Consider the following 57,671-nt stretch of genomic DNA (forward strand, 5'->3'; position numbering starts at 1 on the left):
ATTTGTTTTTTTAATTGCGCTACATATTTAGGATCTCCATCACCAAAAATATTTAAAGTCCATTCTGGGCAATCTTTTACAACTATTTCCCAAGCAAATATTAAATATTCAAAGCCTTTAACAGGCGCTATCCTCCCTGCACTAATTACTTTTTTATTTGTTAATTTGGCCGTTTTTAGTGTGGTTTCTTGAATCGCATTGGGTATAATTACTGTATTATTTGATTTGTAATATTTTTGCTCATCAGAAGTTAAAAGTACTAAATAATCATATTTAGTTTCAAAATAATCCGAAATTTTATAGATGTATTTTTTTACAACATTTTTATTTTCTAAGCGGGCTTTATAATTAAAATGGCCCGAGGAATGATATTCTTTAATATTGATGGATTTTTTAGCTATTAATGGTATAAAATAAAATCCAAACTCATAATTGCAAACAACAATAACATCGGGTTTAATTTCATTAATTTTTGCTTTGAGCCTCGAATAATGCTTAGGAGCAAGTTTTATATTTGATGGGTGTAAAAAACTAATATCTCTGTTGTAATGGATACCTAAATCATGAAATGTAACCTTATCATTTATTTTATAACAGGGTGCTTTATTAAGTTGTTGGAATGTTATAACGTGAAGTTTAAAATTTGTGTTTTTGGAAAAATAATTGAGTTTATTAGCCAATACACGCTCTAAACCTCCATGTAAATAAACTTGATCTGTATAATAAATGATGTTCATTGTCTTAAGGTTTTTTTTTAAACATACGTTTTAATTTTCTTAATCCAAAAAAATGAATAAAACCGTTTATTAAATTAACACCAAATATGGACATTAATTTTCGTTTAATATTAGGGAGCATAGTTCTTTCTTTTGCAATCCAAGACATAGCAAAATGATGGATAGAGTAGGTGTTATTAGTTTTCTCTATAACTCCAGTACCGTGATTTTTAGCACAGAAAAAATCTTTAGGAAACATGTATAATGTATCTTGATTTGCAATTTGTGACTCTACTTTTATATTATTTGGATGTATCTCTTTGAATGTTCTGCTTTTTGATATTTGAGCCATCATAATTCTTGGCAAAGTCAACATATTATATGTACCATCTTGATTAATAAAAGATTTTCCACTATAATAATCTATACATTGTTTAACCCATGGGTTATTTTTTTCGGCTCCAAATACACCAGCTTCTATAATGCCGAGACCTTCAGCTCCTGCAATATAAGGACGGTCAAGCAAATCGTTAAAACTTTTTACAACTTCTACATCAGTATCTAAATAAATACCTCCATGATTATAAACGGCATAAAGCCTTATATAATCTGCAGCAAAGGCATATTTTTTAGTTTCAAAAGCTTGTTTTACCCATATATTACTTTCTAATTTAAATTTATTTGTATCCCATAAAACAAACTCATAATCTGGAAGCTTTTCTTTCCATGTATCTATACATTTTTGTATTAGAGGCGGGAACTCATCGCCACTTAACCAACAATAATGAATAACTTTAGGTATCATAATATTTTTTTTATTTTTTAATAGTTGACGACATTAAATGCCATACGCAATACAAGGCATATGAAGCTAAAATCATATTGTTTTTTAAAAAAAAGTAAATTAGTTTTAGGTGTATTTTTTTATTTAAAATGGCTTTAAAAGCAGATTTTAACCTTTCGTTTTTAAGTATTGGCCTTATAAATTTATAGCCATTTATATATCCTTTTTTACTTATGGCATTTAAAATAAACTGGTTGCTATTATCGTAAAATGGTTTGTAAAATTTATTATAATCTATTTTAAATTGGAAATTTTCGTTAGCATCTAATAGTCTTTTTTGAGACTCTACAAAGCCAATAAATTGATTCTCTCTAAACGAATTAATAATACTCCCTGTAACACTATTGTTGTAACAATAATTAGCGTTTTTAATAACTAAAACACTAGTTGCATGTTGAAACAGTTTAAAATTAAACCAATAATCGCTTGCTCTAACTGCCTTTTGGTTTTGAAATAAAAGTTTTTGTCTCTTTAAAAATTTACTGTTGTAAATTTTATTCCATAAGGCCGGAACCACGGGGTCTCCTCCTGTGTAATAGGTATTTAATATGTGCTCTTTAATTTCTTTTTTATCTAAGTCGATGTTTGTAGGAACCCTAGTTTTTGGAATATGAAACGTATTTTCTTCACATATTTTATAATGAGATATAACAACATCAAATTCTTTTTCATTTGTAGGTTTAATTAAATTTAAAAACATATCGTTTTCAACCTCATCATCTGCATCAACAAAACCAATATATTTACCTTTGGCTTGTTTTAAACCAACATTTCTAGCCATAGCAACACCTTGGTTTTTTTGATCTATGTATACTATGCGATTATCTTTATTCGCGTAGGTTTCGCAAATAATGTTACTAGAGTCTTTAGAGCCATCGTTAATTAATATAAGTTCAAAATCGAAAAATAATTGAGATAAAATGCTCTTTAAGCATCTTTCCAAGTATTTTTCAGCATTATAAACTGGTAATATTATGGATAACATCATAGATATAAAGTGTTCTTTTATTAGGTTTTAAATTTAGTTTAATTTTTTAATGCCATAATTAAATAGTCCTTAGATTTTTTTATTAAAGTAGTTAACCTTTTGTCGAAAGCATTATAATCTATTATGTAACTATAGTTTTCAATATCACTTTTACTGGTAATTAAGACCTGTTCTATTTCTAAAAGGCTTACAAAATCTCGCATTCTAGTATTAATCTTCTCAGACCTATTAAATACAGTAAATTGTTTTTTAAATATACAGGAGAAGGCTACAGCATGAAAGGAATTGGAAACTACAAATTTAGCATTACTTAGTAATGTTAAAAACGTACTAGGACCATCCAAATAGAAGTTGTAATCCGCATATTTAACATTTGAATTTACAGAAACTACTTTATAATTATGCTTTTCTTTCTGTTTTATTACAAAACTTTTTATTATTGGGTTACTATCAAAATCGTAGACAAATATATAATCTTCTTTTATTATTGGGGCTAGACATAATGTGCTCCATTTACTTTCTTCTAGTAAAAATACAGGGTCTAAAACATGAGTAACGTCGCTTATATCTAAATCGCTTAAAATGGTTTTGCCAGATGATTCTCTAACAGAAACATAGTTAAGACGCGATACTTTTTCTTTTACAAAATTTTTTATATCGTCTTCTAATTTATCAATAGCGAAACTAGCAGCATACGATATTTTTAGTTTATTATCAGGAACAAAATCTAAATAGAAAGATGGGTCTTTACCGTTTGGAAAAAAAGAATTCCATATTTGATCACTTCCACATATATAAGCATCAGCTTCAGGTAAATCTAATTTTAAATCATCATTGGATTTGTAAAGTTTCTCGGTAGATCTAATGTATTTAGCAGAAAAAGCATCGAAACTTCTTTTTCTTTTTAGCATTTTGTATCTAAAAGGAAACTTTAAAATTAAATATATTGATTTAAGTATTATATTTTTTTTATATCTCGGGTTCGAAATTCTCCAAAAGTTAAAATGTTCGCTTAAGTAATCTGGTTTATAATGTATCGTTTCAGTTTCATGTCCTTGATTTTCTAAAAACGTTAATAACGCATACTCTTGTAAACTAGCCCCATGATTATATACTTCGTGACAAGTTATCGTTTTAATTTTCATCTAATTAATCTTAATTATTTCATTTAAATCTTTCTTTTTGGATATCGCAACTTTGTAGTTATCTTTTATATTACCAATACCTATCATCATTATTAATCGTTCGTTAGCATCTATATTTCCAACAGATTTCACATTTTTTTCTGAAGTGAAAGGAAAACATGTATTAAGACAGCAAGCTCCAATGCCTTGGCTATGAAGGGCTAACACTAAATTCATAGAAAATAAGCCTCCATCAATAAATATTTGATTATTTTCTAAAGTTGTAAAGGCTTTTATATTAGTTGTTACAATAATTAGTTTATTAATACTTTTAGTGAAACCATTGTTTCCTCCTTGAATTTTTAATAAAGATAAAATCTGTTCTTCTTTAGTATACACATGCGCTTTCCATGATTGCCTATTGCAAACGGAAGGTGCATGTTTAGCTATATTTACTGCTCTTTTTATAGTTTCTACATCAACATCTTCACTTGAAAAATCTCTGATAGAGAATCTGCTCTTTACGAAACTCTCGAACGGCAAAGACATATTTTTTTTTAGTTCATTTTTATTTATCGATAGAGTTCCTCCTAGTTCTTGTTGTTTACTTAAACCTATAAAACTTAAAATAGAATCGAAATAAGAACCTTCAATTTTTATATTATTTTTTTTATTAAATTCAATATACTCTGAAAGACAATTTTTTATAGAGATGATTAATTTATCTTCACCGTATTTTTCTTCGTATTTTTTACTTTTATCCAATAATAAGATTATTTTTTGTTTTCCAAAACCTAACCTAGGGTTTGGAAGCGCTAAACCTTTTTCTACAATATGGTATTGCTTAGTTAAAAACGCAATTTCACTTTCTTTACTTTTAAAACTGTTATTTTTAAACGAATATTTATAAAATAATTTTAAGCCATAAATATTGTTGGCAATGTCCCCTAATGAAGTCTGCCAGAATATTAAAGCATGAATTTTTAATTTTAATTTTGTTATAATTTCACTCACTTTTTAATAAATTTTATTTCTTTAATATAATAACTCTTAAGGTTTATTTTGTTTACAGTTGAAAATTCTATAGTTAATTACTTTAATTTTATAAAATCTCTATAAGACTCTATAATTAATTTAACATGTTTTTCCCAAGAGACATGTTCTTGCCATTTGGAATTATCAATTGATTTGATTGATTCAATATTTTTAGTTAGCTTATTTAAGGCTCTTGTTGCAGATTCGGTATCTCCAGGTTTATAGCAAGAGGAGATGCTATACATTGCTTGTTCTTTAAAATTACCTAAGTCAGGATAAATTATAGGAATATTAAAGGTTAAAGCCATAGGTATTATACCCGAATTTAGTCCCTTTGTATGTGTAATGATAACGTAATCAACAGCGTTAAAATAATAAGCAATTTTATCATTACGTATTAGTTTAATATCATAACCAAATTTCTTAGTTCTTTTTCTGATTTTACCGTACCATAAGCGAAAAATTAACGGTTGTATTTTTTTGTCAGATATTATTTGACCTGCTGTAAATAAATATTTGTTTTTTGCTTTCCAACCCTTAAAAATTTTTGGTAATTGATTATAACCTTTATATCCCCTTAAATACCCAAAATGCATTAGAATTTTTTTGTCCAATGGTAAGCCTAGTTCATTTCTAGCTTTTTCCTTAGATATGCTTTTATATTGAATAGAATAGTCGCCATGCGGACAAACTATGTGTTTTTTGTCTTTTAATCCTTTCCAATTGTTGTTCATTAGTTCAATAGAAGTATTACCATGATGTACAATTAAATCAGAAAACTCTATAAATAGGTTGTAAATCGCTGCATCTTTTAAGTTGTCTTTAGAGTCATGAGGTTGAATATTATGAATAGTCCATATAATGTAAACTCCATTTTTCTTAAAAAATGTTAAACGATCCTGAATACTTTTTTGTGCATCTCCAAATAAACTGAAATCACCAAATTTGTATAAACTTTCAGGCCATTGAAGATGCAGTATGTCTGGTATTATATTTGTTTGAAAAAAATTAGTAACACCACTAAAAACTTTGTTGTCAGTTTCAGTATAGGCCTTAAATAGCGAAGGAATATAACTGTTATTTATTATGTTAGATGCTATTAAAATTTTTAAAGGTTTGTTCATGTTAATTGAATTTTTTGGGAATACAGCATTAATCATTACTCTGTTATTTATGCATGGTTAATTTCTATGATTTTATAATATTTTTAAAAATGTTTATTATACGCAAAGCTAAAGTTCTAAAACCAGGATTAAACAGATACATTATAGCAGAATAGACTATTAAAAGGATGGCGCCTACTTGAATTAAAGAAATTAATAATATTATCCACGAGTCTTCACTTATTAATATAAAATTACTAATTAAATAATTAGCTAGAATAGCTGCTAAAGTAAACGATAATAGCAATTTAAAAAAGCCAATCCAGTAGGATAGTAATGGTTTTTTAAATCCATTTTTATATAGAAAGTAAGGTTTCCAGATTAATACAATTAAACTAACACTTACGAAAGTTCCTAGTAAAACACCTGAAATACCAAAATGGGATGCAAGTATTATAGAGATAACCAAATTTAAAACCCCTTCAGTAATTGGCGCCCAAATATCTTGAAACATACCATAAGCATGAATATATTGTTCTACAGAAACTCTCATTTTACTAATCATAACGTTTGCTAGCAAAAGTAAAACAATAGTATCTTCCATTATATATTGTTCCCCAAGCCAAAGCGATATAACGGGGTTTACTCCATAATATAAACTCATTACTAAAATACCCCCAACGAAATGATTTAGACTTGTTAGCTCCCAAAACGTATTATTAATTTTTTTACTATTGTTTTCAGAAATAACACTTCCTACTGCAGCTTTGGTTCCTGTGAAAAAATTGGTTAATAATGATGTGCTACTACCAATAATAAGATAGTAGTTATTTACATAAGTTACACTTTGCAAGCTAACAAAAGAAAAAATAACAATGTTATCGGTACTTTTCAAAATAAAGCCACTTATTCTATGAACAAAAACTTGCTTTATTTTTGTTATAAGTTCTTTGTTTTTAGTAATTAAGGTTTTATCACCTTTTGAAGAGAAATTAAGCCAAGGGTATTCTTTTTTAATCCTTCTATGCAATAATATATTGAGAACAATGGTACTTAAGAGCTCTATGCTTATAAAAATAGAAAAGCTGCTTGTTAAATGTAAAACACCAATTTGTAAAAGTATTTTTATTATGTGTAACGATTGTTGATAGGATGTTGGTATATAGCCTTTTTGGTCGGCCTGCATTACCATTAAGTGGTAATTAAAAAAATAGTAAATTAAACTACTAAATAAATAAATATAAAACACATAATATATAACCAATATATTAATAGGGGTCTTTGAAAAAATAAGAGGAAAAAATAGAGATAATACAAAACCTGCAATAAAAACGATTTTTCCTATCTTATTATATAAATACCCTATGAGGGTAAATAATTCATTTAAACGTTCATGATTTTTATCAAATAATGATTTATACATGGCAAAGCCCATGGCTGAACCTACACCTAATTCTACAAGGTTTAGAAAACTTAAAAAACTTTGAAGTGTGGACAATAAACCTATGAATTCATCTCCAAGTCGTTCTAAAAAAATTTTTCTAGAGTAAAACCCAATAACGCTAACTAGGATGAAAAAAAAAGTGCCTACTTTTGCGTTTTTAATAATTTTATTTGTTCTAGACATTAATATTTTGTTTTAACGATAAATATATTTACAATCGTCCACTTACTTTTTCTTTTAAAACACCTTTCACATCATACAGAACTCCATTTGGTTTTAATAAGCTATTCCAGTTAACATCCATAAATTCTTTATGGGCTACGGTAAGAACAATAACATCAAATTTACCTTCGGGTATTTTTTTTACAGTAACTAAGTCGTATTCGTGTTGTACTTCTATGGGATTTGCCCAAGGATCGTGTACTATTAAATTAGTTTGGTAACTTTTTAATTGATTTATCACATCTACTGCCTTAGTGTTTCTAACATCAGGGCAGTTTTCTTTAAAAGTTATACCTAGGTTTAATATTCTGGCATCTTTTATACGAATATCGCTTTTCACCATTAGTTTTACGATTTCTGAAGCTACATATTGTCCCATGCTATCATTAACACGACGGCCTGCCAAAATAATTTCTGGATGATACCCAACTTCTTGTGCTTTTTGTGCTAAATAATAAGGATCAACACCAATACAATGCCCACCAACAAGACCTGGTTTAAACGGAAGGAAATTCCATTTTGTACCGGCAGCTTCTAAAACAGCGTGTGTATCAATATCCATTAAATTAAATATTTTTGCCAACTCGTTTACAAATGCAATATTAATATCGCGTTGTGAGTTTTCTATAACCTTGGCAGCTTCGGCTACTTTAATGGTAGGAGCAAGGTGGGTTCCTGCAGTAATGATGCTTGAATAAAGCGCGTCTACTTTTTTACCAATTTCTGGAGTTGAACCCGCAGTAACTTTTAAAATTTTATCTACGGTATGCAGTTTATCGCCTGGGTTAATACGTTCTGGTGAATAACCAGCAAAGAAATCAACATTAAATTGCAACCCACTAGTTTTTTCCAGAACAGGAATACATTCATCCTCTGTAGCACCAGGGTACACGGTAGATTCATAAATTACAATATCTCCCTTTTTTAATACTTTACCAACCGTCTCGCTAGACCTGTATAGAGGCGTTAAATCTGGTCTGTTATTTTTATCGATAGGCGTAGGTACAGTAACCACATAGTAATTACAATCTTCAATATCTTTCATGTCATGAGAACAATAAAGTCCTACATTATCATTTGAAGTTTCCTTTAAAACAGCTTTTAAAATATCATCTTCAACCTCTAAAGTAACATCTTTACCTTGAGTAAGTTCTGAAACTCGTCTTTGGTTTATATCGAATCCAACTACGGCGTATTTGGTTGCAAATAATCTAGCTAGCGGTAAGCCAACATAGCCAAGTCCTATAATCGCGATTTTTTCTTTATTCATAATTTATTATTGTCCAATTGAAGAATATTCGAAACCTATTGATGTCATTTCAGTTTTGTCTAGAAGGTTTCTTCCATCAAAAATAAAAGCAGGTTTTTTCATGTTTACATATATTTTGTTCCAATCATACGTTTTAAATTCGTCCCATTCTGTTAAAATGGCAACCGCATGTGTGTCTTTTAATGCTTCGTATGGATTGCTAAACGCAGTAACTTGTTGCTCATTTTCACTTACAGACCTGGTGTTTAAATAATTTAAATCTGATTGCATTTTTTTTGCAGGTACTTTTGGATCGTAAACTGAGATGCTTGCTTGTTCGTTTAGTAAATAATCTGCCACATAAATAGCAGCAGATTCCCTAGTGTCATTGGTGTCTTTTTTAAATGCCCATCCCAGAAATCCTATTTTTTTTCCAGAAACGGTATTATAAAGTGTATTTACAATATGGTCTGCAAATCGCCTTTTTTGATGGTCATTGAATAGGATTACTTGTTCCCAATAATCCGCTACTTCATGCAAATTATAGCTACGTGCTATATACACTAAATTTAAAATATCTTTTTGAAAGCAAGAACCGCCAAATCCTACTGAAGCCTGTAAAAATTTAGGGCCAATTCTAGAATCCATTCCTATAGCTTTTGCTACTTCGTTTACATTAGCTTCTGTTTTTTCGCAAAGTTCTGAAATCGCATTAATAGACGATATACGTTGTGCTAAAAATGCATTAGCTGTTAATTTTGAAAGCTCTGAAGACCATACATTGGTTCTTAAGATTTTTTCTTGAGGCACCCAACTTGCATAAATATTTGCTAGGCTTTCAATGGCTTCTTCAGATTCACCGCCAATTAATACACGATCTGGATTTAATAAGTCTTGAATGGCAGTACCTTCAGCAAGAAATTCAGGATTTGAAAGAATACTAAATTTCACATCGCCTCCAATATTATCTAAAATACTTTTGATAGCCTGAGCAGTACGAACTGGAAGTGTCGATTTTTCAACAACAATTTTGTTTGTAGTGGCTACTTTGGCAATACTTCTAGCGCATAACTCAACATATTTTAAATCGGCTGCCATACCTTTTCCTTTTCCATAAGTTTTGGTAGGTGTATTTACAGATATAAAAATCATTTCTGATTCATCAATGGTTTTATCAATTTCAGTAGAAAAAAACAAATTTTCATCTCTGGTTTCTTTAACAATTTCTGCTAGACCAGGTTCATAAATAGGTAGTTTTGTTACATCCGGATTATTCCAAGCATCTATTCTCTCTTGATTTACATCAACTACAGTAATTTTTATATTAGGGTTTTTTTTAGCTATAACGGACATAGTTGGCCCACCAACATATCCAGCGCCAATGCAACAGATTTTTGTGATTTTCATTGTTTTGTAATTATAAATTTTTCCAATACCATTTAACAGCTTCTTTAATGCCGTTATTAATATCAAATTTTGGATTATAGTTTAATAATTTTTTTGCTTTTTCTATTGATGCTAAAGAATGAGGGATATCTCCAACACGATTGTCACGATGTTTAATATCAATGTCCTGAATAGAAGCATCGAACTCAGAAAGATTGTTTTTTAATATGGTAGCCAACTGCAAAAGTGTAGTTCTGTCTCCGTAGGCTACATTATAAACAGTGTTTAAAGCCTCTTGATTGGTTGTGGTTAAGGCAAGTATATTCATTTGAACCACATTATCAATGTATGTGAAATCTCTTGAATAGCTTCCGTCACCATTAATAATAGGGGATTCTTTATTTATAAATTGTTTTACAAATAAAGGGATTACAGCGGCATAAGCGCCATCTGGATCTTGACGTTTCCCAAATACATTAAAGTAACGTAAACCAATAGTATCTAAACCATAAGACTTTTGAAAAATATCTCCATATAATTCATTAACATATTTAGTAATAGCATAAGGAGATAATGGTTTACCTATTACATCTTCTACTTTAGGTAATGCTTCATGATCACCATAAGTTGAGGAGCTTGCAGCATAAACAAAACGCTTTACTTTAGCATCTTTTGCAGCAACTAGCATGTTTAAAAAACCAGACACGTTAACATCATTAGTAGTAATAGGATCATTTATAGATCTTGGAACAGAACCTAAAGCTGCTTCATGTAAAATATAATCAACGTTATTACAAGCTGTTTTACAATCTGCAAGGTTTCTAATGTCTCCTTCAATTAATTTAAAATCAGGATTGCTCAAAAAAGGTTCTATGTTTTTTCTTTTCCCGGTCGAAAAATTATCTAAGCAAACAGTTTTAATATTATTGTCTAATAGTATTTCACATAAATTAGAACCAATAAAACCTGCGCCTCCAGTAACTAAAACTGTTTTATTTTGTAAATTTTGAAACATTAAATTTGGGTTTATTTTTTTGTATAGGACAAATATGTGAAAAAATAAATTAACAAGCGCTTTTATTATATTAAGTAGAGGTTTTTTACGACAAAAACCCTAAAGTTATTTAGTGGTACGAATTTGTCGATAAAAAAGCACTTTATAACTGTGAATAGAAATCATTTAATTATTAAAATTCAAGGCAAAAAAACAGGTTGTTAAAGATTTTAAATTTGTAATAACTGTAGTCTTTTAAGGCTATTTTTGTGGGGTTTAACTATAATTTTATAATAGTTAATGTTTAGTGTTGTTGGGTGATAATGATGTATTTTATCCTTTAACAAGACCATAACTATTTGTAATTTATGGTTTTAAAATAGTTAATACTTATTAACGTTTTATGTGCTTTATGGTAAAAATTATTATAATCTATTATTCGTTTTATTTTAAAATATCAGTATAACTACTTACAAAATTCAAAAAGTAATTATCGATAATGTACCAACTTTTACTTTGAAAAAAAAACAAAGCGTATTTAACCGATTTTAAGTACTGTTTTGGCGAAATAACTAAATTGATGTCTATTAGATTTAAAACAATTATTAAATTTGTTTCAGCAAAATGAAATTAGATTGATTAATAGCGAATTAATTTAATTGTATTAAAAGTATTTAATAAGTACTCAAAAACACTCAAATATTTTAAACTCTCAATATAAATATGTCACAAGCATATGAATTAGAAATATTTAGTGGTTGTTTAATACTATGTTTAACTATTTTATCAAATTAATTTTGTTATATGTGTAGTAGAGGGTTTTTTATTCACAATTATTTAGTAATTAATTTTATGACTTGTAATATTACGAGTTCAAACTTTTCATGCAATAGAGTTAAATAAATTATGCTTACCAAAACAAAAATTTACTTATCATCGCCTCATATGGGTACATCAGAGCGCAAGTTTGTTGCAGATGCTTTTGATACAAATTGGATTGCTCCTTTAGGTCCACATGTTGATGGTTTTGAAAATGACATAAAAAAATATCTTGGTAATAGTAAAGAAGTTGCGGTACTAAGTTCTGGAACCGCTTCGATTCATATGGCATTACAACTTCTTGGAGTAACTGTTGGAGATGAAGTTTTATGTCAAAGTTTTACATTTTCGGCGTCTGCGAACCCAATTTTATATCAAGGAGCAACTCCAGTATTTATTGATAGCGAAAGCGATACATGGAATATGTGTCCGGAATTGTTAGAAATAGCTATAAGGGATAGAATTAAAAAACATAAAAAACCTAAGGCTATAATTGCGGTTCATTTATATGGAATGCCTTATAAAGCGAATGAAATTAACGCAATAGCCAAAAAATATGATATTCCCGTAATAGAAGATAGTGCAGAAGCTCTAGGGAGTTCTTATTTTGATAAAAAATGTGGCATACTTTCTGATATAGGTATTATATCATTTAACGGGAATAAAATCATTACAACTTCTGGAGGAGGCGCATTGGTAGTCAATACTGAAGAATTAAAACAAAAGGCTGTATTTTATTCAACTCAATCAAGAGACAATGCACCGCATTATGAACATTCGTCTATTGGATTTAACTATAGAATGAGTAATGTTTTAGCAGGTATTGGAAGAGGGCAGATGGAGGTCATTGATGATAGAGTGCATGCCAGAAAGCAAAACTTTGAGTTTTATAAAAAGCATTTATCTCAATTTGAAGAGATAACGTTTTTGGAAGAACCAGATAATTTCTTTTCAAATAGATGGATTACTTGTATTGAAACGCCATCATACGAATTAAGAGAAAAAATAAGATTAGAATTTTTAAAAGACGATATAGAATCTAGACCATTATGGAAACCTATGCATGTGCAACCTTTATTTAAAGATAGTTTGCATTTTACTAACGGAACATCGGAAGATCTTTTTCAAAGAGGACTTTGTTTGCCAAGTGGTTCTAATTTATCGCAGGATGATTTGTTAAGAATCCTAACTAATATTACTAAAACCCTCAAATTATGATAAATAATTACTTTATTAATTTTTCTCAAAAATATGCATCCAAGTGGTTGGTATTTACTATTGATTTAGTATTAATACTAGTTGCATTTTTCGCTGCATATGTAATAAGGTTTAATTTTACATTAAATTTTGATGTGAATCAATTTTTAGTAGAAATACCATTTTTAATGGTTGTTTCTGCACTAAGTATTTTTATTGTAGGATCTTTTAAAAGCGTTATTAGACATACTGGATTTACAGATGTCGTTAACGTATTTAAATCGGTAGCCCTGATGTCCTTATTATGTATAGCCTTTGTACTTACAAATAGAATTACAGATATCATTCCTGGATTTACAATTCCGCTTTCAATTATAGTGATACATGCTTTATTAAGTTTTGTAATACTTAGTGCTAGTAGGTTAGCTTTTAAAATGGGGTACAAATATTTAAAGTGTAAATTTCTATCTACAAGGCGAGTTTTAATTTATGGAACTGGAGATTCTGCAATGGCAACATATAATGCATTATTAAGTAATGCGGCAGTAAGTTTTACAGTTGTAGCTTTTATTAATAATCAACCAAAAAAGAACTCTAAAATTATAAATGGAGTTCCTATTTTAACGTATAAAGCCTTAAACGAAGATTACGTTTTAGATAATGATATTGATGAAATTATTATAACACCTCAAAACACGGAAACTAACAAACTTATGCAGCTAATGGATAGTTTAGCTGATTCTGGAGTTAAAGTAACTAAAGTACCACCAATTGAACAATGGATTAATGGTGAGTTAAGTGCTAAACAAATTAAGCAAGTACAAATTGACGATTTATTAGGAAGGCCACCAATCGAGATTGATAACCCTAACTTACTAAGTGAATTTAATGGAGAAACAGTTCTTGTTACTGGTGCTGCTGGTTCTATTGGTAGTGAATTAGTAAAACAACTTTCTAATTTTAACGTTAAACATTTAATTTTAGTAGATCAAGCTGAATCTGCACTTTATGATGTACAACAAGATTTAAAACGAGAAGGTAAACATAGTTATACGGCTATTGTTGCAGATATTAGAGATGGTTTAAGAATTGATTCAATATTTCAAAAACATAAACCAACAATGGTTTTTCATGCGGCAGCTTATAAACATGTTCCTTTAATGGAGAATTCGCCTTATGAGGCTATTAAAATTAATGTAAACGGAACGAAGTTATTGGCAGACACAGCTTCTCGATATAATGTTAAGAAATTTGTTTTTGTTTCTACAGATAAGGCAGTTAACCCAACAAGTGTAATGGGAGCTACTAAAAGAATGGCAGAAATGTATATTAGCTGTCTTCAAAAAGAAAGTAAAACAAAATTTATAACAACGCGTTTTGGTAATGTATTAGGTTCTAACGGTTCAGTTATTCCATTATTCAAAAAACAAATAGAAGCTGGTAGTTCGTTAACATTGACACATAAAGATATAACTCGTTATTTCATGACAATACCTGAAGCAGCTCAGTTAGTGCTTGAAGCTGGAACTATGGGTAAAGGTGGAGAAATATTTATTTTTGACATGGGCGAATCAGTTAAGATTTATGACCTAGCAAAAAATATGATTAAACTTTCGGGTTTAAGATACCCAGAAGATATTGATATTAAAATCACTGGACTAAGACCAGGCGAAAAATTATATGAAGAACTTTTAGCTAATGGAGAGAATACTTTGTCTACATACCATAAAAAAATATTGATAAGTAAAACGAGAGAGTTAGATTATATTAAGGTAAAATCTGAAATCGAAGAGCTTTGTATTACTAATCGTTTTCAAAACAATAATATTGTAATGAAAATGAAGAGTTTAATACCAGAGTATAAATCTAATAACTCTGAGTATGAGCGATTTGATACTCGTGTTAAAACATATAAAAAAGCTAAAGGATTATCAGATAATTCAAATTCATCAAAAAAACATTCTATATAAATAAATAACTCGTATATTTATTTCGGTTAAAGCCCTAAATGATTAAAATAAGTATGAACAAATCGTTATTACCTTTAAAAAGAACACAGCTATTTTTTTTAATCCTCATTTTTTTAATTACCTCTTGTGGTTCAAAAAAAGATATCGTTTATTTTCAAAATGCTAAAGATTTTGAAACTAAAGTAGACACAGATACCTTTACACCAAAATTTAAAGTCAACGATATTGTTAGCGTTTTTGTTTCTACATTTGACTTAGAAGCTGTTAAGCCTTTTAATATGTACAAGAGTACGGGCGGTGATCAATCGGAAATTGTTGACTATGTAATTGATATTAATGGTAACATTGACTATCCCGTTTTAGGTAAAATCAAATTAATAGGTTTAACCGTTGAAGAGGCTAAAGAATTGTTTAAAGAAAAACTTTCTGATTACCTTAAAGATCCTATTGTAAATATTAGAATAATGAATTTCAGGATTTCGGTTCTTGGTCAAGTTAATTCCCCTGGAAGGTATGATGTTTCTGGTGAGCGCATTACGCTTCTTGAAGCTATTGCTATGGCGGGAGACCTAACAATTAAGGGAGAAAGAAAGAACATATTAGTTATTAGAGATTTTAATGGTACTAAAACATATTCAAGATTTGATTTAACAAGTAAAGAATTATTTAATTCTCCCGTATATTATTTAACTCAAAATGATGTAATTTATGTACAACCAAACAAATCTGCAATAAGTAGTTCTGTAAGTGATTCTAGAATTGGTACAATCATTTCTGTAACATCATTCCTTATTACTACCTCTTTATTATTGATTACAAGAAATTAGATTTTACACATGGCATTAATAGGAAACGAAAATTTATCTAATAGCAATTCTGAAGATTTCAATTTAAAGAAAATGCTTTTTACATATTTAAAACAATGGAAATGGTTTGTTTTTAGTTGTATTGTTTTTTTATCGTTAACATTTTTCAATTTGCGATATACAACTCCGCAATATTCAGCAATTGCTAAAATTATGCTTATTGATGATAATGACAAATCATCTGGTGCATTAAAGGATTTAGCACTTTTTTCAGAGAGTGAAGACGCAAAGGTTGATGATGAAATTCAGGTTATAAAATCTAGAAGTTTTTTAAGAAACATAATAAAAAAATTACATTTAAATGTTACTTATTATGCTAAGGGTAGAATTCAAGAGTTAGAATTATATAACAAATCACCAATAACTCTAAATTTTATTGAATCTGATTCTATTATAAATGACGTAAGTTTTATTTTTTTTACAGAAATAGTTTCAAATACCGAGTTATTTTATAAGATAAGTGAAGACGGGGAGTCTAAAAAATATACTTTTGGAGAAACAATCCCAACGAATTTTGGTGGTATGATTATTACACCAAGAGATGGTAATTTAAAGAACTATTTGGGAAGCACTATTAAGGTTAAAATATCAAAATTAGAAAGCCTTTCTGAGTCCTTAAAAAATAGAGTAAATATTTCACCTTCAGGACAATCTTCCAAGGTAATTAATATTAGTTTGACGGATCCAGTTCTTCAAAAAGCTAAGGACATCATTAATACATTAATCATTGAGTACAATAGATCTACTATTGACAAAAAAAATGAAATATCTAATAAAACCGCAGATTTTATTAATGAACGTGTAGAATTAATCGCTGAAGATTTAATAAGTGTAGATAATAGTATTGTTAGGTTTAAAACAGGAAATAAATTAACTGATGTTAACTCTGAAGCTGCACAATTTATGAGTTCTAGTGCGGCCAACCAGCGGGCAATGGATGAATCTAAAATGGAATTAAGTCTTTTAAACTCTATGAAAGGAGTATTAGGTGATGCGTCTGAAAAATATGACCCTATACCATCAAATTTAGGGTTAGGAGATGCTTCTATAGGAGGCCTTTCTAATAAATATAATGAGTTACTACAAAGAAGGAAAACATTGTTAAAAAGTGCTGGTAAACAAAACCCCATTGTTGTAGAATTAGATCAAACTTTATCTGGAATTCGTCAAAATTTAAATCAAAGTATTAATAATTCTACAAATTCTTTGAAAATTAGAATTAATAATTTAGAAAATCAATCATCAAGAATTAGTTCCAAAATATTATCAGTACCTGGTCAAGAAAGTAAATTACGTTCTATAGAAAGAAAACAAGGTATTAAAGAACAATTGTATTTGTATTTATTACAAAAAAGGGAAGAAGCTGCTATATCATTAACAGCAACATCACCTAGTGCAAAAATTATTGATGAGGCATACAATAGTAATGGTGGGCCAGTTTCGCCTAATAAGAAAATAGCATATATTGCAGCCATGTTTTTTGGTTTAGTTATTCCTTTTGGAATTATTTACTTAAAAAGTTTAATGGATACTAAAATTCATAATAAAGAAGATTTAGAGAAGGAAATTAAAAATATTGCAGTTTTAGGAGAAATTCCTAAAGTGAGTGGTAGTGATAAATTTATAGTTGAGAAAAACGATAGATCTATTCTATCTGAATCTTTCAGAATTATTAGAACTAATTTAGATTTTGTAAGACGCAGTAAAGAGGTTAAAGAGTTTAATAATGTCATTTTTGTTACTTCAACAATTAATAATGAAGGAAAATCATTTTTTAGTTTAAACTTAGCTCTTACTATGGCTAATACGAATCAAAAAGTTTTATTAATTGGTGCGGATATTAGAAATCCTCAAATATTTTCATCTATTAAGAAGAATGCGAAAGATTTAAAAGATAGAGGGTTAACTGAGTATTTAGGAGATAGTAGCATAACTATCGAGGAAAGTATAAATCATTTGAATATTAATAACATTAATCTTGATGTTTTATTGTCTGGTGTAGTACCGCCAAATCCTGCGGAATTATTGATGAGTGATAGGTTTAAACAATTATTTGAAGAGGTTTCTGTAAACTACGATTATGTTATTGTAGATACTGCCCCAGCAATGTTAGTTACGGATACATTACTAATTAGTAAATATGCTGGACATACTGCTTATGTTACTAGAGCAGATTACACAGAAAAGAAAATACTAAACTTCGCAAAAGAATTACATGCCGAAAATAAATTAAACAATATGATGCTTGTGGTTAATGATGTGAAACAGTCTAATTTTGGATATGGCGCAAAGTATGGTTATTATGGAGCCCCTAAGAAAAAAGGATTCTTTGGAAGATTAAAAAAATCTTAAGACAGAAGTAAAAGTAATAAAAAAAAGCATCTATTAAAATAGATGTTTTTTTTATTGGTTAAAATACTATTTCATTTAACTAGCGTAAAATTGAAAGGCGTCTAAAATTACATTATTGTCTACCAAACAATCTATCTTACAGGTACCAATCGATTCCAAAAGAACAAAATTAATATTACCATGATTGTTTTTCTTATCGTATTTAAGTAATTCTATAATAGCATCATAATCATTATCTTCAAAGGTTACCTTATCATAATAACTAAGAAATAAGTCTTTTATGTTTTGGGTAGTTTGCTTTTGGAAACCTAACAATTCGGTTGAAATATAACTCGCCAAAATCATACCCACAATTATTGCTTCACCATGTAATAAGGTAGTTTTATTCTCATTACTTAAAAAATAAGATTCTATGGCGTGGCCTAAGGTATGTCCGAAATTTAACGTTTTACGTAAGCCATTTTCAAAAGGATCTTCTTCAACAACATTTCGTTTAATTATAACGGATTCGTGTATTAGTTCATCTAAATTATCTAAATTTAATTTTGATAAATCTTGAAATTTATTCCAATAATTTTCTCCTGTTATTAAGCCATGTTTAAGCATTTCAGCCAATCCAGAACGCATTTGTTCCTTAGGTAAAGTGTCTAAAAATGAAGTGTCAATCAGTACTAAATCAGGATTACTAATAACTCCAATTTGGTTTTTTAAGTGCCCTAAATCAACTCCTGTTTTGCCTCCAACAGAGGCATCTACCATTGATAATAAAGTGGTAGGTACGTTTACATAAGAAATACCACGTTTAAAAGTACAAGCTACAAAACCTCCTAAATCTGTAATAACACCACCACCAATATTTATCATTAAACTTTTACGGTCTGCATCAAGTTCAGAAAGTGTATTCCAAACACCAACACAAGTGTCAATGTTTTTGTTTATTTCGCCAGATTCAATTTCAATTATTTCAATTATTTTATCAGTTTCAAGTCGGTTTAAAAACTTAGGCAAACAATGCTCATGTGTGTTTTCATCAACCAAAATAAAAATTTTCGAGAAATTATTGCTCTTAATATGCTCATTTATATTATTGTAGCACGTTTCATTAAAATGTACAATACTATCATTAGCCTTTATAGAATCCATAAAATAAATGTTGTTTTTTAAGGCTGTGAAATTAAGGAGTTTTTACATAAAATGGTAACTTAGATATAATTATATTTATGTAAATTTTTTAAAATGAATACCGATTTAATTTTTGATAATACCGAAGTTGCTTTTTCTTTAAAATCAGATTCGGAATTAGAGCGTGCTTATTTTTTATTTAAAATGATATCAATAGAGCCCTTAGTGCGTATAGGCACTGCTGCAACAAATTTCGCTATTAAGGCGCATTTGCCTATTGAAGGTTTAATTCGCTCGACTGTTTTCGATCATTTTTGTGGAGGTGTTAATGAAAATGATTGTTTAACGGTTATCGATAATATGTTTGCCAAAGGAGTTAGTTCTGTTTTAGATTATTCAGTGGAAGGTAAAGAAAGTGAAAAGGAATTTGATTCGGCACAACACAAAATTTTAAAAATAATTGATTTTGCCAAAGAAATTGATGCTATTCCTATTGCTGTATTTAAACCATCAGCTTTTGGACGTATTTATTTATATGAAAAAATATCAACAGGTGAAGACTTAAAAGCATTGGAAATAGAAGAATGGCAGCGTGTTGTTAATCGTTTTGAAGTAGTGTGTAAAAAGGCTAAAGAAAATGATGTTGCTGTGCTTATTGATGCAGAGGAAAGTTGGATGCAAAAAGCTGCAGATAATTTGGTTACCATTATGATGCAAAAATATAATACCGAAAAACCAATAGTGTATAATACCTTGCAAATGTATAGACATGATAGGTTGTCTTTTCTGGAAAAGGAGCATAAAAACGCCAAAGAAGGGAAATATTTTCTTGGATATAAATTGGTTAGAGGTGCTTACATGGAAAAAGAAAAGGATAGGTCAGAGGAGTTGGGCTACCAATCGCCAATTTGTGGAAGTAAAGCATTAACCGATGAAAATTTTAATAATGCCTTAAGGTATATAATTGAAAATCTAGATTGCATGTCTATTTTTGCTGGCACGCATAATGAAGATAGCTCGTATTTGTTAATGGATTTAATGAATAATAAAGGCCTATTAAATAATGATCCTCGTGTATGGTTTGGTCAGTTATATGGAATGAGCGACCATATTAGTTTTAATTTAGCTAATAAAGGTTATAATGTTGCTAAATATGTTCCTTTTGGACCGGTAAAAGATGTAATGCCATATTTGATACGAAGAGCGGAAGAGAATACCTCGGTTGCAGGACAAACAGGAAGAGAGTTAGCGTTATTAACTAAAGAGAAAAAGAGAAGAAAATTTATATAAGAGACTTTAAGATGGCTTTTATCTCTTGATTAGTACTTCGTGGAGTAATTTTTAATAAAGACTGGAAATTAATAGCTTTAATTTCTTTTTCTATTTTTTGTTTTACAATAATTAAATCGATATCATCTGTTGGAATTAGAATTTCATCACTAGAAATTATTTCTTCATTAAATTTTTCACCAGGACGTAATCCTGTTGTTTTTAGTTCAATTGAAGCAGGTTTTTTTTGACATTTAATAATTAATCTATTTACAATATCTATAATTTTAATTGGGTCTCCCATATTAAAGGTGTAAGTGGTTTCTTTATAATTATTGTTGTTAGCAAGTTTTAAAATAAGTTTACAAGCCTTGTGCTTACTTATAAAGTATCTAGAAATATTTTTATCTGTTATAGTTACTGGATGACCAAAGTCAATTTGTTTTTTTAGTAAAGGAACCAAAGATCCGTTAGACCCTAATATATTACCAAACCTAGTATTGATAAATAAAGTATCACTTTTAGAGTTTAATAATTTAGTGTAGTTTTCTCCTATTTTTTTTGTCAAACCCATAACATTAATAGGATTAACTGCTTTATCTGTAGAAATAAAAATAAACTTTTTAACATTAAATTCATGCGCTAAATCGGCGAGTTGTGTTGTTCCTATCACATTAATATTTATTGCTCTAAAGGCATTACTTTCCAGTAAAGGTACATGTTTGTAAGCTGCTGTATGAAAAATAATTGAAGGTTTGTATTGCTCAAAAATATTCTTAATAGCTTCTTTGTCTGTAATGTCAATTAATTTGAAATCCACATTACTAATGGCTTCAAACTCTAGCTCTTTTATTAATTGATAAAGTGGTGATTCTGCATTATCAATTAAAATGAGTTTTTTGTAATTAGAATGTGTTAATTGATGTACAAGTCCGCTACCTATAGACCCTGCAGCACCTGTAATTAAAATAACATCGTTAGAAAAATCAAATTGAATTTCTTTCCTTATTGAAGTACTTAAGGAAAACAATCCTGAGTCATTAAGTAATTCGTCAATATAATTTTTAATTTCTATATTCATTATAAAGGATTATAATACCACATTAATTAGCTTATTTTTTATTATTAGTTATTTAAATAATTATGTTACTAGCAACTAACTTTTCAGCTTTATTTAGTAATTACTTTAATAACAGTTAGTGCAATAAGTTTTAAATCGAATATGAAATTTTTTCGTTTTATATATTCTTTATTATACCTTAATTTATCAGGAATTATTGTTTTAATAAAATATTCCTCGGGGTCTTTAGCAGCCTTAAGTAATTCGACTTCGTTTCTATACTTTAATGATGCTAAGCCTGTTATTCCTGGTCTAACTTTAAATATCTTAAGGTCATCTTCGTTATAAAAGTTAACATAATATCGCAGCTCTGGTCTAGGTCCTACAAAACTCATGTCTCCTTTTATAATATTTATAAGTTGCGGAAATTCATCTATTTTAAAACGTCTTAAAAAATAACCTATTTTCGTTATTCTAGAATCATTATTACCAAGTGTGAGTAATCCCTTTTTGTTAGACTCCATTTTCATGGTTCTGAATTTATAGATATTGAAATCTATATTATTTTTACCTACTCGTCCTTGAACAAAAAGCACAGGACCTTTAGAGTCTATTTTTATTAGAATGGCAATAACTAATAGAATAGGAGCTAATACTAATAATCCTATTATGGAAAAAACAACGTCAAAAAGTCGTTTAGTCATATTATTTTTTGATAATTAAATTTTGAAGCGTTGCGGTGCTATCACAGTTTTGGACAACTAAACTAACATCTTTTTTATTATAGTTGGCATCAATAGTATATACTCCACAAGGTTCTTGTCTAGGAGTACTTTCGGAAAAATTAATATCTCCTTTTTTTAAAATATAAGTGATTCCAAAGGAATCTATTTCTGCAGATTTTAATGCTTCGGAAATATTTTGACTATAAATAAGGTTTTTAGAATTAATATTTTTTAAAACTCTAGAATCTGGACCATAACTACAAGACGTTTTTTTTCCATTTAAAAAGAATGCTAAAATAACTAATCCTATAGAAAAACCTCCAAGATAATAACCAATACGTTGAATAAGACTCATTTAAAAATTTTAGTGTCGGAAAATGTTGTTTTTAAAATATAAGTAGATTGACATCGCTATACTTTAAATCGAACCATTCACCAACAGATTTACTTGTTAAAATACCGTGGTAAAAGTACAATCCATTTTTTAAACCTTTGTCAAATCTTAAAGAATTTTCTATACCGCCATCTTCTGCGATTTTAAGCAAATAAGGTGTGAAGATATTACTAATAGATACGGTGGCGGTTCTTGGGTATCTTGCAGGAATATTTGGTACGCAATAATGCACCACATTATGCTTAATATATGTGGGTTGCCTGTGTGATGTTACATCGCTTGTCTCAAAACATCCACCCATATCTATACTTACATCAATTATTATGGCTCCTTTTTTCATAGATCGAACTAAGTCCTCTGTTACAACTATAGGTGCTCTATTTGTACCTCTTACAGCACCAATAACAACATCACATCGCTTTAGCGCTTTAAGTAAATTTTTAGGTTGTATGGTTGAAGTGAATAAAGGCCGTCCAAGTTGCGATTGAATGCGTCTTAATTTGGTAATCGAGTTATCAAATATTTTAACGCCAGCACCAAGCCCTAAAGCACTTCTTGCAGCAAACTCGCCAACAGTTCCTGCTCCTAAAATAACGATTTCAATAGGCGGAACACCACTAATATTTCCAAACATTAATCCATTGCCGTTTTTAGTGTCGGAAAGTAATTCAGAAGCAATTAAAACAGAGGCTGTACCTGCAATTTCACTTAGCGATCTTACTGCTGGATAACTACCATCTGTATCTCTAATAAACTCAAATGCTAAAGCTGTTATTCTTTTTGAGGCCAAAGCTTCAAAATACTTTTTGTTTTGTGTTTTTAACTGTAACGCAGAAATTAAAATAGTTTGTGGATTAATAAGTTTTATTTGCTCGAGAGTTGGAGGTTCTACTTTTAAAATCATAGGGCACGAAAAAACTTTTGCTGTATCTTTGGTTATTTCCGCTCCGGCTTCACTATAATCTTTATCACTAAAACTTGCACCTTCACCAGCGCCAGATTCAATTAATACCCTGTGACCATTACTTACCAGTGCATATACAGCATCAGGAGTTAAACAAATACGTTTTTCTTGATAAGCTGTTTCTTTAGGAACCCCTATAAAAAGCTCTCCTTTTTTCTTATAAATCTCAAGGGTTTCTTCTTGTGGTAAAAGCTGTTGTTTGGTAAAAGGCGAAAGAGGTTGTTTCGACATGATTAGATTAAATTATTAAATTTCAAATTACAAATAAATTTTCTAATCAGAAAGATTTCTATTAAACTAATTATTTATTTATATCATTTTTATAAATAGTGAAATTTTATTAAAAAATCTTACTTTTTTAATCTAAGGTGTTTATCTGTGTAATCTAATTTTTATAAATTAGCACAATGTTTAAAAAACTAATTTGTTTCTTTTTTTTAACCCTTACTTCATTATGTTTTTCTCAGCAATTTAGTGTTGGTGGAGTTGTTTTGGATTCTGTTAATACGCCCATTGCTTATGCTAACGTTATTATTTTCAATAACGAACAACCTGAAGATGTAAAAGGGTTAACTACTAACGATGATGGCTTTTTTGAGTTTGATAATTTAGTTAGCGGTGAATATATTTTAACCGTGAGTTTTTTAGGTTTTGAAAAATTCTCTAAAACATTAAAAATTGAAAGTGATTCGAATATAGGAACAATTATCCTTAAAGAAAGCATAGAAGCTTTAAATGGTGTTACTGTTATAGCAAAAAGGCCCACTATTAAGAGGATGGTCGATAGACTCGTTTTTAATGTGGAAAACTCAACGCTTTCTAATAATAATGTTTTAGATGTTTTAAAACATACTCCAGGTGTTTTGGTAATGAACGAGACCATTACGGTTAAACAATCTGCTCCTACAATATATATAAATGATAGGCGGGTAAATTTATCGTCAAATGAAGTACAACAACTTTTAGAAGGAACTTCGGCAAGTAATATTAAATCTATTGAAGTTATTACAAACCCACCTGCCAAATATGAAGCGGAGGGAAGTGCTGTTTTAAATATTATTACTAGTAAAAATATTATTGCTGGGTATAACGGAAGCATATTTGGTAATTATAAACAAGGATCAGAATTTCCTAAATACACATTTGGAACTAGTCATTTTTTTAAAACTAAAAAATTAAATTTATACTTAAATTATAGTATTAGCCCAAAAAAGGAGTTTCGAAATAATGAGGAATCTGTTAACTTTTTTAAAGACAATTTAAATACTACTAGTTGGGAAACAGATTTTGAAAGAGTTCGTAAATCCTCAAACCAAAATATTAATACAAATATTGATTATGAGTTTGACGAAAATAATAGCATAGGGTTTTCATCAAATGTGCTAATATCTCCTAGAAGACAAACACAAAATAAGGTTAATTCAATAACGCAGGTTTTCAACACTAATAAGGTTTTAGATTCTACATTTATAACAGATAATTTAAAGGTAGATGAAACCTTAAATTTGGCATTCACGCTAGATTATATACATAAATTTAAAAAAGAAGGAGAAAAGCTGTTTGTCAATGCGCATCATACTAATTATGATTTTTCAAGTTTTCAAGATGTTGATACTAATTATTTTTTACCAGACGATTCGTTTTTACGTAACAATAGGTTTCAAACATTTTCAAGCCAAGAAATTAAATTATATACAAGCCAGTTAGATTATGAGTTGCCTTTAGATAATTCTGCCTTTTTTGAAGCTGGCGCTAAAATTTCTAGTATAAATTCTAAAAGTGAATTGTCTCAAAATGATATTGAAGAAGGCGAAAAAGTGGAAGATTTAGAAAACTCGGATACTTTTTTATACGATGAAACTAATTTTGCTTTATACAGCAGTTATTCCAAAGAATGGGAGTCGTGGAGTTTAAAATTAGGGTTTAGAACGGAGTTTACTAATATTAAAGGAACATCATTATCTAGTAATTCTATAAATGATAATAATTACACAAAATTTTTTCCCTCTTTACATGTAATGCATACTGTAGATGATAAAAATGAAGTGTATTTTAATTACAACAAACGCATATATAGACCTAGATATAATCAATTAAATCCTTATAAATATTTTTTAAATGATAATTCCTATATCACAGGAAATCCTAATTTAATGCCTCAAGTGGATGACACTTTTACTCTAGGATACACGATAAATCAAAAATATACTTTTGAGGCTTATTACAGGTATGAAAACAATCCTGCTCTCGAAATTGTATTTCAAGATAATACCAATAATTTATTAAAATACGTGAATACAAATATAGATAGAAGTATTTCCTATGGCTTAGATTTTACTACATATACACCAATAGTTAATAATTGGGATTTATACGTATTATCGTCTGTATTTCATTATGAAAATCAGTTTTATGCCATTGAAAGTGATAACGCCTTATTTAATAATAATCAGTGGAGCGTTTATGCGCAAATAATAAATTATTTTTCGTTTTTAAAGGATAAAAGCTTAAATGCCGATGTGTCCTTATTTTATATGTCGGCTTATGCCGATGGTCCATCTGAATTAAGTGGAAGATCGAGTTTAGATATTAATTTCAAAAAAACATTGTGGAATAATAGAGCTTCAGTAAGTTTAGGTATTACAGATGCCTTTAATGGACTAAATTTCACCCAAACAACCAAGTATTTAAACCAAGATGTTTTGTTTAATTCGAGAATGGAAAACAGGCTAATTACCTTCGGGTTTAATTATAAGTTTGGAAACTTTAATTTAAATTCCAATAAAAAAACCATAGAGCTGCAAGAACGTGATAGACTAAAAAATGAATAGATTAAAAGTATTCTTTTATTCTTCCCCATAAACTTTTTGGAGTAATTTTGAACTCTGCTTCAAAATCTTCTAACGATTTATCGGCATCATTAATTTTATTAAATATTCTAGCACGAATTAGATATATTGAAGGTACAATTATGGCCATCAATGGTATTAAATATATGAGTTGATTGGAATCTAGATTGGAAATATCTTGCTTAATGGCATTAAATATTTGATAGCTATACATTGCAATTGGAATGATTAGCACATGATACCACCAATGTCTGCAGGTAAAGAACCAAATAAACAATAAGTAAAGAGGAATTAATTTCCCTGCTAATGTCCAAGCAAGAACAAAAACACTTTCATTATATCTACTATCATATTGACCAAAAAAAGTGTTCCAGGTTTTTATATCTGGAACACTTTCATATAAATAAAATAAATACGGTGTTATAGCTATTAAAGTAGCAACAATACTACCTATAACTAAACTTTTTTTATCCGGCTGATGGTACTTTAATTCTGTTTTTTTCGATTTTTGATGTTTGTTCTGCATCTAAGTTAAACTGGTTTGCTGCTTGTGCCAAGAATAACACGCCTCCGAAAATTGCTACTGCAATTAAATACTTTTTAGTTTTCATAATGTAAGGGATTTTAATGAATTAATACCTCAAATTTATATAAACACTAAAAAGAGTCACATGTATAAATGTTAAATTTATGTTAAAACCATAAATATTTCATTTATTTATTACGGGTTTACCGTAAATCATTGATTTTTTTTGAAGGAATGTTGCATTATTGTCATAAACTGGGTTGATTGGTTGATTGATTTGTGTTTTTTAAACTTAAATATCGTTGGTTATTACTTTCTAATTTAATTTCAATTTTGGAAACCTTATCTATTAACAAGGGTTCAATTATCTCTGGCCACTCTATTAGCTTCCAAAAATCGGAATCTAAATAATCTTCAATTCCAAAATTATATGTTTCTTCAATATCGTTAATTCTGTACAAATCAAAATGATAAATCTTCCCATCATTTAAATCATACTCATTAACTATAGAAAAAGTTGGACTACTAACCTCGTCCTTACATCCTAAAATCTTTACTATAGTTTTAATAAGTGTGGTTTTGCCAACACCCATATCTCCATAAAACAGTAACGTTTTTGACTTTGAATTTTCAATGATTTGTTTTGCAACTTGCTCAACATCATCAATTCCGTAACAAATTTCCAACTTTCTACAAATTTATATATGCAATAATAACCTTTTTAATTTAAAAAACCTAAAACAAAACGCTGTTCGTCGATAAAATATGCTTTTTATGGATTTATTTAGGATTGAACACCGCAAATGGAATAATCATTTCTTCCAAGGAAACTCCACCATGTTGATATGTGTTTCTGTAATAACTAACATAATGGTTATAGTTATTTGGGTAAGCGAAAAACAAATCATTTTTAGCAAAAATATAAGAGCTGCTCATATTAATGGAAGGCAAGTGAAATTCCTTAGGATCTTTTGTGGCTAAAACATCTTTTTGATCATAAGTTAAACTACGTCCCGTCTTATAACGTAAATTCAAACTTGTATCTCTATCTCCAATAACTTTTGATGGATTCTTTACGTTAATAGTACCATGGTCTGTGGTTAAAATTAATTTAAAACCTAGTTGCTGTGCTTGCTGTATCATATCTAGAAGTGGTGAATTTTTAAACCAACTTAAAGTTAAAGATCTATAAGCTTTATCATTTGATGCTAATTCTTTAACAACTTCCATTTCTGTTTTGGAGTGCGAAAGCATATCTACAAAATTGTACACAACAACAGATAAGTCGTTATCTTTTAAAGACTTAAAATTTTCAGCTAGTTTTTTACCATTTTTTAAATTTGTTATTTTATGGTATTCATAACTTAAATGAGATAAGCCTAATCGTTTTAATTGAGCTTCTAAAAAATCGGCTTCATGCATGTTTTTTCCACCTTCATCCGTATCATTTTTCCAATATTGCGGAAATAGCTTTTCCATATCACTAGGCATTAACCCAGAAAAAATGGCGTTACGTGCGTACTGTGTAGCTGTAGGTAATATGCTAAAAAATGCTTCTTCCTTATCTTTTTTGTAATAATTATTAATTATTGGTTCGAAAACCTTCCATTGGTCATATCTTAAATTATCAATAACAACTAATAGTGTTGGTTGCTCTTTACTTATTTCTGGTACTATTTTTTCTTTAAATAGGGTATGAGACATTATTGGAGCTTCTGTATGTGGCTCAAACCAATCGGCATAATTTTTATCGATAAACTTTCCGAATTGGTTGTTTGCTTCATTTTTTTGAGATTCTAAAATTTCAAACATTCCAATATCTTCGATATCTTCTAATTGAATTTCCCAATATATAAGCTTTTGATAAAGGTTTACCCATTCTTCATAACTATTAACCATCGATAGATCCATGGCAATTTTTCTAAACTCTTGCTGATAGTTGGAAGTTGTTTTTTCTGAAACCAAACGGGAATGATCCAAGTTCTTTTTAAGACTTAAAAGAATTTGATTAGGATTTACAGGTTTTATTAGGTAATCGGCTATCTTATTTCCAATAGCTTCTTCCATAATATATTCTTCCTCACTTTTAGTAATCATTACCACAGGAAGATTGTCTTTTTTCTCTTTTATTTCATGCAAGGTTTCCAACCCCGTTAGTCCCGGCATGTTTTCGTCTAAAAATACAATATCGAAATTATGGTCATCCAATACGTCAATTGCCTCAGTACCGCTGTTACAGGTTGTAACGTGGTAGTTTTTCTTTTCAAGAAATAAAATATGCGGCTTAAGTAAATCAATTTCATCATCAACCCAAAGTATCTTTATCATATTACTGTATTTATTTTTATTGTTAAAACGTTTTAATTGAAAGCGCCATTATAAGCCCTTATCATTATATTTGTATTTATTTAATGTAAAAATTTAAAGTTTGAATAAACTTAAAATATTAAACGACCCAATTTACGGATTTATTACTATTCCAAATTCGTTAATTTTCGATTTAATTCAACACAAATACTTTCAGCGCTTACGCAGAATTACACAAATGGGTATGTCTTATTTGGTTTATCCGGGTGCGCATCATACTAGATTCCATCATGCCATTGGTTGCGTTCATTTAATGCAGCAAGCAGTTAACGTGCTGCGTTTTAAAGGTGTTACCATTTCTGAAGATGAAGAAACAGGCTTGTATATTGCAATATTATTACATGATATTGGTCACGGTCCTTTCTCGCATGCCATGGAACATAGTATAGTAAATAACGTGTCTCATGAGGAGATTTCCTTGCTTTTTATGGAGCGTTTAAATGAGGAATTTAACGGAAGTTTAACGCTTGCTATTGAAATTTTTAGAGGCGAATACCCAAGAAGGTTTATGTGCCAGCTTATTTCTGGTCAATTAGACATGGATAGAGCCGATTATTTAAAGCGAGATAGTTTTTATACTGGAGTTGCAGAAGGGAACATTAATAGTGAGCGTTTAATTACTATGCTTAATGTTGTTAATGACGAATTAGTGGTTCAAGAAAAAGGTATTTATAGCGTTGAGAAATTTATAATTGCTAGACGTTTAATGTATTGGCAAGTATACTTACATAAAACAAGTTTAGCGGCCGAACAATTACTTATTAGGGTTTTAAAACGGGCTAAAGAGTTACATGAACTAGGACATAAATTAAAAGCTAGTGATGCTTTGCTGTATTTTTTAGAAAACAAAATAACCCGAGATAATTTTAATGATGAAACACTTCAGGTTTTTTCTCGTTTAGATGATTATGATATTATATCGGCTATGAAAGAATGGCAATATCATGACGATTTTGTGCTTAGCCATTTATGTGAAATGATTATTAACAGAAATTTACTTAAAGTAAAATTAAAAAATAAAGAAATTAAGGCAAATAGCTTGAAAAAGCACATGGATCTTATCATGAAAAAGTTTAATATTTCTAAAGAAGAAGCTAAGTACTTTGTGTTTCAAGGTAGCATTTCAAATCAGGCCTATCAATTAAATACTAAGCGTATTAACATATTACATAAATCTGGAAAAATCCAAGATATTGTAAAAGCTTCAGATCAATTGAACTTAAAAGCACTGTCAAAACCGGTAACAAAATATTATATATGTTACCCTAAGGTTAAACTTTAACACATTTTTCCTATTTTTGCGTTCAATCAAACAAAAAACAACAACAAACTACAAAGTGTGAAATTTACAGCACAACAAATAGCAGGAATATTAGAAGGTGATGTAGTTGGTAATCCAGATATTGAAGTCTCTAAACTTGCTAAAATTGAAGAGGGCTTTGAAGGAGCACTAACCTTTTTAGCTAACCCAAAATACACCTCACATATTTATTCTACTAATGCATCGGTAACCATAGTAAATAAAACCTTTAAGCCAGAGCATAATTTAAAAACAACATTAATTAAGGTTGATGATGCGTATTTGGCATTTTCAAAAATTCTTGAATACTATAATTCTGTTAAATTAAATAAAGTAGGAATAGAGCAACCATCATTAATTTCCGATTCCGCTAAATGCGGCGATAATGTATACATAGGAGCATTCAGTTATATAGGTTCTAATGTAACACTAGGAGATAATGTAAAGGTGTTTCCAAATGCTTATATAGGAGATAATACGGTTATTGATGACAATACAATTGTTTTTTCTGGAGCAAAAATTTATTCAGAAACGATTATAGGTAAAAATTGCATTATTAATTCTGGAGTTATAATAGGAGCAGACGGATTTGGTTTTGCACCAAGTGAAGATGGTAGTTATAAAAAAATACCACAAATAGGAAATGTAATTATTGAAGACTTTGTAGATGTTGGTGCAGCAACTACAATTGATCGTGCAACATTAGGTTCTACCATCATTAGAGCAGGTGTAAAACTAGATAATCAAATTCAAATAGCACATAACGTTGAAATTGGTCGTAATACAGTTATAGCGGCTCAAACCGGTATAGCTGGCTCTACTAAAATTGGTGAAAACTGTCAAATTGGGGGCCAAGTAGGTATTGCAGGACATATTTCTATTGGTAATAACGTAAAAATACAAGCTCAATCAGGTATTGGTAGAAACGTTAAGGACGATGAAGTGCTTCAAGGTTCTCCGGCTATAAAATTAAGCGATTATAATAAGGCTTATGTTCACTTTAAGAACTTGCCAAATATTGTTAAGAATATAAACGATTTAGAGAAGATAAATGGGAATAGTTAACACTACAATCAAACAAAAAACTATTAAAGAAGAAATTTCTTTAACTGGAGTAGGGCTGCATACAGGTAAGGATGTAACCTTAACTTTTAAACCAGCAGAAGCCAATACAGGGTTTTCTTTTAAAAGAGTTGATTTAGAAGGTATGCCGGTTATTGAGGCCGATGCTAACTACGTTACAAACACACAACGTGGCACGTGTTTAGAGAAAAATGGCGTAACCATACAAACATCAGAACACGTTTTAGCCGCCTTAGTTGGTTTAGATATTGATAATGTTTTAATTGAATTGAATGCTTCTGAACCTCCAATTATGGATGGATCATCTAAATTTTTTGTTGAAGCTATTGAAAAAGCTGGTATTGAAGAACTTGATGCTTTTAGAGAAGAGTTTGTTGTAACTAATATTGTTTCTTATGTGGATGAAGAAACTGGAAGTGAAATTCTAGTAATGCCATCAAACGAATACCAAATTACAACTATGGTTGATTTTGGTACTAAAGTTTTAGGGACTCAAAATGCAACTTTAAATACCATATCAGACTTTAAAAAGGATATTTCAGATTCTAGAACATTTAGTTTTTTGCATGAAATTGAAATGCTTTTAGAGCATGGATTAATAAAAGGTGGTGATTTAAATAATGCTATTGTTTATGTTGACAAAGCATTATCTGAAGAAACTATGGAAAGGCTTAAAGTAGCTTTCAAAAAAGATTCTATCGCAGTTAAACCTAATGGTATATTAGATAACTTAACGCTACATCACCCTAATGAAGCAGCGAGACATAAGTTGTTAGATGTTTTAGGAGATTTAGCTTTAGTTAAAACTAGAATTAGAGGTAAAGTTATAGCTAATAAGCCTGGTCATTTTGTTAATACTCAGTTTGCAAAAAAGCTTTCTAAAATCATTAAAAATGAGCGTCGTAACAATGTTCCTAATATAGATTTAAACTCTGCACCATTAATGGATGTAGTACAAATTATGGATATGTTACCACACAGACAACCATTTTTGTTAATTGATAAGGTATTTGAACTAACAGATAACCATGTGGTTGCTACAAAAAATGTAACCATGAACGAAGAGTTCTTTAAAGGTCATTTTCCAGGACAACCAGTTATGCCAGGGGTTTTAATAGTAGAAGCTATGGCGCAAACAGGAGGTGTTTTAGTTTTAAATACCGTACCAGATCCAGAAAACTATTTAACCTTCTTCATGAAAATGGATAATGTTAAGTTTAAACAAAAAGTAAGTCCAGGAGATACGCTTATTTTTAATTGTTCGTTAATAACTCCAATTCGTCGTGGTATTTGCCATATGCAAGGTTATGCTTATGCTAACGGAAAATTATGTGCAGAAGCTGAATTAATGGCTCAAATATCTAAAGTAAAATAAATATGAACCAACCCTTAGCTTACGTACATCCAGGAGCAAAAATTGCGAAGAATGTAGTTATCGAGCCATTTACAACCATTCACAACAATGTAATAATTGGCGAAGGCACTTGGATAGGCAGTAATGTGACTATTATGGAAGGTGCTAGAATTGGTAAAAACTGTAATATTTTCCCCGGTTCAGTAATTTCTGCTGTGCCTCAAGATTTAAAATATAATGATGAAGATACCACTGTTGAAATAGGAAACAATGTTACCATTAGAGAGTGTGTTACCATAAATAGAGGTACAACTGACAGAATGAAAACTGTAGTAGGCGATAACTGTTTAATAATGGCGTATTGCCATATTGCTCACGATTGTATTGTTGGTAAAAACTGTATCTTTTCAAATAATAGTACTTTGGCAGGACACATTACTATTGGTGATTTTGTAGTTTTAGCAGGTATGACGGCTGTTCACCAATTTGTATCTGTTGGAAACCACGCTTTTGTAACTGGAGGTTCTTTAGTTAGAAAAGATGTTCCACCATTTGTAAAAGCGGCAAGAGAGCCTTTATCTTATGTTGGTATTAACTCAGTAGGTTTAAGACGCCGCGGTTATACCACAGAGAAAATCAGAGAAATTCAAGATATATTTAGAATTTTATATCAAAAAAATTATAATAATACTCAAGCTGCAGAAATTATTGAAGCGGAAATGGAAGCAACTCCAGAGCGCGACGAAATTCTTCAATTTATTAAAAATTCGCATCGAGGTATCATGAAAGGATATTTCAAATCTAACTAGGATTTTAAAACAGCTTATTAAATAACAATTTTACAATAAAAGCATTATGGCAACTACAAGTGATATTAGAAACGGATTATGTATACGTTACAACAACGATATCTATAAAATAATTGAATTTTTACACGTTAAGCCTGGTAAAGGTCCAGCGTTTGTAAGAACAAAAATGAAAAGTGTTACTAGCGGAAAAGTTTTAGATAATACATTTTCGGCAGGACACAAATTAGAAGATGTACGTGTAGAAACACATAAATTTCAATATTTATATAATGATGGTGAATTTTATCATTTTATGAATGAGGCGGATTATACGCAAATCCGTTTATTAGAAGCAGCTTTAGATAATCCTGGATTAATGAAAGAGGGAGAAGTAGTTACTGTTTTAATAAATACTGAAGATAATGCTCCTTTATCTGTAGATTTACCTGCAAGTGTAATTCTAGAAGTAACAGCTACAGAGCCAGGTGTAAAAGGAAATACAGCTACAAATGCTACTAAACCAGCAACCGTAGAAACTGGAGCAACTGTAAATGTGCCTTTATTTATTAATGAAGGTGATAAGGTTAAAATAGAAACAGCAAAAGGAACGTATAAAGAACGTGTTAAAGAATAAATAATCAGTCCACAGTTTGCAGTGTTCAGTAAGCAGGTCTTACTTAAACACTGTATATTGCTAACTGAGTACTGACCACTGAATATGAAATTCCCAAAACCACACACTTTAAAACAAATTGCAGATCTTATAGACTGTAATTTTGTAGGAAATGCAGATTTTCAAGTTTTAGGCATGAACGAAATTCATGTTGTAGAGCCTGGAGATATTGTGTTTGTCGACCATCCTAAGTACTACGGCAAAGCTTTAGAGTCGGCGGCTACAATTGTGTTAATTAATAAAGAGGTAGACTGTCCAGAAGGGAAGGCATTACTTGTAAGCGATGATCCTTTTAGAGATTTCAATACACTTACAAATCACTTTAAACCATTTCAAGCTTCAAATACGGCAATTTCAGCTTCAGTAAAAATTGGAAAAAACACAGTAGTTCAACCCAATTGTTTTATTGGAAATAATGTAACAATAGGCGATAATTGCACTATACATTCCAACGTTAGTATTTATGATGATGCTGTAATTGGAAATAATGTTACCATTCATGCTAACTCCGTTTTAGGAGCAAATGCATTCTATTACAAAAATAGACCAGAGGGTTTCGATAGATTAAAATCTGGCGGACGCGTGGTTATAAAAGATCATGTAGATATAGGTGCAGGTTGCACAATCGATAGAGGTGTAACCGGCGATACCATTATTGGCGAAGGAACTAAACTAGACAACCTAATTCAAGTTGGTCACGATACCGTTATTGGTAAAAAATGTTTAATAGCGTCTCAAGTTGGTATTGCTGGCTGCGTTGTTATTGAGGACGAAGTAACACTTTGGGGGCAGGTAGGTACTACAAGCGGTATAACTATTGGTAAAAAAGCAGTGGTTCAAGGGCAATCTGGAGTCACAAAGTCTATAGAAGGCGGAAAAACCTATTGGGGTACACCAGCGCAAGAAGTTCGTGCAAAATTAAAAGAAATGGCATCTGTTAAACAAATTCCTAATCTTTTAAAACGAATAAAAAATAAAGAGATTTAATATAAAAAGTGATTTCAAAAAATTACATTTGTAGAACAATATCCAAATAAGAAAATATGAGTGTTTTAGTTAACAAAGATTCAAAAATTATAGTACAAGGATTTACAGGTAGTGAAGGTACATTTCACGCAGGTCAAATGATTGAATACGGTACCAACGTTGTTGGTGGTGTAACTCCAGGAAAAGGAGGTCAAACACATTTAGATCGTCCGGTTTTTAATACAGTACAAGATGCTGTAGAAAAAGTTGGTGCAGATACTACCATTATTTTCGTTCCGCCAGCATTTGCTGCCGATGCGATTATGGAAGCTGCCGATGCTGGAATAAAAGTAATTATTACAATTACAGAAGGTATTCCTGTTGCCGATATGATTACGGCTTCAAGCTACATTAAAGGTAAAGATTGTAGATTAATTGGTCCTAACTGTCCAGGTGTAATTACGCCAGGTGAAGCAAAAGTTGGTATTATGCCAGGTTTCGTTTTCAAAAAAGGAAAAGTAGGTATTGTTTCTAAATCAGGAACATTAACTTATGAGGCTGCCGACCAAGTTGTAAAACAAGGTTTAGGTATTACTACAGCCATTGGTATTGGTGGCGATCCAATTATTGGAACAACAACTAAAGAAGCGGTAGAGTTATTAATTAACGACCCAGAAACAGAAGCTGTTGTAATGATAGGTGAAATTGGAGGTCAATTAGAAGCAGATGCTGCACATTGGTATAAAGCAAGTGGAAGTAAAAAACCAGTTGTTGGTTTTATCGCTGGCGAAACTGCTCCTGCAGGTCGTACAATGGGACACGCTGGTGCCATAGTTGGTGGTAGCGATGATACTGCACAAGCTAAAAAAGCAATTATGAGAGAATGTGGAATTCACGTTGTAGATTCTCCAGCCGAAATAGGAAAAAAGATTGCCGAAGTTTTAGGATAATCCTTAATACATATAAATAAATCCGTTAGCTATTTTAGTTAACGGATTTTTTTTTAAATAATTTGGGCGTTACCACAAGGGTCGGGCTTTTGGCAGTCGCTTTTTTGTGTTGCATATGTGCAACAACACAAAAAGAGCTTCAACAAATGCCGCAATCCCTAACGCAAAATCATAACAAGTTAAAAACAACAAGGTTTATTTCAACATAACACAGGTATTTGTTATATTTGATTATGTTCAAAAACCCGTTTAAAAACTAACCATTAAATGAATTGTACATCTATCATAAAGCAACACAAAAGCTTAATTAAATAAATGTTTAAGGTGTAACATATCATTTAAAAAAAATAAAATTATAAACATGAAATTATTAGAAGGTAAAACAGCAATTGTTACTGGTGCTAGTCGTGGAATTGGAAAAGGAATTGCGCAAGTTTTTGCTCAACAAGGTGCAAATGTAGCATTCACATACAGCTCATCTGTTGATGCTGCTAACGAATTAGAAAAAGAACTAAATGCCTTAGGTGTAAAAGCTAAAGGATATAAAAGTAACGCAGCCAGTTTTGACGAGGCTCAAAAACTAGCAGAAGAAGTAGCTAAAGAATTTGGTAGCATCGATATTCTAGTTAACAACGCAGGTATTACAAAAGATAATTTATTAATGCGTATTTCAGAAGAAGATTTCGATACTGTTATCGAAGTTAACTTAAAGTCAGTTTTCAACATGACTAAAGCAGTTCAAAGAACCATGCTTAAACAACGTAAAGGCTCAATAATAAACATGAGCTCGGTAGTTGGAGTAAAAGGTAACGCAGGACAAACCAATTATGCAGCCTCAAAAGCAGGAATTATAGGTTTTTCTAAATCTGTAGCTTTAGAGTTAGGATCAAGAAATATTAGAAGTAACGTAGTTGCTCCTGGTTTTATCGAAACCGAAATGACAGCTAAGTTAGATGAAGAAACAGTTAAAGGATGGCGCGCAGGAATTCCATTAAAACGTGGAGGAACACCAGAAGATATCGCTAATGTTTGTGTGTTTTTAGGTAGCGACATGAGTGCGTATGTTACAGGACAAACATTAAACGTTGATGGCGGAATGCTAACTTAAACTTATTTGTCATTCCCTCGAAGGAGGGAATCTCATAAAATATATCAAATTTTTTAATGAGTTCAGAAACTCTATTATACATCATACTCGCTGGAATAGTAGCGCTAGGTTTAGCCCTTTTTCAGTATTTTAATAAAAAGAAAGGCATGTCTAAAATCAACATGCTTTTCTCTTTTTTAAGATTTCTTACCATATTTTCTGTATTACTTTTAATTATCAATCCTACTTTCGATCAAGTTAAGGTAACTACAGAGAAGCCTAATTTAGTTGTAGCTGTCGATAATTCTAGCTCTATAAAACATTTAAAACAGGATAAAAATGCTTTAGATTTTGTTAATGCGTTAAAAGCAAATTCAGACATTCAAAACAAATTTAACGTCAACTATTTTACCTTCAACGAAAGTTTACAAACACTCGATTCTATTAATTTTAAGGGGCAACAAACCAATATAGCAACGGCCTTTAATCAATTAAATGATGTTTACAAACAAACCATAAGTCCAACCATTTTAATAACCGATGGAAACCAAACCTATGGTAACGATTACCAATTCTCTACAAATACATATAAGCAGCCTATTTACCCTATAATTTTAGGTGATACGATTTCGTATACCGATTTAAAAATTGAGCAGTTAAACGTTAATAAATATGCGTATTTAAAAAATCAGTTTCCTGTTGAAGCGATTCTAGTATACAACGGAAACAAAGACGCAAACTCTAAGCTTGTTGTAAAAAATGAAAATACTACGGTATTTTCAAAAGCCATTAGTTTTTCAAAAAATAAAAATTCAAGTGTTGTTAATTTTATGTTGCCTGCAAATAGTGTAGGTGTGAGTAATTATAGAGCCACATTAATTCCGCTGGACGGTGAAAAAAACACCATAAATAATACTAAGAATTTTGCTGTAGAAGTTATAAACGAGCAAACCAAAATAGCACTTGTTAGCGATTATTCGCATCCAGATTTAGGTATGCTTAAAAAAAGTATTGAAAGTAACGAGCAGCGTTCAGTTGCAATTCTAGACTCAAAAAAAATAATTAATCAAATAAATGATTTTCAACTAATTATAATATATCAACCTAATATAAGGTTTAATGATTTGTACACCAAAATAAAGGCGTTAAATAGTAATACATTTACGGTAATTGGTTCGAAAACAGATCTAAATTTTCTAAATAAAGTAACAGAAAATTATTCTCATCTTATTACGCGTCAAACAGAAAATTATCTTCCGGAGCTAAATACTAATTATTCCCCGTATCGTATTGAAGATATAAACTTCGAATCCTTTCCACCATTGTTATCCAACTATGGTCAGGTTAATTTCAAAATACCTTATCAAACCATATTAAACAAATCCATTAACGGCGTTGCAATTGACGAACCATTATTAGCAACCTTCGAAACTAAGGGCAGGAGAGAAGCTGTCTTATTTGGCCAAAATATTTGGCAATGGCGTGCACAAAGTTATTTAAATGAAAAATCGTTTAACCCTTTCGATGATTTTATGGGCAGGCTAATTCAGTATTTAGCTTCTAACAAACAAAAAAGCAGACTAAATTTAGATTACGAATCCTTTTACACAGGAAGCAGAAATGTAATTATTAAAGCTGAGTTTTTCGATAAAAATTATGTTTTCGACCCAAGAGAAACATTAAACATTACGGTAACAGACAAGGTTTCAAAGGCTAGTAAAACCATGCCTTTAATATTAAAAAACAACTATTATCAAGTAGATTTAAGTAGTTTACAACCTTCAGAATATAATTTTACAGTAAAAGCCACTAAGGAAAACATGGCCAAGTCTGGTAGTTTTCAAATCATTGAATATAATGTCGAGCAACAATTTTTAAATGCCAATGTAACAAAGCTAGAAAAATTAGCGACTAACAGTTTGGGTAAAAGTTATTTTATTGCTGATACAGAACAGGTAGTTCAAGAATTATTAAACGATAATCGTTATACGCCAATACAGAAAAGCAGTAAAAATACCATACCTTTGATAGATTGGAAATATTTATTAGCCATAATAGCGTTAAGCTTAGGTTTGGAATGGTTTTTAAGAAAATTTAACGGATTAATATAAATAAGAAAAATGGAAAAATTACCAAAAATTGCAATGCCTTTAATTATTGGGGCAGTTATACTTTTTATTATCATATCAAAATCGCTAGTTACCATTGGGCCTGGTGAAGGTGGTGTGTTATTTCAACCTCTAGGAGATGGTATTAATACAGAGAGAACGTATGGAGAAGGTTTTCATATTGTTGCGCCTTGGAATGATATGATCGTTCAAAAAGTGCGTCAGCAATCTATTTCAGATAATATGAATGTACTTTCTGTAAATGGTTTAGATATTACTGTTAGTGGAACAATTTGGTTTGAGCCAGAATATAAAAACTTAGGTAAATTAATTCAAACTAAAGGTGAGGATTATATCAGAGAATTACTAAGTCCTGCTATTAATGCAGCAGCAAAAAGTGTTGTAGGTCGTTACACACCAGAGCAGTTATATTCTAGTAAAAGAGATATTATTGAGCTAGAAATCCTAGAACAAGTTAGAATAGAATTAGATGGCCAATACGTAAATGTAAAGCGTGTATTAGTTGAAAATGTTAAACTACCTAACACGATTAAAGATGCAATTGAGCGTAAATTACGTCAGGAACAAGAATCTTTAGAGTATGAGTTTAGACTTGAAAGTGCTAGAAAAGAAGCGGAAAAAGTAATTATTGAAGCTGAAGGTAAAGCAGAATCTAACAGAATATTAAGTGCTTCGTTAACCGATAAAATATTACAAGATAAAGGTGTGGACGCGACTTTAAAATTAGCTGAATCTCAAAATAGTAAAGTTATTGTTATTGGCTCAGGAGATTCTGGATTACCTATTATACTTGGTAATCAATAATAATTAATCAAATAATTCAGCTTTTAAAGCAATCCTTTAAAAATTTTGAATTTTTTAAGTGATTATATTTAAAAATATTGAATTGTTTTAATAATTACATTTATTATTAGGATTTATTCATATAAATTTTAGATATTTGTTCAGATAAAAAAAAGAACATGACTTTTATTCAATTACATCATCATTTTCATATTTGCTCTCAAGCGAAGTGAAAATGTATTGAGTAAAATCAGCATATATTTCTAAACCCGTTTGAGACAATCAAGCGGGTTTTTTAATTCTAATGCCAACTAGATTGTTTCAAACTCATAAAAACAAGATAATGAGTAAATTAAGAATTGCAGTACAGAAATCGGGTCGTTTAAATGAAGATTCGATGCAAATATTAAAAGACATTGGTATTTCTATTGATAATGGAAAAGATCAATTAAAAGCTTCGGCTAGAAACTTCCCTGTTGAAGTATTCTATTTAAGAAATGGCGACATTCCGCAATATTTAAAAGATGGTGTAGTAGATGCCGCTATTATTGGGGAGAATGTTTTAATTGAAAAAGGAAATGACTTAAAGTTTGTAGAGCGTTTAGGCTTCTCAAAATGTAAAGTTTCTATTGCTGTTCCTAAAGATTCAAAGGACAATTCATTAAAAGACTTAAACGGAAAAAAAATAGCAACTTCTTACCCAGAAACTGTTAAAAAGTTTTTAAAGGAACAAAATATTGATGCGCAATTACACATCATTAACGGATCGGTAGAAATTGCGCCAAACATTGGTTTAGCCGATGGTATTTGCGACATCGTTTCTAGTGGTAGCACCTTATTTAAAAATGGATTAAAAGAGATTGAAGTTTTATTAAAATCTGAAGCTGTATTGGCTGTTTCTCCAATTTTAAATGATGAAAAACAAGCCATTTTAGATACTATTCAATTTAGAATACAATCTGTTTTAAAAGGTAGAGATTCTAAATATGTTTTGCTTAACGCGCCTAATGATAAGTTGGAAGACATTATTGCTTTATTACCAGGTATGAAGAGCCCAACAGTATTGCCATTAGCGCAAGAAGGCTGGAGTTCTGTACACTCGGTAATTCCTAAAAATGACTTTTGGAATATCATAGAGGGTTTAAAAGCAAATGGAGCACAAGGCATTTTAGTGTGTCCAATTGAAAAAATGGTGCTTTAATCGCTTATCATGAAAATTATAAATAATCCAAATAAAGAAAGTTGGTCGGATGTTTTAAAACGACCTACGCAAACAGTTGGTGATATAGAATCTATCGTTAACGAGATATTTAAAGACGTTTCTATTAACGGCGATAACGCGATAAAAACATATACCGAAAGATTTGATGGTATTCGTTTAGAAAATAATGAAGTTTCAGTTTTAGAAATTGAAAATGCCATTGCCAAAGTACCAGAAAACCTTAAAAATGCTATAATTAAGGCCAAAGGTAATATTGAAGCTTTTCATACCGCCCAAAAAACAGAAAAAGTAGCTATTGAAACTACTAAAGGTGTACAATGTTGGCAGGAAAAACGACCTATTCAAAAAGTAGGTTTGTATATCCCTGGCGGAACAGCGCCTTTGTTTTCAACCGTTTTAATGTTGGCAGTTCCTGCTCAAATTGCAGGTTGTAAAGAGATTGTGCTATGTTCGCCACCAAATAAAGCAGGCGAATTAGCGCCCGAAATTTTATTTGCTGCCAAACTTTGTGGCGTTACTAAAATTATAAAAGTAGGCGGTATTCAGGCTATTGCTGGACTAACGTTTGGAACAGAAACTATTCCACAGGTTTATAAAATTTTCGGACCAGGAAATCAGTTTGTAACCGTTGCCAAACAATTGGCAACTAAGCATGGTGTAGCTATCGATATGCCTGCGGGTCCAAGTGAATTACTAATTGTTGCCGACGAAACGGCAAATGCTTCATATATTGCTTCAGATTTATTAAGTCAAGCTGAACATGGTACAGATAGTCAAGTGATATTGGTGGCGACTTCTAAAACATTAATTGATAATGTTTCAGAGGAAGTTGAGAAACAATTAAATGTCCTTCCCCGTAAAGCGATTGCTGAAAAATCTATTGCTAATTCGAAGTTAATATATGTTGAAAATTATACTATCGCTTTAGAGCTAATTAACGAATACGGTCCAGAACATTTTATTATTTGTGCAGAAAACGAAGATTTGTATGTAGATGGTATAAGTAATGCAGGTTCCGTTTTTATTGGGGATTATACACCAGAAAGTGCTGGCGATTATGCCTCGGGAACCAACCATACATTACCAACTAATGGTTTTTCTAAAGCCTATTCTGGGGTTAATTTAGATAGCTTTTTAAAGAGCATGACGTTTCAAAAAATATCAAAAGAAGGACTTTTAAATATTGGAGAAACTATTGAGTTAATGGCAGAAGCAGAAGGTTTACAGGCTCATAAAAATGCTGTAAGTATTCGTTTAAAAGATTTAAAATGATAAGGTTTAACATCCAAAATATTATTAGAGCGAACGTAAAAGCTATGAAAGCTTATAGTTCAGCGCGAGACGAATATGTTTCCGATGGTTCTAAAATGATTTTTTTAGATGCCAACGAAAATCCATTCGAGAATGGTGTTAATCGCTATCCTGATCCGCTACAGCGTTCATTAAAATCTGTGTTATCGGAACAAAAAAATGTTCTAGAAAATCAAATTTTACTTGGTAATGGAAGCGATGAAGTTTTAGATTTATTGTTTAGAGCCTTTTGCGAGCCAAAGCAAGATAATATCATCACATTACCTCCAACTTACGGTATGTATACCGTGTTATCTAATTTAAACGAAGTTGAAGAGCGTAAAGTGGAGTTAAATGAAAATTTTCAACCAAATGTTGAGGCTATTCTAGACGCCATAGATGAAAACTCAAAAATGCTTTTCATTTGTTCGCCTAATAACCCAACTGGAAACCTTATTTCTTCAGAGAAAATTAAAACATTACTTGAAAATTTTAGTGGCTTAGTTGTTATTGATGAAGCCTACATCGATTTTTCAAATCAAGATAGTTGGGTTTCAGAATTAAGTAATTACCCGAATTTAATCGTAACTCAAACGCTATCAAAAGCTTATGGTTTGGCAGGAATTCGTTTAGGCCTGTGTTTCGCTTCCGCGGAAATTATTTCGGTTTTAAACAAAATCAAGCCGCCGTATAACGTTAATGAGTTAACTCAAAAACGAGCATTAGAGCGTATTTCGAACTTAGAAGCGGTAAAGAAAGAAGTAAAATCGGTTTTAAAAGAACGCGATATATTAATTGAAGCTTTAAAAAATATCAATTTTGTAGAAACCATTTTTCCTACCGAAGCTAATTTTGTTTTGGCTAGGGTAGATGATGCTACTAAACGATACAACCAGTTAATAGCAAACGGGATTGTTATTAGAAACCGAACAACCCAACCACTATGTAAAAACACATTACGTTTTACGGTCGGAACTGCAATTGAAAATAAAACATTAATTTCTGCTTTAAGGCAGTTAGCAATTAGCTAAAAGCATAAATATGAAAAAAGTACTTTTTATAGACCGAGATGGAACATTAGTTTTAGAACCACCTGTTGATTATCAATTAGATAGTTTAGAGAAGCTAGAATATTATCCAAAAGTATTTCAATACATGGCTAAAATAGCCAATGAGTTGGATTATGAGTTGGTTATGGTTACAAATCAAGATGGTTTAGGTACCGATAGCTTTCCAGAAGATACATTTTGGCCTTCCCAAAACAAAATAATTGATGCCTTTGCTAAGGAAGGTGTTGTGTTTTCTGAAGTCTTTATAGATAAAACGTTTCCTCATGAAAATGCAGAAACGCGTAAACCTAGAACAGGCTTATTAACTAAGTATTTTTCTGAAGATTATGACTTAGAAAATTCATTCGTTTTAGGAGATAGAATAACAGATATGGAATTGGCAAAAAATTTGGGAGCAAAAGGTATTTATTTATCTGAAAACCCAGAATTGGGAGCCGATGAAATTGAAACTTCAAAACAGGATATTCAAGATTGTATTGTTTTAACAAGTACAGATTGGTCGGCTATATATGAGTTTTTAAAACTGGAAAGTCGTGTTGAAGAGATTACGCGTAACACCAATGAAACCAAAATTTATATAAAATTAAATTTAGATGGTTCTGGTAAAAATGATATTGATACGGGATTGTCTTTCTTCGATCATATGTTAGATCAAATTGGTCGCCACGGTGCCATGGATTTAACAGTAAAAGTTGATGGCGATTTAGAAGTTGATGAACACCATACTATAGAAGACACTATGATTGCTTTAGGCGAGTTATTTAATAAGGCTTTAGGTAATAAATTAGGTATTGAACGTTACGGATTTTGTTTACCAATGGACGATTGTTTAGCTCAAGTTGCTGTCGATTTTGGAGGTAGAAATTGGTTAGAATGGGATGCCGAATTTAAACGTGAAAAAATTGGTGATATGCCAACCGAAATGTTTTTCCATTTATTTAAGTCGTTTACAGACGGGGCTAAATGTAATTTGAATGTAAAAGCAGAAGGTGTTAACGAACACCACAAAATAGAAGGTATTTTTAAGGCTTTTGCAAAAGCTATGAAAATGGCTGTAAAAAGAGATCCTAACAAAATGTTTTTACCATCAACTAAAGGAATGCTTTAATGAAATTAGTTATAATAAATTATGGCGCTGGCAATATAAAAAGTATTCAGTTTGCCTTTAAAAGATTGGGTGTGGATGCTATTTTATCTAATAATCCAGATGAAATTAAAGCGGCCGATAAAATAATTTTCCCTGGAGTTGGTGAAGCAAGTACTGCTATGAACATGCTTAAGGAAAGTGGGTTAGATAAATTAATTCCTACCTTAAAACAACCCGTTTTAGGAATATGTTTAGGTATGCAATTACTTTGCAAACACACAGAAGAAGGCGATACTAAAGGAATTGGTATTTTTCAAACGAATGTAAAACGCTTTACAAACGAGGTAAAAGTGCCGCAAATGGGTTGGAATGTCATTAAAGATTTAAAATCTGATTTGTTTAAAGGCATAAAAGAAAGCGAATACATGTATTTGGTGCATAGTTATTATGCAGAGCATTGTAATGAAACTATTGCTAAAACAGATTATGGACTTAATTATGCTTCTGCTTTGCGACACGAAAACTTTTATGGTGTTCAGTTTCATCCAGAAAAGAGCGGCATTGAAGGCGTTAAAATATTAAAGAACTTCCTAAACTTAGAAGTTAAAAGTTAGATATTAAAGGGATTATAATGAAAAACGAATTAATACAACGAACAAAACAATTCGCATTAGATTGTTGGGGGTTTTGTTTCAAAGTTCCAAAATCTAGAGAGTATAATGCATTCGTTAATCAATTAATAAGAAGTTCGAGTTCAGTTGGTGCTAATTATAGAGCATCACAGCGTGCAAAATCAACAGCAGATTTTATAAATAAATTAAAAATTGTTGAAGAAGAAGTAGATGAAAGTGTTTATTGGTTGGAAATTTTTGAAGAAATTCTTTCTGAACATTCTGAAGAAGTATTGATGCTTCAAAAGGAAGGTAAAGAGCTGTTAGCAATAACTGTTGCCTCAATTAATACAGCAAAGAGAAATCAAAAACGTAATTAATTTAAACATCAACAATCAAACTTTTAATATTTTATATTTAACTTTTAATATTCAGAAATGAGAATAATACCAGCAATAGATATTATAGACGGAAAATGTGTTCGCCTTACAAAAGGTGATTACGATACTAAAAAAATATATAACGAAAACCCTTTGGAAGTTGCTAAAATGTTTGAAGGGTCGGGCATTGAGTATTTGCATTTAGTAGATTTAGATGGTGCCAAGGCGAAGCATATTGTCAACTATAAGGTCTTGGAACAAATAGCTTCAAAAACAAAGTTAAAGATAGATTTTGGTGGTGGTTTAAAAACTAACGAAGATTTACATATTGCTTTTAATTCTGGAGCAAGACAAGTAACAGGAGGTAGTATTGCCGTAAAAGATTCAGAAACCTTTGAAGGTTGGATTTCTAAATATGGAGGAAATAAAATTATTTTAGGAGCTGATAGCGATGCTGGAAAAGTTTCCATAAGTGGCTGGATGGAACAAAGTAAGGAAGACGTTATTCCGTTTATTAAAGGCTACCAAAAGAAAGGTATTCAATATGTTATTTGTACAGATATTTCTAAAGATGGTATGCTAGAAGGTCCTTCTTTCGATTTATATAAAGAAATTATTGATTCTTGTAGTAACAGTAGTAGCGGACAGTCTATAAAATTAATAGCATCAGGTGGAATTTCTCATATCGATGAATTACCTAAATTAATCGAATTAGGTTGTGAAGGCGTTATAATAGGAAAAGCCATTTACGAAAATAGAATTAAACTTCACCAATTAGAAAAATTTGTATAATGCTAACAAAAAGAATTATACCTTGTTTAGATATTAAAAACGGACGAACTGTAAAAGGTGTCAATTTCGTTGATTTAAGAGATGCAGGTGATCCTGTTGAACTGGCTAAACAATATGCAAATCAAGGAGCAGACGAATTAGTGTTTTTAGATATTTCTGCTACTTTAGAAGGTCGCGGAACCACTTTAGACATGGTTCTGCATGTAGCCGAACAAGTTAATATTCCATTTACCGTTGGTGGTGGAATTTCTAGTGTAGAGCATGTTGATGCTTTATTACAATGTGGCGCAGATAAGGTGTCTATCAACTCTTCTGCTGTTAAAAGACCGAAATTGGTAAATGAATTATCAAATAAATTTGGAAGCCAATGTGTTGTTGTTGCTATTGATGCAAAACAAATAGATGGCCAATGGAAAGTGCATTTAGCAGGCGGTAGTATTCCAACAGAGATTGATTTATTTGAATGGGCAAAAGAAGTTGAAGAACGCGGAGCAGGAGAGATTCTATTCACATCCATGGATCATGATGGTACTAAAAATGGATTTGCAAATGAAGCTTTAGCTAGATTATCTGAAGAATTAAACATTCCCATAATAGCCTCTGGTGGTGCCGGAAATGTACAACACTTTGTAGACACTTTTAAAGATGGAAAATCTGATGCAGCCTTGGCAGCAAGTGTGTTTCATTTTGGTGAAATTCCAATTCCAGAATTAAAAAAAGAATTAAAAAGTAATAATATAGAAGTACGATTATAAATCGCGCGTGTTATGCTTAACTCGGTTTGGCATTTCAATAATAAAAATTAATCATGACCATAAAATACGACTCAAACGGATTAGTTCCAGCTATTATTCAAGATGCAACAACAAAAAATGTGTTAATGTTGGGCTATATGAATGCTGAATCTTACCAGAAAACTTTAGAAACAAAGAAGGTTACTTTTTTTAGTAGAAGTAAACAGCGTCTTTGGACTAAAGGTGAAGAAAGCGGTAATTTTTTAAACCTTGTTGATATCAAAAACGATTGTGATAACGATTCATTACTTATTCAAGTAAATCCAGTAGGGCCAACATGTCATAAAGGAACAGATACCTGTTGGGAAGAAGAAAATACATCCAATTATGGTTTCTTTTCTACTTTAGAAGATGTTATTGCAGAACGTGTAGCTAATAAGGATACCAAAAAATCTTATGTGGCTAGTTTGTTTTCAAAAGGTATAAATAAAGTGGCTCAAAAAGTAGGCGAGGAGGCTGTTGAAACCGTTATTGAGGCTATGGATAATAACGATGAGTTATTTTTATATGAATCGGCAGATTTAATGTTTCATTACTTAATGCTTTTACAAGCCAAAGGATTTACCTTAAAGGATATTGAGAAAGAATTAATGGGAAGACAAAAGTAAATAGATCCTTTTGAAAAAATACTTCTACCTTATTACCATTCAATATTTGGGTTATCGTTTTCACGGTTGGCAAAAACAACCAGATGTAAAAACCTTGCATTTAATGGTGGATAGAACATTTAATTTCATTCTAGAAGGTAAACGTTTTAAGAGTTTAAGTTCGGGCAGAACGGATGCTATGGTTTCGGCAGAATGTGCAGCTATAGAACTTTTTTTATATGAACCTATAGAAGACTTAACAGCTTTTTTAGACCTTTTTAATCGTAATTTACCTCAGGATATTCGCGCTTTAAATATTAAGGAAGTCGATGCTCAGTTCAATATTATTCAAAATTCAAAAATAAAAGAATATTTATATCTTTTTGCACATGGCGAAAAATGCCATCCGTTTTGCGCACCTATCATGACTACCATCCTTGATGAGTTAGATATTGATATTATGAAACAAGGTGCTAAGCTTTTTGAAGGTGAGAACTATTTAAAAACCTATTGCTATAAACCTACCGATAATGGTATTTATACACGAACCATATTAACTTGCGAGCTAATAGAAAACAATCTATACACTGCCAACTACTTCCCAAAGCAAACTTATATACTACGAGTTAGAGGTAAAGGGTTTATGCGCAATCAAATCAGGTTAATGATGGGAACTCTTATAGACTTGGGTAAAGGTAAACTTACCATTAAGGATATTCAAGATACATTGGTTCCTCATAGTAATATTAAGATGAATTATATAGCGCCAGCTTCAGGGTTAATTCTTAATAAAATAGAGTTTGAATAATCTTAATTCACTCTAAACAGTATATATAAAAGGCGTTTTACGCTGTTTTCACTTCCGTAAGTACTTATTTCATTTTGAAATGAGCAAGGATTTTATTCATACGAACAAACCGTATTGCCACTCATATTATAATTTAGCGGTAAGAAAGAAAGATACAACACATCCTTCTTTCAAATAAATATTAACCTTTAAAATTACAATTATGAATTATTTAAATATGAATGAAGAGGAAGTATTACCTGTGGTGATGGAATTAAATATTTTATTAGCAGATTATCATATATACTATCAAAAACTTCGTAGTAATCACTGGAATGTAAACGGAAAAAACTTTTTTGATTTACATGAAAAGTTTGAAGAATTATACAATGATGCCAAAATAAAAATCGATGCTATTGCAGAGCGTGTTTTAACATTAAGATATAGTCCTATGAGTAAAATGAAGGATTATTTAAAAACAGCCACAATACATGAAGATAGACCAATTAAATCGGATCAAGATATGGTTGATGAAACCTTAAATGATCATAAAATTTTATTGAAACAAATGTCGAAAGTTATCGAAAAGGCTAATAAAATTTCAGATGAAGGTACCATCGATTTAATTGGTGCTTACATAAGAGAATTAGAGAAATCTAGTTGGATGCTAAACGCTTGGGCTACTAGTAAAATCGAGCAACCCCAAAAAAGGGAGCTTATAAGCTAAAACAAGTCAAATAGACTTATTATTTAACTTTTAACCCTTTAAAAATTTTTAATTATGACAGACGAATTTAATAAAGCATACGAACTTATATCAGGTAAATTAACAGGATGGTTGGAGACCATTATTACCAACTTGCCAAACTTAGCAATAGCTATAATCGTTATGGTGGTATTTTATTATATCTCCAAATACGTTTCAAGGCTAGTAGGAAAGTTGGTTTCTAAAAAAGTACACCAAGATTCTTTAGTCTCTATAATCACTAAAATAACTGCTGTAGCCATAATAGCTATAGGTTTGTTTTTAGCTTTAGGTGTTTTAAATTTAAGCAAAACCTTAGAAACTTTAATTGGAGCTGCTGGTGTATCTGGTTTAGTAATTGGTTTAGCCTTACAAGGTACTCTAAGTAATACTTTTGCAGGTATTGTACTAAGTTTTAGAAAGAGTGTAGAATTAGGACATTGGGTAGAAACCAATGGATATTCTGGTGAAGTTGTGGAAATCAGTTTAAAAAACTTCGTAATAAAAGAATCTGATAACAACATGGTTTTAATTCCCAATAAATCCATTCTAGAAAACCCATTGAAAAACTATTCATTAACCACTAAAATGCGTGTTTTTATTGAGTGTGGTGTAGGTTATGAATCTGATTTGGACGAGGTAAAACGTTTAACACAACAAACAATAGCTAATGAATTCGATCAGGTTAAAAAACCAGAAGATGTAGAGTTCTACTATACCGAGTTTGGAGGAAGTTCTATTAATTATTTATGTCGTTTTTGGATTGAATCAGAAAGTATGCTCGAAAAGCTAAAGGCAAAAACAAATGCTATTATCGCTATTAAAAAAGCTTACGATAAAGCAGGAATTAATATACCATTCCCAATTAGAACATTACAATTTGATAATAAGTTAGCCATCGACAAAGAGGTGGTAAATAAAGAGTTTTCAAATAATTAAGATATAGCATCTTTGAAAATGAAATAATAATTAATAAAAAAAACAAGAAAAATGAAAAATTTGGTATACATATTAGTATTGGTTTTTAGTGGAACTATTATGGCTCAAGAAAAGCCATCGGAAGTAAAAGAAGAAGTAGAAGTTAAAACTATTAAATATAAAGATAGTGATAGCACTACGGAGAGTAAGGTAAAGGTAATAACCAGAGAAACATCAAACGTGAAGTTGGAGGGTGCAGATGCCGAAAAAGTAAATCAAGATCGTGTATCTACAACAAAAAAAGTGGAGAAAATGATTATGGTAGATGATGATGCCGACCCAGCATATGATTTTCTTACCAAGGAAACCTTTTATATCTCAGAAGATAAAAACTATAAGTTTACCCCAAACAAAAAAGGCTTTGATATAGCTTTTAATAACAACACCAACCAGTTTGTAAAAACTGGAAATGCTTGGGAGTCTTCAACAAACGGTCATTATATAGTGAGCGGAGAAAATAAAAATGGTATTGGATATTTTGATAGTGAAGGAAACTTTATTGTAGAATATTACGATTATAATTTAAAAGATATCATGAAGATTAAATATAATAAGGCTGTTAGCAGTTTAAAATAATATTTTCATGTTAAGATAAAAATAAAAGTCCCGATTCGTTCGGGACTTTTTGTATTTTAGAACCTTGTAAAACTAATTTTAGCTATGAGTGTACAGGTACCACAGTCCGTTTTTAAATTTTTCAAAAAATTAGAAAAAAATAATAATCGTGATTGGTTTAACGATAACAAACCAGAATTTAAGGCGGCCGAGAAAGAGGTTAAAGTATTTTATAATGCTGTGTTAGATAATCTTAACAAGCATGACGAAGTAGATAAATTAAAAGTTTTTAGAATTTACCGCGATGTGCGCTTTTCAAAAAACAAACTCCCTTATAAAACACATTTTGGCGGGTCTTATAACAGGATTAATCCCAAATTAAGAGGTGGTTACTATGTGCATTTGCAACCAAATAACGAAAGTTTTATAGCTACAGGGTTTTGGCAACCGGAAAAAGAAGATTTATTGCGTATTCGAAAAGAATTTGATATGGACGATTCTGAAATAAGAGCAATTTTATCCAGCAAAGATTTTAATTCTATTTGGGCAGACCACTTTATTGGCGACGAAGTAAAATCGGCTCCACGCGGATTCCCAAAAGACCATCCTGCTATAGATTTAATAAAGAAAAAACAATACATCTTCACAAAACACTATAGCGATAAGGAAGTATTAGATGCTAATTTTATTAATGAAATTGATACAGCGTTTAAAGCAATTCGTCCTTTTTTCGATTATATGAGCGATGTTTTAACCACAGATTTAAATGGCGTTTCGTTAATTGATTAAGGTAACTAACGCTACTTGTGCGTAATCCTAAACATAAGTTTATTATAAATAAATTTAAACGGCCGTTAGTAATTCGGGCTTTTCAAATAATTGAATATGGCTTAGTAAGCGTTCTTTAACAATATTCATCATGCGTTTATTTAAAGCCGAAGAGTTTTTAATATAAATAGCATATTCTTCAACAGTAAAAACACCAATAATCATTCCCTTCATTGAGTTACGAAGCTTCATGTCTTTTTGAATCGCATTTTCAATATAATCCATACGTTTTTCTAAGCTTAAATCATAAAACACAGATTTGTGTTTGGTAATGTAATTTTTAAATACTTCAATTAATAAATCGTTTTGAAATTTTATGGTTGGTCGCAGTACTAAATTTTGAAAACGCTCATCGGCACTCATATTGTCGTTAATGGTAGTACTTAAAATTTGAGGTCGAATACTTTTAAGATTGAATTGTCTAGAGTCCATTATTTTAGATTTTTACTAAAATTATCGATTATACCTGCTGCATTTAATTTTTCGAATTATAATTGTTAACGAGGTTATCAACATTCAGGAATTTTTTATCTTTAAAAAAAATTAAAACGATGAGATTTCACACCAGAAAATGGATTAAGCCAGAAGATTTAAATGCTAACGGAACCTTATTTGGCGGCCGATTATTAGAATGGATAGACGAGGAGGCTGCTTTATATTCCATAGTGCAACTAGATAATCAAAAAGTAGTAACAAAATACATTAGCGAAATAGATTTTAAAACCTCGGCAAAACAAGGTGATGTTGTCGAAATAGGTATTGAAGCTATAAAATTTGGAAAAGCATCTTTAACCTTAAGTTGCGAAGTTAGAAATATGAGAACTAGAGAAACCATAATAACGATTTCTAATATTGTTATGGTAAATATTGGTGCTAACGGGCAGGCTTTGCCGCATGGAAAAACCGAAGTAGAGTATGTTGCGGATAGATTGCGATAACCTTGTGAATAATTAGATGTTATAAAAAGCTACTTTAATTAACCAAAATAGCTTTTTTTAATATGCTTCAAGATTGTTGTTTTATTCCTATTTCATAAAGGCTATAAAATATAATAATTAGTTTTTGTTTTTTAGAAGATTTTTAATGTCTTCTACGTCTTTTTCTAATACATGTAGTTTTTGGGTTAAGGCTTCATTTTTCGCTTTTAACAATTCAATTTCTTGTGTTTGCTCTTGGATAGCTTTAACAATGGGTGCAAAAAAATCATTATATCGAACACTTAACATGCCTTCTTTATCCTTAGTTATTACTCCATTACTATCGGTATCATTCTTTTGAAAAGCATCTTTTAATTCTTGGGCAATAAAACCATATTCAATTCTATTGTTTTCATCGTTATTTCGATAATAAGATACAGGGCGTAAGTCGTTTATAAATTTTAAGCCTAGATTCGAGTCTTTAATAGTATTTTTCCATCTTTTATCAGAAGTAATCGTCCAAGCGACTTGTACTCCTGCATACGTTATAGCAGTACCACCAATGCGTACCTGATTGCTTGCTGTTGGATCAGGAACAGAAGATAAATATCCAATGGCTGTATTGTTACTACCTGAAGTGATATTATCTAGGGCTCTATAACCAACTGCTGTATTATTATTTCCTGTTGTATTTAATCTTAAAGATTGATATCCAAAAGCTGAATTATAATTCCCTTCTGTGTTAGCATTAATAGCAATATATCCCATTGCTGTATTATAGTTTCCAATAGTGTTATTTGGCAATGCACTGTAACCAGACGCCGTATTACCAATCCCTGATAAATTATCAAAAAGGGAACTACCTCCTAATGCTGTATTATAATTCCCAGATTCATTTGTTCGTAAACTGTTTACGCCTATAGATATATTGTAATTCCCGTTTAAATTCGATGTCATAGCACCAAAACCAATAGCCGTATTATACAGTCCTGTTAAGTTATTAAAAAGTGAATTTACGCCACTTGATGTATTGCCAGCTCCCGATTCATTAAATAACATTGAATTTACACCACTAGCAGTATTGTTATTACCTGTTGTGTTATTATTAAGAGCATTTACTCCTGTTCCAGTATTGTTGGTTCCAGTTTCATTTTCCCTAAGAGAATTATTTCCAATAGAGGTATTATTAGCTCCCGATATATTAGAATAAAGGGCGTTAGCTCCAACGGCAGTATTACCAGCTCCTGTTTCATTAGTAAATAGTGAATTAGCGCCAATAGCGGTATCACTACTCCCTGTTGTATTGGCTGTTAGAGCGTTGTGCCCAATTGCAGTATTATAGCTTGCAGAAGTATTGCTGCTTAGTGCATTAGCGCCGTTAGCAGTATTGTAGCTACCTGTTGTGTTAGTAAATAAGCTGTTAGCTCCAGTGGCAGTATTCTCGTAACCAGTGGTATTAGAGTTAAGCGAATTTAAACCTATGGCCGTATCGCGTCTTCCTGACACCACAGAAGAAAGTGCGTTAACACCAAAACCAGTACTAGTTTGGTCTAGTAACCCTGCAACAATATTGTTTCGTTTAAAAACTAGATCCTCATCATCACTAGTTCCAATAAAATTTAGAGTGTCATCGGTTCCTGCATTTCCTAGAATATCCCAATTCGTATTAGTTGCATTATCGGTTACAAATTTTAACCATTCGGTACCATTCCAATAGTAATAACCTGGAGTAATACCACCAACATTTGCAGTGTTATAAATTAATAAACTGGCTACCGGAGTAGTAATCGTTGTATTATCTGTTTTTGATGCTAAAGATATTCTGGGTATTAACAGACCTTTATTAGGCGAACTAATATCCAAAATAGCAGAAGTTTTGGGACTTGTTGTTCCAATACCTACTTGTGCATTGATATTCTGTTGTAAAAAAAACAAAAAGAATAGTAATCCTAAAGTTGTAAGTTTTTTCATTGTAGATTGGTTGCTAAAAGCGAGGGGAGCCATTAAATAATGCGTAAATTTATTATCAACCAATGAATAAACCAAGAATATTTTAATAAAATAGATGAGAAGCAATACTAATTATATATTTATAAAAATATTATCTATTAGTTTCGTTTCTCTGCAATAAAACCACTCTTTTTTTGTGCTATATTACACCTTTAATAGGTGTGAAAATTAAAAGTAAATTAATAGGAGGATAGGGAAATTGAATACGTAAAAACTCGATTGAAGGCAGATAATCCAATTTATCTTTAAAAATTATAATCATTTTTTTGATTTTATTGCAGAAAACGCAACGAATCATGCATCCATTATAGATTTTATAAAAATAAAATAACAATGCAGTCTAAATTTTCGATTATCTGTATTATAATTTAACTTTGTGTTCTTTAAAAATTTAAATTATTTATGAGCAAAACATTGTTTGACAAAGTATGGGATTCGCATGTTGTTAGAAATATTGCAGATGGACCAGACATATTGTATATAGATCGTCATTTAATTCATGAAGTTACAAGTCCTGTAGCCTTTGTAGGGTTAGAAAGTAGAGGTTTGAGTGTTTTATACCCAGAGCGCACATTTGCGGTTGCAGATCATAACACCCCAACTATTAACCAACATTTACCAGTAGAAGATCCATTATCTGCTAATCAATTAAAAACATTAGAAGATAACGCTAATAAGTACGGTATTAGTCACTGGGGATTAGGTCATGCAAATAATGGTATTGTTCACGTTGTAGGTCCTGAAAACGGAATTACAGTTCCTGGAGCTACAATTGTTTGTGGAGATTCACATACATCAACTCACGGTGCTTTTGGTGCTATTGCTTTTGGTATTGGAACTTCGGAGGTTGAAATGGTGCTTACTACACAATGTATTATGCAGCCTAAGCCAAAGAAAATGCGTATTAGCGTTAATGGCACATTATATAAAGGTGTTACACCTAAAGATGTTGGTTTATATATCATTTCAAAATTAACAACTTCTGGTGCTACTGGATATTTTGTTGAGTATGCAGGTGATGTTTTTGAAAACATGTCTATGGAAGGTCGTATGACGGTTTGTAACTTATCTATCGAGATGGGTGCACGTGGTGGTATGATTGCTCCAGATGATAAAACTTTCGATTATATAAAAGGTCGTCCTAAAACACCTAAAGGTGCAGGTTGGGATACTGCTATGGAATATTGGAGTACATTAAAAACTGATGATGATGCTGTTTTTGATAAAGAAATAACTTTTGATGCTAACGATATTGAACCTATGATTACATACGGTACAAATCCAGGTATGGGAATGGGAATTTCTAATAACATTCCAACTGCAGAATCTGTTGAAGGTGGTAAGGCAACTTACGATAAATCTTTAGCATACATGGGTTACGCAGAAAATGAGCAAATGATTGGTAAGAAAATCGATTACGTATTTATTGGTAGTTGTACCAATGGTCGTATTGAAGATTTTAGAGCGTTTGCATCTATTGTTAAAGGAAGAAAAAAGGCCGATAATGTAACAGCTTGGTTAGTTCCAGGTTCGCATATTGTTGAAGCTAAAATTAAAGAAGAAGGTTTACTTGATATTTTTGAAGAAGCTGGTTTTGTTTTAAGAGAACCAGGTTGTTCGGCTTGTTTAGCTATGAATGATGATAAAGTACCTGCAGGAAAATATGCAGTAAGTACATCAAACAGAAACTTTGAAGGGCGTCAAGGACCAGGATCTAGAACGTTATTAGCTAGTCCATTAGTAGCTGCGGCTGCTGCGGTAACTGGTGTGGTAACAGACCCTAGAGAATTATTATAAATAGTTATTGGCTAGTGGTTGTTGGTTATTAGTACTTAACAATCATGAAATTTTGAACATTAAAATGATTACCCAATAACTATTAACAAAAAACGGATAACAAAAATTATGGCTTACGATAAATTTACAACATTAACGAGTACTGCAGTTCCTTTACCAATAGAGAATGTAGATACCGATCAAATTATACCAGCACGTTTTTTAAAAGCTACAACACGAGAAGGTTTTGGAGATAATTTATTTCGTGACTGGAGATACAATGGTGATAATACACCAAAAAAGGATTTTGTTTTAAATAACCCTATCTACAAAGGAAAAATATTAGTAGGAGGAAAGAATTTTGGTTCTGGATCTTCTAGAGAGCATGCTGCATGGGCGGTTTACGATTATGGTTTCCGTTGTGTAGTATCTAGTTTCTTTGCAGATATTTTTAAAAATAACTGTTTAAACATTGGTGTATTACCAGTACAAATTAGTCCAGAATTCTCCAACGAGATTTTTGAAGCTATATATGCTGATGCTA

Annotated in this window: 54 protein-coding genes (2 of these 54 cut by a window edge); 33 read left to right on the top strand and 21 right to left on the bottom strand. The window is 30.9% G+C overall.

Annotated features, from left to right (window positions below; all coding sequences use genetic code 11):
- The 10 genes from HNQ90_RS08690 to HNQ90_RS08735 all read right to left on the bottom strand — a co-directional run.
- A protein-coding gene (locus tag HNQ90_RS08690) for a glycosyltransferase family 4 protein (RefSeq protein ID WP_144115913.1) crosses the window boundary here: on the bottom strand, window positions 1-737 show its 5' portion. Its footprint begins 388 nt before the window's first position; 737 of the gene's 1,125 nt are visible here — the first part of the coding sequence; its start codon is at window positions 735-737; its stop codon lies beyond the left edge, outside the window.
- Between the two features lie 4 nt (window positions 738-741).
- Window positions 742-1,521, bottom strand: a complete 780-nt coding sequence (locus tag HNQ90_RS08695) for a glycosyltransferase family 32 protein (protein ID WP_144115912.1) — start codon at window positions 1,519-1,521, stop codon at window positions 742-744.
- Between the two features lie 10 nt (window positions 1,522-1,531).
- Complete coding sequence (locus tag HNQ90_RS08700; RefSeq protein ID WP_144115911.1) at window positions 1,532-2,548, bottom strand: glycosyltransferase family 2 protein; 1,017 nt, start codon at window positions 2,546-2,548, stop codon at window positions 1,532-1,534.
- A gap of 38 nt (window positions 2,549-2,586) precedes the next feature.
- Window positions 2,587-3,693, bottom strand: a complete 1,107-nt coding sequence (locus tag HNQ90_RS08705; RefSeq protein ID WP_144115910.1) for a polysaccharide pyruvyl transferase family protein — start codon at window positions 3,691-3,693, stop codon at window positions 2,587-2,589.
- The gene (locus HNQ90_RS18095; RefSeq protein WP_144115909.1) at window positions 3,694-4,686 is read right to left on the bottom strand and encodes a nitroreductase family protein; all 993 of its coding nucleotides are present in this window, start codon (window positions 4,684-4,686) and stop codon (window positions 3,694-3,696) included.
- Window positions 4,687-4,763: 77 nt separating this feature from the next.
- On the bottom strand, window positions 4,764-5,831 hold the full coding sequence (locus HNQ90_RS08715; RefSeq protein ID WP_144115908.1) for a glycosyltransferase family protein: 1,068 nt from the start codon (window positions 5,829-5,831) through the stop codon (window positions 4,764-4,766).
- 64 nt (window positions 5,832-5,895) lie between these two features.
- Window positions 5,896-7,437, bottom strand: a complete 1,542-nt coding sequence (locus tag HNQ90_RS08720) for an MATE family efflux transporter (protein WP_144115907.1) — start codon at window positions 7,435-7,437, stop codon at window positions 5,896-5,898.
- A 28-nt stretch (window positions 7,438-7,465) separates the two neighbouring features.
- Window positions 7,466-8,746, bottom strand: coding sequence for a nucleotide sugar dehydrogenase (locus tag HNQ90_RS08725; protein ID WP_144115906.1), 1,281 nt, complete (start codon window positions 8,744-8,746; stop codon window positions 7,466-7,468).
- Between the two features lie 6 nt (window positions 8,747-8,752).
- Window positions 8,753-10,132 (bottom strand): nucleotide sugar dehydrogenase, encoded by a 1,380-nt coding sequence (locus HNQ90_RS08730; RefSeq protein WP_144115905.1) that lies wholly within the window; start codon window positions 10,130-10,132, stop codon window positions 8,753-8,755.
- A gap of 10 nt (window positions 10,133-10,142) precedes the next feature.
- Window positions 10,143-11,126, bottom strand: coding sequence for an SDR family oxidoreductase (locus HNQ90_RS08735; RefSeq protein ID WP_144115904.1), 984 nt, complete (start codon window positions 11,124-11,126; stop codon window positions 10,143-10,145).
- Window positions 11,127-12,011: 885 nt separating this feature from the next.
- Here HNQ90_RS08735 and HNQ90_RS08740 point away from each other — a divergent pair.
- The 4 genes from HNQ90_RS08740 to HNQ90_RS08755 are packed head-to-tail and all read left to right on the top strand — an operon-like array spanning window position 12,012 to window position 18,309.
- Window positions 12,012-13,142 carry a DegT/DnrJ/EryC1/StrS family aminotransferase gene (locus HNQ90_RS08740; RefSeq protein ID WP_144115903.1) on the top strand — a complete coding sequence of 377 codons (1,131 nt, stop codon included), beginning with the start codon at window positions 12,012-12,014 and terminating at the stop codon, window positions 13,140-13,142.
- Window positions 13,139-15,091, top strand: a complete 1,953-nt coding sequence (locus HNQ90_RS08745; protein WP_144115902.1) for a nucleoside-diphosphate sugar epimerase/dehydratase — start codon at window positions 13,139-13,141, stop codon at window positions 15,089-15,091. The genes HNQ90_RS08740 and HNQ90_RS08745 overlap by 4 nt, the downstream gene beginning before the upstream one ends.
- Window positions 15,092-15,129: 38 nt before the next feature.
- Window positions 15,130-15,918 carry a polysaccharide biosynthesis/export family protein gene (locus tag HNQ90_RS08750; RefSeq protein WP_241678340.1) on the top strand — a complete coding sequence of 263 codons (789 nt, stop codon included), beginning with the start codon at window positions 15,130-15,132 and terminating at the stop codon, window positions 15,916-15,918.
- A 9-nt stretch (window positions 15,919-15,927) separates the two neighbouring features.
- Window positions 15,928-18,309, top strand: coding sequence for a GumC family protein (locus tag HNQ90_RS08755; RefSeq protein ID WP_144115901.1), 2,382 nt, complete (start codon window positions 15,928-15,930; stop codon window positions 18,307-18,309).
- A gap of 75 nt (window positions 18,310-18,384) precedes the next feature.
- Here HNQ90_RS08755 and aroB read toward each other — a convergent pair whose 3' ends face one another.
- A complete protein-coding gene (aroB, locus tag HNQ90_RS08760; RefSeq protein WP_144115900.1) occupies window positions 18,385-19,452 on the bottom strand; it encodes a 3-dehydroquinate synthase in 1,068 nt (355 codons plus the stop codon).
- Between the two features lie 93 nt (window positions 19,453-19,545).
- On the opposite strand from aroB, the gene HNQ90_RS08765 reads away from it, so the two are divergent.
- Entirely contained in the window at window positions 19,546-20,721 is a 1,176-nt protein-coding gene (locus HNQ90_RS08765) for a proline dehydrogenase family protein (RefSeq protein ID WP_144115899.1), read from the top strand.
- Here the strand turns inward: HNQ90_RS08765 and HNQ90_RS08770 are convergent.
- The 4 genes from HNQ90_RS08770 to HNQ90_RS08785 all read right to left on the bottom strand — a co-directional run bounded on the left by HNQ90_RS08770 (window position 20,714) and on the right by HNQ90_RS08785 (window position 24,074).
- Window positions 20,714-21,781 (bottom strand): SDR family NAD(P)-dependent oxidoreductase, encoded by a 1,068-nt coding sequence (locus HNQ90_RS08770; RefSeq protein ID WP_144115898.1) that lies wholly within the window; start codon window positions 21,779-21,781, stop codon window positions 20,714-20,716. The genes HNQ90_RS08765 and HNQ90_RS08770 overlap by 8 nt on opposite strands.
- A gap of 89 nt (window positions 21,782-21,870) precedes the next feature.
- Window positions 21,871-22,464 (bottom strand): sugar transferase, encoded by a 594-nt coding sequence (locus HNQ90_RS08775; RefSeq protein WP_144115897.1) that lies wholly within the window; start codon window positions 22,462-22,464, stop codon window positions 21,871-21,873.
- Window position 22,465: 1 nt separating this feature from the next.
- On the bottom strand, window positions 22,466-22,840 hold the full coding sequence (locus HNQ90_RS08780; RefSeq protein ID WP_144115896.1) for a hypothetical protein: 375 nt from the start codon (window positions 22,838-22,840) through the stop codon (window positions 22,466-22,468).
- 31 nt (window positions 22,841-22,871) lie between these two features.
- On the bottom strand, window positions 22,872-24,074 hold the full coding sequence (locus HNQ90_RS08785; protein ID WP_144115895.1) for an alanine dehydrogenase: 1,203 nt from the start codon (window positions 24,072-24,074) through the stop codon (window positions 22,872-22,874).
- A gap of 176 nt (window positions 24,075-24,250) precedes the next feature.
- Here HNQ90_RS08785 and HNQ90_RS08790 point away from each other — a divergent pair, with 176 nt between their 5' ends.
- Complete coding sequence (locus tag HNQ90_RS08790; RefSeq protein ID WP_144115894.1) at window positions 24,251-26,674, top strand: TonB-dependent receptor domain-containing protein; 2,424 nt, start codon at window positions 24,251-24,253, stop codon at window positions 26,672-26,674.
- Window position 26,675: 1 nt separating this feature from the next.
- Here the strand turns inward: HNQ90_RS08790 and HNQ90_RS08795 are convergent, their stop codons facing one another.
- The 4 genes from HNQ90_RS08795 to porX form a co-directional block, all read right to left on the bottom strand.
- Window positions 26,676-27,218: a hypothetical protein gene (locus HNQ90_RS08795; RefSeq protein WP_144115893.1), complete on the bottom strand. Its 543-nt coding sequence runs from the start codon at window positions 27,216-27,218 to the stop codon at window positions 26,676-26,678.
- Window positions 27,160-27,303: a hypothetical protein gene (locus HNQ90_RS08800; RefSeq protein WP_172625838.1), complete on the bottom strand. Its 144-nt coding sequence runs from the start codon at window positions 27,301-27,303 to the stop codon at window positions 27,160-27,162. Before HNQ90_RS08800 ends, HNQ90_RS08795 begins: the two co-directional genes overlap by 59 nt.
- Window positions 27,304-27,466: 163 nt before the next feature.
- Window positions 27,467-27,904: a tRNA (adenosine(37)-N6)-threonylcarbamoyltransferase complex ATPase subunit type 1 TsaE gene (tsaE, locus tag HNQ90_RS08805; protein WP_144115892.1), complete on the bottom strand. Its 438-nt coding sequence runs from the start codon at window positions 27,902-27,904 to the stop codon at window positions 27,467-27,469.
- A gap of 94 nt (window positions 27,905-27,998) precedes the next feature.
- Entirely contained in the window at window positions 27,999-29,546 is a 1,548-nt protein-coding gene (porX, locus tag HNQ90_RS08810) for a T9SS response regulator signal transducer PorX (protein WP_144115891.1), read from the bottom strand.
- 100 nt (window positions 29,547-29,646) lie between these two features.
- Here porX and HNQ90_RS08815 point away from each other — a divergent pair, with 100 nt between their 5' ends.
- From HNQ90_RS08815 to HNQ90_RS08930, 24 genes are all read left to right on the top strand, one after another.
- Window positions 29,647-30,867, top strand: coding sequence for an HD domain-containing protein (locus HNQ90_RS08815; RefSeq protein ID WP_144115890.1), 1,221 nt, complete (start codon window positions 29,647-29,649; stop codon window positions 30,865-30,867).
- A 57-nt stretch (window positions 30,868-30,924) separates the two neighbouring features.
- Window positions 30,925-31,950, top strand: coding sequence for a UDP-3-O-(3-hydroxymyristoyl)glucosamine N-acyltransferase (gene lpxD / locus HNQ90_RS08820; protein ID WP_144115889.1), 1,026 nt, complete (start codon window positions 30,925-30,927; stop codon window positions 31,948-31,950).
- The gene (locus HNQ90_RS08825; RefSeq protein ID WP_144115888.1) at window positions 31,937-33,343 is read left to right on the top strand and encodes a bifunctional UDP-3-O-[3-hydroxymyristoyl] N-acetylglucosamine deacetylase/3-hydroxyacyl-ACP dehydratase; all 1,407 of its coding nucleotides are present in this window, start codon (window positions 31,937-31,939) and stop codon (window positions 33,341-33,343) included. The genes lpxD and HNQ90_RS08825 overlap by 14 nt, the downstream gene beginning before the upstream one ends.
- Before the next feature lie 2 nt (window positions 33,344-33,345).
- The gene (lpxA, locus tag HNQ90_RS08830) at window positions 33,346-34,131 is read left to right on the top strand and encodes an acyl-ACP--UDP-N-acetylglucosamine O-acyltransferase (protein ID WP_092850833.1); all 786 of its coding nucleotides are present in this window, start codon (window positions 33,346-33,348) and stop codon (window positions 34,129-34,131) included.
- A 46-nt stretch (window positions 34,132-34,177) separates the two neighbouring features.
- Entirely contained in the window at window positions 34,178-34,744 is a 567-nt protein-coding gene (gene efp, locus HNQ90_RS08835; protein ID WP_144115887.1) for an elongation factor P, read from the top strand.
- An 84-nt stretch (window positions 34,745-34,828) separates the two neighbouring features.
- Window positions 34,829-35,770, top strand: coding sequence for a UDP-3-O-(3-hydroxymyristoyl)glucosamine N-acyltransferase (locus HNQ90_RS08840; RefSeq protein ID WP_144115886.1), 942 nt, complete (start codon window positions 34,829-34,831; stop codon window positions 35,768-35,770).
- Between the two features lie 56 nt (window positions 35,771-35,826).
- Complete coding sequence (gene sucD, locus HNQ90_RS08845; RefSeq protein ID WP_144115885.1) at window positions 35,827-36,699, top strand: succinate--CoA ligase subunit alpha; 873 nt, start codon at window positions 35,827-35,829, stop codon at window positions 36,697-36,699.
- A gap of 361 nt (window positions 36,700-37,060) precedes the next feature.
- Window positions 37,061-37,807 (top strand): 3-oxoacyl-[acyl-carrier-protein] reductase, encoded by a 747-nt coding sequence (gene fabG / locus HNQ90_RS08850; protein ID WP_092850838.1) that lies wholly within the window; start codon window positions 37,061-37,063, stop codon window positions 37,805-37,807.
- A gap of 56 nt (window positions 37,808-37,863) precedes the next feature.
- Window positions 37,864-39,897, top strand: a complete 2,034-nt coding sequence (locus tag HNQ90_RS08855) for a vWA domain-containing protein (RefSeq protein WP_144115884.1) — start codon at window positions 37,864-37,866, stop codon at window positions 39,895-39,897.
- A gap of 9 nt (window positions 39,898-39,906) precedes the next feature.
- Entirely contained in the window at window positions 39,907-40,719 is an 813-nt protein-coding gene (locus HNQ90_RS08860) for a prohibitin family protein (RefSeq protein ID WP_144115883.1), read from the top strand.
- Between the two features lie 322 nt (window positions 40,720-41,041).
- Window positions 41,042-41,899, top strand: a complete 858-nt coding sequence (hisG, locus tag HNQ90_RS08865) for an ATP phosphoribosyltransferase (protein ID WP_092850842.1) — start codon at window positions 41,042-41,044, stop codon at window positions 41,897-41,899.
- A 9-nt stretch (window positions 41,900-41,908) separates the two neighbouring features.
- Window positions 41,909-43,192 (top strand): histidinol dehydrogenase, encoded by a 1,284-nt coding sequence (gene hisD / locus HNQ90_RS08870; RefSeq protein ID WP_144115882.1) that lies wholly within the window; start codon window positions 41,909-41,911, stop codon window positions 43,190-43,192.
- Complete coding sequence (hisC, locus tag HNQ90_RS08875) at window positions 43,189-44,241, top strand: histidinol-phosphate transaminase (protein ID WP_144115881.1); 1,053 nt, start codon at window positions 43,189-43,191, stop codon at window positions 44,239-44,241. The genes hisD and hisC overlap by 4 nt, the downstream gene beginning before the upstream one ends.
- Window positions 44,242-44,251: 10 nt before the next feature.
- On the top strand, window positions 44,252-45,388 hold the full coding sequence (gene hisB / locus HNQ90_RS08880) for a bifunctional histidinol-phosphatase/imidazoleglycerol-phosphate dehydratase HisB (RefSeq protein ID WP_144115880.1): 1,137 nt from the start codon (window positions 44,252-44,254) through the stop codon (window positions 45,386-45,388).
- The gene (hisH, locus tag HNQ90_RS08885; protein ID WP_144115879.1) at window positions 45,388-45,981 is read left to right on the top strand and encodes an imidazole glycerol phosphate synthase subunit HisH; all 594 of its coding nucleotides are present in this window, start codon (window positions 45,388-45,390) and stop codon (window positions 45,979-45,981) included. The genes hisB and hisH overlap by 1 nt, the downstream gene beginning before the upstream one ends.
- Before the next feature lie 17 nt (window positions 45,982-45,998).
- Entirely contained in the window at window positions 45,999-46,358 is a 360-nt protein-coding gene (locus HNQ90_RS08890) for a four helix bundle protein (protein ID WP_144115878.1), read from the top strand.
- A 57-nt stretch (window positions 46,359-46,415) separates the two neighbouring features.
- The gene (gene hisA, locus HNQ90_RS08895; protein ID WP_144115877.1) at window positions 46,416-47,150 is read left to right on the top strand and encodes a 1-(5-phosphoribosyl)-5-[(5-phosphoribosylamino)methylideneamino]imidazole-4-carboxamide isomerase; all 735 of its coding nucleotides are present in this window, start codon (window positions 46,416-46,418) and stop codon (window positions 47,148-47,150) included.
- A complete protein-coding gene (hisF, locus tag HNQ90_RS08900; RefSeq protein ID WP_144115876.1) occupies window positions 47,150-47,905 on the top strand; it encodes an imidazole glycerol phosphate synthase subunit HisF in 756 nt (251 codons plus the stop codon). Before hisA ends, hisF begins: the two co-directional genes overlap by 1 nt.
- A 53-nt stretch (window positions 47,906-47,958) precedes the next feature.
- Window positions 47,959-48,552 (top strand): bifunctional phosphoribosyl-AMP cyclohydrolase/phosphoribosyl-ATP diphosphatase HisIE, encoded by a 594-nt coding sequence (gene hisIE, locus HNQ90_RS08905; protein ID WP_144115875.1) that lies wholly within the window; start codon window positions 47,959-47,961, stop codon window positions 48,550-48,552.
- Window positions 48,553-48,556: 4 nt separating this feature from the next.
- Window positions 48,557-49,339, top strand: a complete 783-nt coding sequence (locus HNQ90_RS08910) for a tRNA pseudouridine synthase A (protein ID WP_172625844.1) — start codon at window positions 48,557-48,559, stop codon at window positions 49,337-49,339.
- A gap of 202 nt (window positions 49,340-49,541) precedes the next feature.
- On the top strand, window positions 49,542-50,045 hold the full coding sequence (locus tag HNQ90_RS08915; RefSeq protein WP_144115873.1) for a Dps family protein: 504 nt from the start codon (window positions 49,542-49,544) through the stop codon (window positions 50,043-50,045).
- 54 nt (window positions 50,046-50,099) lie between these two features.
- Complete coding sequence (locus HNQ90_RS08920) at window positions 50,100-51,002, top strand: mechanosensitive ion channel family protein (protein ID WP_144115872.1); 903 nt, start codon at window positions 50,100-50,102, stop codon at window positions 51,000-51,002.
- Between the two features lie 51 nt (window positions 51,003-51,053).
- Entirely contained in the window at window positions 51,054-51,617 is a 564-nt protein-coding gene (locus HNQ90_RS08925; RefSeq protein WP_144115871.1) for a hypothetical protein, read from the top strand.
- A gap of 84 nt (window positions 51,618-51,701) precedes the next feature.
- A complete protein-coding gene (locus tag HNQ90_RS08930; RefSeq protein ID WP_144115870.1) occupies window positions 51,702-52,385 on the top strand; it encodes a DUF2461 domain-containing protein in 684 nt (227 codons plus the stop codon).
- Window positions 52,386-52,439: 54 nt separating this feature from the next.
- Here the strand turns inward: HNQ90_RS08930 and HNQ90_RS08935 are convergent, their stop codons facing one another.
- A complete protein-coding gene (locus HNQ90_RS08935; RefSeq protein ID WP_144115869.1) occupies window positions 52,440-52,856 on the bottom strand; it encodes a glyoxalase in 417 nt (138 codons plus the stop codon).
- A 119-nt stretch (window positions 52,857-52,975) separates the two neighbouring features.
- On the opposite strand from HNQ90_RS08935, the gene HNQ90_RS08940 reads away from it, so the two are divergent.
- Window positions 52,976-53,362, top strand: a complete 387-nt coding sequence (locus tag HNQ90_RS08940) for an acyl-CoA thioesterase (RefSeq protein WP_144115868.1) — start codon at window positions 52,976-52,978, stop codon at window positions 53,360-53,362.
- A 117-nt stretch (window positions 53,363-53,479) separates the two neighbouring features.
- On the opposite strand, the gene HNQ90_RS08945 is transcribed toward HNQ90_RS08940, so the two are convergent.
- Window positions 53,480-55,312, bottom strand: coding sequence for a tail fiber domain-containing protein (locus HNQ90_RS08945; protein ID WP_172625837.1), 1,833 nt, complete (start codon window positions 55,310-55,312; stop codon window positions 53,480-53,482).
- Window positions 55,313-55,753: 441 nt separating this feature from the next.
- On the opposite strand from HNQ90_RS08945, the gene leuC reads away from it, so the two are divergent.
- The gene (gene leuC / locus HNQ90_RS08950) at window positions 55,754-57,148 is read left to right on the top strand and encodes a 3-isopropylmalate dehydratase large subunit (RefSeq protein WP_144115866.1); all 1,395 of its coding nucleotides are present in this window, start codon (window positions 55,754-55,756) and stop codon (window positions 57,146-57,148) included.
- 108 nt (window positions 57,149-57,256) lie between these two features.
- Window positions 57,257-57,671 carry the 5' portion of a 3-isopropylmalate dehydratase small subunit gene (gene leuD / locus HNQ90_RS08955; protein WP_144115865.1) on the top strand. The gene runs 182 nt beyond the window's last position, so the window shows 415 of its 597 coding nt (coding positions 1-415); the start codon lies at window positions 57,257-57,259; its stop codon lies off the right edge, out of view.

It is taken from the genome of Algibacter amylolyticus (genome assembly GCF_014202225.1).
Taxonomy (GTDB): domain Bacteria; phylum Bacteroidota; class Bacteroidia; order Flavobacteriales; family Flavobacteriaceae; genus Algibacter_B; species Algibacter_B amylolyticus.

Excerpts from the sequence above, each read along its gene's own strand:
- HNQ90_RS08695 (WP_144115912.1), bottom strand. The coding sequence starts at position 1,521 with ATGATACCTAAAGTTATTCATTATTGTTGGTTAAGTGGCGATGAGTTC.
- HNQ90_RS08700 (WP_144115911.1), bottom strand. The coding sequence starts at position 2,548 with ATGATGTTATCCATAATATTACCAGTTTATAATGCTGAAAAATACTTG.
- HNQ90_RS08705 (WP_144115910.1), bottom strand. The coding sequence starts at position 3,693 with ATGAAAATTAAAACGATAACTTGTCACGAAGTATATAATCATGGGGCT.
- HNQ90_RS08715 (WP_144115908.1), bottom strand. The coding sequence starts at position 5,831 with ATGAACAAACCTTTAAAAATTTTAATAGCATCTAACATAATAAATAAC.
- HNQ90_RS08720 (WP_144115907.1), bottom strand. The coding sequence starts at position 7,437 with ATGTCTAGAACAAATAAAATTATTAAAAACGCAAAAGTAGGCACTTTT.
- HNQ90_RS08725 (WP_144115906.1), bottom strand. The coding sequence starts at position 8,746 with ATGAATAAAGAAAAAATCGCGATTATAGGACTTGGCTATGTTGGCTTA.
- HNQ90_RS08730 (WP_144115905.1), bottom strand. The coding sequence starts at position 10,132 with ATGAAAATCACAAAAATCTGTTGCATTGGCGCTGGATATGTTGGTGGG.
- HNQ90_RS08735 (WP_144115904.1), bottom strand. The coding sequence starts at position 11,126 with ATGTTTCAAAATTTACAAAATAAAACAGTTTTAGTTACTGGAGGCGCA.
- HNQ90_RS08740 (WP_144115903.1), top strand. The coding sequence starts at position 12,012 with ATGCTTACCAAAACAAAAATTTACTTATCATCGCCTCATATGGGTACA.
- HNQ90_RS08745 (WP_144115902.1), top strand. The coding sequence starts at position 13,139 with ATGATAAATAATTACTTTATTAATTTTTCTCAAAAATATGCATCCAAG.
- HNQ90_RS08750 (WP_241678340.1), top strand. The coding sequence starts at position 15,130 with ATGATTAAAATAAGTATGAACAAATCGTTATTACCTTTAAAAAGAACA.
- HNQ90_RS08755 (WP_144115901.1), top strand. The coding sequence starts at position 15,928 with ATGGCATTAATAGGAAACGAAAATTTATCTAATAGCAATTCTGAAGAT.
- aroB (WP_144115900.1), bottom strand. The coding sequence starts at position 19,452 with ATGGATTCTATAAAGGCTAATGATAGTATTGTACATTTTAATGAAACG.
- HNQ90_RS08765 (WP_144115899.1), top strand. The coding sequence starts at position 19,546 with ATGAATACCGATTTAATTTTTGATAATACCGAAGTTGCTTTTTCTTTA.
- HNQ90_RS08770 (WP_144115898.1), bottom strand. The coding sequence starts at position 21,781 with ATGAATATAGAAATTAAAAATTATATTGACGAATTACTTAATGACTCA.
- HNQ90_RS08775 (WP_144115897.1), bottom strand. The coding sequence starts at position 22,464 with ATGACTAAACGACTTTTTGACGTTGTTTTTTCCATAATAGGATTATTA.
- HNQ90_RS08780 (WP_144115896.1), bottom strand. The coding sequence starts at position 22,840 with ATGAGTCTTATTCAACGTATTGGTTATTATCTTGGAGGTTTTTCTATA.
- HNQ90_RS08785 (WP_144115895.1), bottom strand. The coding sequence starts at position 24,074 with ATGTCGAAACAACCTCTTTCGCCTTTTACCAAACAACAGCTTTTACCA.
- HNQ90_RS08790 (WP_144115894.1), top strand. The coding sequence starts at position 24,251 with ATGTTTAAAAAACTAATTTGTTTCTTTTTTTTAACCCTTACTTCATTA.
- HNQ90_RS08795 (WP_144115893.1), bottom strand. The coding sequence starts at position 27,218 with ATGCAGAACAAACATCAAAAATCGAAAAAAACAGAATTAAAGTACCAT.
- HNQ90_RS08800 (WP_172625838.1), bottom strand. The coding sequence starts at position 27,303 with ATGAAAACTAAAAAGTATTTAATTGCAGTAGCAATTTTCGGAGGCGTG.
- porX (WP_144115891.1), bottom strand. The coding sequence starts at position 29,546 with ATGATAAAGATACTTTGGGTTGATGATGAAATTGATTTACTTAAGCCG.
- HNQ90_RS08825 (WP_144115888.1), top strand. The coding sequence starts at position 31,937 with ATGGGAATAGTTAACACTACAATCAAACAAAAAACTATTAAAGAAGAA.
- lpxA (WP_092850833.1), top strand. The coding sequence starts at position 33,346 with ATGAACCAACCCTTAGCTTACGTACATCCAGGAGCAAAAATTGCGAAG.
- efp (WP_144115887.1), top strand. The coding sequence starts at position 34,178 with ATGGCAACTACAAGTGATATTAGAAACGGATTATGTATACGTTACAAC.
- HNQ90_RS08840 (WP_144115886.1), top strand. The coding sequence starts at position 34,829 with ATGAAATTCCCAAAACCACACACTTTAAAACAAATTGCAGATCTTATA.
- sucD (WP_144115885.1), top strand. The coding sequence starts at position 35,827 with ATGAGTGTTTTAGTTAACAAAGATTCAAAAATTATAGTACAAGGATTT.
- fabG (WP_092850838.1), top strand. The coding sequence starts at position 37,061 with ATGAAATTATTAGAAGGTAAAACAGCAATTGTTACTGGTGCTAGTCGT.
- HNQ90_RS08855 (WP_144115884.1), top strand. The coding sequence starts at position 37,864 with ATGAGTTCAGAAACTCTATTATACATCATACTCGCTGGAATAGTAGCG.
- HNQ90_RS08860 (WP_144115883.1), top strand. The coding sequence starts at position 39,907 with ATGGAAAAATTACCAAAAATTGCAATGCCTTTAATTATTGGGGCAGTT.
- hisG (WP_092850842.1), top strand. The coding sequence starts at position 41,042 with ATGAGTAAATTAAGAATTGCAGTACAGAAATCGGGTCGTTTAAATGAA.
- hisD (WP_144115882.1), top strand. The coding sequence starts at position 41,909 with ATGAAAATTATAAATAATCCAAATAAAGAAAGTTGGTCGGATGTTTTA.
- hisC (WP_144115881.1), top strand. The coding sequence starts at position 43,189 with ATGATAAGGTTTAACATCCAAAATATTATTAGAGCGAACGTAAAAGCT.
- hisB (WP_144115880.1), top strand. The coding sequence starts at position 44,252 with ATGAAAAAAGTACTTTTTATAGACCGAGATGGAACATTAGTTTTAGAA.
- hisH (WP_144115879.1), top strand. The coding sequence starts at position 45,388 with ATGAAATTAGTTATAATAAATTATGGCGCTGGCAATATAAAAAGTATT.
- HNQ90_RS08890 (WP_144115878.1), top strand. The coding sequence starts at position 45,999 with ATGAAAAACGAATTAATACAACGAACAAAACAATTCGCATTAGATTGT.
- hisA (WP_144115877.1), top strand. The coding sequence starts at position 46,416 with ATGAGAATAATACCAGCAATAGATATTATAGACGGAAAATGTGTTCGC.
- hisF (WP_144115876.1), top strand. The coding sequence starts at position 47,150 with ATGCTAACAAAAAGAATTATACCTTGTTTAGATATTAAAAACGGACGA.
- hisIE (WP_144115875.1), top strand. The coding sequence starts at position 47,959 with ATGACCATAAAATACGACTCAAACGGATTAGTTCCAGCTATTATTCAA.
- HNQ90_RS08915 (WP_144115873.1), top strand. The coding sequence starts at position 49,542 with ATGAATTATTTAAATATGAATGAAGAGGAAGTATTACCTGTGGTGATG.
- HNQ90_RS08920 (WP_144115872.1), top strand. The coding sequence starts at position 50,100 with ATGACAGACGAATTTAATAAAGCATACGAACTTATATCAGGTAAATTA.
- HNQ90_RS08925 (WP_144115871.1), top strand. The coding sequence starts at position 51,054 with ATGAAAAATTTGGTATACATATTAGTATTGGTTTTTAGTGGAACTATT.
- HNQ90_RS08930 (WP_144115870.1), top strand. The coding sequence starts at position 51,702 with ATGAGTGTACAGGTACCACAGTCCGTTTTTAAATTTTTCAAAAAATTA.
- HNQ90_RS08935 (WP_144115869.1), bottom strand. The coding sequence starts at position 52,856 with ATGGACTCTAGACAATTCAATCTTAAAAGTATTCGACCTCAAATTTTA.
- HNQ90_RS08940 (WP_144115868.1), top strand. The coding sequence starts at position 52,976 with ATGAGATTTCACACCAGAAAATGGATTAAGCCAGAAGATTTAAATGCT.
- HNQ90_RS08945 (WP_172625837.1), bottom strand. The coding sequence starts at position 55,312 with ATGAAAAAACTTACAACTTTAGGATTACTATTCTTTTTGTTTTTTTTA.
- leuC (WP_144115866.1), top strand. The coding sequence starts at position 55,754 with ATGAGCAAAACATTGTTTGACAAAGTATGGGATTCGCATGTTGTTAGA.